The organism is Polaromonas sp. 39-63-25 (assembly GCF_002278925.1).
In the GTDB taxonomy this organism is placed as follows: domain Bacteria; phylum Pseudomonadota; class Gammaproteobacteria; order Burkholderiales; family Burkholderiaceae_C; genus Polaromonas.
Map to the genome: position 1 here is coordinate 1 of NZ_NCJH01000024.1, position 52,840 is coordinate 52,840.

At 62.8% G+C, this 52,840-nt stretch carries 66 protein-coding genes, 1 tRNA gene and 1 pseudogene (1 of these 68 cut by a window edge); 37 read left to right on the top strand and 31 right to left on the bottom strand.

Translation table 11 applies throughout. The features are described 5' to 3' along the window. The 8 genes and pseudogenes from B7X65_RS20485 to B7X65_RS20520 all read left to right on the top strand — a co-directional run. Positions 1-97, top strand: a pseudogene (locus B7X65_RS20485) (50S ribosomal protein L2); the annotation flags it as partial. Between the two features lie 9 nt (positions 98-106). Beyond that, complete coding sequence (gene rpsS / locus B7X65_RS20490) at positions 107-385, top strand: 30S ribosomal protein S19 (protein WP_077593713.1); 279 nt, start codon at positions 107-109, stop codon at positions 383-385. Positions 386-394: 9 nt separating this feature from the next. Next, positions 395-724 carry a 50S ribosomal protein L22 gene (rplV, locus tag B7X65_RS20495; protein WP_096671109.1) on the top strand — a complete coding sequence of 110 codons (330 nt, stop codon included), beginning with the start codon at positions 395-397 and terminating at the stop codon, positions 722-724. A 15-nt stretch (positions 725-739) separates the two neighbouring features. Next, positions 740-1,657: a 30S ribosomal protein S3 gene (gene rpsC, locus B7X65_RS20500; RefSeq protein WP_096671111.1), complete on the top strand. Its 918-nt coding sequence runs from the start codon at positions 740-742 to the stop codon at positions 1,655-1,657. A gap of 24 nt (positions 1,658-1,681) precedes the next feature. Beyond that, complete coding sequence (gene rplP, locus B7X65_RS20505; protein ID WP_077593716.1) at positions 1,682-2,098, top strand: 50S ribosomal protein L16; 417 nt, start codon at positions 1,682-1,684, stop codon at positions 2,096-2,098. Between the two features lie 11 nt (positions 2,099-2,109). Beyond that, the gene (gene rpmC / locus B7X65_RS20510; protein WP_096671169.1) at positions 2,110-2,316 is read left to right on the top strand and encodes a 50S ribosomal protein L29; all 207 of its coding nucleotides are present in this window, start codon (positions 2,110-2,112) and stop codon (positions 2,314-2,316) included. Next, positions 2,316-2,585: a 30S ribosomal protein S17 gene (gene rpsQ, locus B7X65_RS20515; RefSeq protein WP_096671113.1), complete on the top strand. Its 270-nt coding sequence runs from the start codon at positions 2,316-2,318 to the stop codon at positions 2,583-2,585. The genes rpmC and rpsQ overlap by 1 nt, the downstream gene beginning before the upstream one ends. A gap of 190 nt (positions 2,586-2,775) precedes the next feature. After that, positions 2,776-3,282, top strand: coding sequence for a peroxiredoxin (locus tag B7X65_RS20520; protein ID WP_293596129.1), 507 nt, complete (start codon positions 2,776-2,778; stop codon positions 3,280-3,282). A gap of 158 nt (positions 3,283-3,440) precedes the next feature. Here B7X65_RS20520 and B7X65_RS20525 read toward each other — a convergent pair whose 3' ends face one another. Then, entirely contained in the window at positions 3,441-3,935 is a 495-nt protein-coding gene (locus tag B7X65_RS20525) for a GNAT family N-acetyltransferase (RefSeq protein ID WP_293596130.1), read from the bottom strand. An 82-nt stretch (positions 3,936-4,017) separates the two neighbouring features. Next, positions 4,018-4,698, bottom strand: coding sequence for a cytochrome b/b6 domain-containing protein (locus B7X65_RS20530; RefSeq protein ID WP_293596131.1), 681 nt, complete (start codon positions 4,696-4,698; stop codon positions 4,018-4,020). A 218-nt stretch (positions 4,699-4,916) separates the two neighbouring features. Between B7X65_RS20530 and B7X65_RS20535 the strand changes: the two genes are divergently transcribed. Beyond that, positions 4,917-5,372, top strand: a complete 456-nt coding sequence (locus B7X65_RS20535; RefSeq protein WP_293596132.1) for a cytochrome c — start codon at positions 4,917-4,919, stop codon at positions 5,370-5,372. 188 nt (positions 5,373-5,560) lie between these two features. Here B7X65_RS20535 and B7X65_RS20540 read toward each other — a convergent pair whose 3' ends face one another. Next, positions 5,561-6,073 (bottom strand): TlpA disulfide reductase family protein, encoded by a 513-nt coding sequence (locus B7X65_RS20540; protein ID WP_293596133.1) that lies wholly within the window; start codon positions 6,071-6,073, stop codon positions 5,561-5,563. Between the two features lie 16 nt (positions 6,074-6,089). Between B7X65_RS20540 and B7X65_RS20545 the strand changes: the two genes are divergently transcribed. Both B7X65_RS20545 and B7X65_RS20550 read left to right on the top strand, forming a co-directional pair. Then, a complete protein-coding gene (locus B7X65_RS20545; protein WP_293596134.1) occupies positions 6,090-6,794 on the top strand; it encodes a DUF4197 domain-containing protein in 705 nt (234 codons plus the stop codon). 177 nt (positions 6,795-6,971) lie between these two features. Continuing rightward, positions 6,972-7,565 carry an OmpW family outer membrane protein gene (locus tag B7X65_RS20550; RefSeq protein ID WP_293596135.1) on the top strand — a complete coding sequence of 198 codons (594 nt, stop codon included), beginning with the start codon at positions 6,972-6,974 and terminating at the stop codon, positions 7,563-7,565. Positions 7,566-7,805: 240 nt separating this feature from the next. On the opposite strand, the gene B7X65_RS20555 is transcribed toward B7X65_RS20550, so the two are convergent. The 3 genes from B7X65_RS20555 to B7X65_RS20565 form a co-directional block, all read right to left on the bottom strand. Further along, the gene (locus B7X65_RS20555) at positions 7,806-8,342 is read right to left on the bottom strand and encodes a GrpB family protein (RefSeq protein WP_293596136.1); all 537 of its coding nucleotides are present in this window, start codon (positions 8,340-8,342) and stop codon (positions 7,806-7,808) included. 83 nt (positions 8,343-8,425) lie between these two features. Then, entirely contained in the window at positions 8,426-9,157 is a 732-nt protein-coding gene (locus tag B7X65_RS20560; RefSeq protein WP_293596137.1) for an alpha/beta fold hydrolase, read from the bottom strand. Continuing rightward, positions 9,157-10,419, bottom strand: coding sequence for a CaiB/BaiF CoA-transferase family protein (locus B7X65_RS20565; protein WP_293596138.1), 1,263 nt, complete (start codon positions 10,417-10,419; stop codon positions 9,157-9,159). Before B7X65_RS20565 ends, B7X65_RS20560 begins: the two co-directional genes overlap by 1 nt. Positions 10,420-10,717: 298 nt before the next feature. Here B7X65_RS20565 and B7X65_RS20570 point away from each other — a divergent pair, with 298 nt between their 5' ends. The 3 genes from B7X65_RS20570 (at position 10,718) to B7X65_RS20580 (ending at position 12,987) form a co-directional block, all read left to right on the top strand. After that, positions 10,718-11,284: a hypothetical protein gene (locus B7X65_RS20570; protein ID WP_293596139.1), complete on the top strand. Its 567-nt coding sequence runs from the start codon at positions 10,718-10,720 to the stop codon at positions 11,282-11,284. A gap of 93 nt (positions 11,285-11,377) precedes the next feature. Then, the gene (locus tag B7X65_RS20575; RefSeq protein WP_293596140.1) at positions 11,378-12,067 is read left to right on the top strand and encodes a hypothetical protein; all 690 of its coding nucleotides are present in this window, start codon (positions 11,378-11,380) and stop codon (positions 12,065-12,067) included. Positions 12,068-12,522: 455 nt separating this feature from the next. Continuing rightward, entirely contained in the window at positions 12,523-12,987 is a 465-nt protein-coding gene (locus B7X65_RS20580; protein ID WP_293596141.1) for a hypothetical protein, read from the top strand. Here B7X65_RS20580 and cynS read toward each other — a convergent pair. The 8 genes from cynS to B7X65_RS20620 form a co-directional block, all read right to left on the bottom strand. Beyond that, positions 12,981-13,424, bottom strand: coding sequence for a cyanase (cynS, locus tag B7X65_RS20585; protein WP_293596142.1), 444 nt, complete (start codon positions 13,422-13,424; stop codon positions 12,981-12,983). The genes B7X65_RS20580 and cynS overlap by 7 nt on opposite strands. Before the next feature lie 39 nt (positions 13,425-13,463). Continuing rightward, on the bottom strand, positions 13,464-13,907 hold the full coding sequence (locus B7X65_RS20590; protein ID WP_293596143.1) for a nuclear transport factor 2 family protein: 444 nt from the start codon (positions 13,905-13,907) through the stop codon (positions 13,464-13,466). Further along, the gene (locus B7X65_RS20595) at positions 13,904-14,809 is read right to left on the bottom strand and encodes an ABC transporter ATP-binding protein (RefSeq protein ID WP_293596144.1); all 906 of its coding nucleotides are present in this window, start codon (positions 14,807-14,809) and stop codon (positions 13,904-13,906) included. Before B7X65_RS20595 ends, B7X65_RS20590 begins: the two co-directional genes overlap by 4 nt. After that, positions 14,799-15,668 carry a nitrate ABC transporter permease gene (gene ntrB / locus B7X65_RS20600; RefSeq protein WP_293596145.1) on the bottom strand — a complete coding sequence of 290 codons (870 nt, stop codon included), beginning with the start codon at positions 15,666-15,668 and terminating at the stop codon, positions 14,799-14,801. The genes B7X65_RS20595 and ntrB overlap by 11 nt, the downstream gene beginning before the upstream one ends. A gap of 160 nt (positions 15,669-15,828) precedes the next feature. Continuing rightward, the gene (locus tag B7X65_RS20605) at positions 15,829-17,244 is read right to left on the bottom strand and encodes a CmpA/NrtA family ABC transporter substrate-binding protein (RefSeq protein WP_293596146.1); all 1,416 of its coding nucleotides are present in this window, start codon (positions 17,242-17,244) and stop codon (positions 15,829-15,831) included. 371 nt (positions 17,245-17,615) lie between these two features. Beyond that, on the bottom strand, positions 17,616-18,035 hold the full coding sequence (locus B7X65_RS20610) for a CBS domain-containing protein (RefSeq protein ID WP_293596147.1): 420 nt from the start codon (positions 18,033-18,035) through the stop codon (positions 17,616-17,618). A gap of 108 nt (positions 18,036-18,143) precedes the next feature. After that, a complete protein-coding gene (locus B7X65_RS20615) occupies positions 18,144-18,803 on the bottom strand; it encodes a response regulator transcription factor (RefSeq protein WP_293596148.1) in 660 nt (219 codons plus the stop codon). A 4-nt stretch (positions 18,804-18,807) separates the two neighbouring features. Further along, complete coding sequence (locus B7X65_RS20620) at positions 18,808-20,013, bottom strand: PAS domain-containing sensor histidine kinase (protein ID WP_293596149.1); 1,206 nt, start codon at positions 20,011-20,013, stop codon at positions 18,808-18,810. Between the two features lie 201 nt (positions 20,014-20,214). Here B7X65_RS20620 and B7X65_RS20625 point away from each other — a divergent pair, with 201 nt between their 5' ends. The 8 genes from B7X65_RS20625 to B7X65_RS20660 all read left to right on the top strand — a co-directional run bounded on the left by B7X65_RS20625 (position 20,215) and on the right by B7X65_RS20660 (position 27,814). After that, positions 20,215-20,763 carry a hypothetical protein gene (locus tag B7X65_RS20625; protein WP_293596150.1) on the top strand — a complete coding sequence of 183 codons (549 nt, stop codon included), beginning with the start codon at positions 20,215-20,217 and terminating at the stop codon, positions 20,761-20,763. After that, positions 20,763-22,052 (top strand): MFS transporter, encoded by a 1,290-nt coding sequence (locus B7X65_RS20630; protein WP_293596151.1) that lies wholly within the window; start codon positions 20,763-20,765, stop codon positions 22,050-22,052. The genes B7X65_RS20625 and B7X65_RS20630 overlap by 1 nt, the downstream gene beginning before the upstream one ends. Next, a complete protein-coding gene (locus B7X65_RS20635; protein ID WP_096671163.1) occupies positions 22,049-22,492 on the top strand; it encodes a PTS sugar transporter subunit IIA in 444 nt (147 codons plus the stop codon). Before B7X65_RS20630 ends, B7X65_RS20635 begins: the two co-directional genes overlap by 4 nt. Further along, on the top strand, positions 22,461-22,730 hold the full coding sequence (locus B7X65_RS20640; protein ID WP_293596152.1) for an HPr family phosphocarrier protein: 270 nt from the start codon (positions 22,461-22,463) through the stop codon (positions 22,728-22,730). Before B7X65_RS20635 ends, B7X65_RS20640 begins: the two co-directional genes overlap by 32 nt. A 146-nt stretch (positions 22,731-22,876) precedes the next feature. Beyond that, a complete protein-coding gene (ptsP, locus tag B7X65_RS20645) occupies positions 22,877-24,649 on the top strand; it encodes a phosphoenolpyruvate--protein phosphotransferase (RefSeq protein ID WP_293596153.1) in 1,773 nt (590 codons plus the stop codon). 656 nt (positions 24,650-25,305) lie between these two features. Continuing rightward, positions 25,306-25,770 carry a Spy/CpxP family protein refolding chaperone gene (locus B7X65_RS20650; RefSeq protein ID WP_293596154.1) on the top strand — a complete coding sequence of 155 codons (465 nt, stop codon included), beginning with the start codon at positions 25,306-25,308 and terminating at the stop codon, positions 25,768-25,770. Between the two features lie 44 nt (positions 25,771-25,814). After that, positions 25,815-26,504: a response regulator transcription factor gene (locus tag B7X65_RS20655; protein ID WP_293596155.1), complete on the top strand. Its 690-nt coding sequence runs from the start codon at positions 25,815-25,817 to the stop codon at positions 26,502-26,504. Beyond that, a complete protein-coding gene (locus B7X65_RS20660) occupies positions 26,501-27,814 on the top strand; it encodes a HAMP domain-containing sensor histidine kinase (RefSeq protein ID WP_293596156.1) in 1,314 nt (437 codons plus the stop codon). Before B7X65_RS20655 ends, B7X65_RS20660 begins: the two co-directional genes overlap by 4 nt. 32 nt (positions 27,815-27,846) lie before the next feature. Here B7X65_RS20660 and B7X65_RS20665 read toward each other — a convergent pair whose 3' ends face one another. The 8 genes from B7X65_RS20665 to B7X65_RS20700 form a co-directional block, all read right to left on the bottom strand. Then, the gene (locus tag B7X65_RS20665) at positions 27,847-28,686 is read right to left on the bottom strand and encodes a DMT family transporter (RefSeq protein ID WP_293596157.1); all 840 of its coding nucleotides are present in this window, start codon (positions 28,684-28,686) and stop codon (positions 27,847-27,849) included. Between the two features lie 81 nt (positions 28,687-28,767). Beyond that, positions 28,768-29,457: an AraC family transcriptional regulator gene (locus B7X65_RS20670; RefSeq protein ID WP_293596158.1), complete on the bottom strand. Its 690-nt coding sequence runs from the start codon at positions 29,455-29,457 to the stop codon at positions 28,768-28,770. Position 29,458: 1 nt separating this feature from the next. Next, a complete protein-coding gene (gene lipA / locus B7X65_RS20675) occupies positions 29,459-30,463 on the bottom strand; it encodes a lipoyl synthase (RefSeq protein WP_293596159.1) in 1,005 nt (334 codons plus the stop codon). A gap of 26 nt (positions 30,464-30,489) precedes the next feature. Then, positions 30,490-31,197, bottom strand: a complete 708-nt coding sequence (lipB, locus tag B7X65_RS20680; protein ID WP_293596196.1) for a lipoyl(octanoyl) transferase LipB — start codon at positions 31,195-31,197, stop codon at positions 30,490-30,492. Between the two features lie 24 nt (positions 31,198-31,221). Continuing rightward, a complete protein-coding gene (locus B7X65_RS20685; RefSeq protein WP_293596160.1) occupies positions 31,222-31,524 on the bottom strand; it encodes a DUF493 family protein in 303 nt (100 codons plus the stop codon). After that, a complete protein-coding gene (locus B7X65_RS20690; protein WP_293596161.1) occupies positions 31,521-32,438 on the bottom strand; it encodes a D-amino acid aminotransferase in 918 nt (305 codons plus the stop codon). Before B7X65_RS20690 ends, B7X65_RS20685 begins: the two co-directional genes overlap by 4 nt. A 54-nt stretch (positions 32,439-32,492) precedes the next feature. Continuing rightward, on the bottom strand, positions 32,493-33,065 hold the full coding sequence (locus tag B7X65_RS20695; RefSeq protein WP_293596162.1) for a DUF2062 domain-containing protein: 573 nt from the start codon (positions 33,063-33,065) through the stop codon (positions 32,493-32,495). Between the two features lie 64 nt (positions 33,066-33,129). Further along, the gene (locus tag B7X65_RS20700; RefSeq protein ID WP_293596163.1) at positions 33,130-33,564 is read right to left on the bottom strand and encodes a CopD family protein; all 435 of its coding nucleotides are present in this window, start codon (positions 33,562-33,564) and stop codon (positions 33,130-33,132) included. 239 nt (positions 33,565-33,803) lie between these two features. Between B7X65_RS20700 and B7X65_RS20705 the strand changes: the two genes are divergently transcribed. The 10 genes from B7X65_RS20705 to B7X65_RS20750 all read left to right on the top strand — a co-directional run bounded on the left by B7X65_RS20705 (position 33,804) and on the right by B7X65_RS20750 (position 41,442). Continuing rightward, positions 33,804-34,313, top strand: coding sequence for an ATP synthase subunit I (locus B7X65_RS20705; protein WP_293596197.1), 510 nt, complete (start codon positions 33,804-33,806; stop codon positions 34,311-34,313). A gap of 16 nt (positions 34,314-34,329) precedes the next feature. Further along, positions 34,330-35,187, top strand: coding sequence for a F0F1 ATP synthase subunit A (gene atpB / locus B7X65_RS20710; protein ID WP_293596164.1), 858 nt, complete (start codon positions 34,330-34,332; stop codon positions 35,185-35,187). A gap of 67 nt (positions 35,188-35,254) precedes the next feature. Then, complete coding sequence (gene atpE, locus B7X65_RS20715; RefSeq protein ID WP_096668784.1) at positions 35,255-35,503, top strand: F0F1 ATP synthase subunit C; 249 nt, start codon at positions 35,255-35,257, stop codon at positions 35,501-35,503. A gap of 30 nt (positions 35,504-35,533) precedes the next feature. After that, on the top strand, positions 35,534-36,004 hold the full coding sequence (locus tag B7X65_RS20720) for a F0F1 ATP synthase subunit B (protein WP_096668782.1): 471 nt from the start codon (positions 35,534-35,536) through the stop codon (positions 36,002-36,004). Between the two features lie 13 nt (positions 36,005-36,017). Next, positions 36,018-36,548, top strand: coding sequence for a F0F1 ATP synthase subunit delta (locus tag B7X65_RS20725; protein ID WP_293596165.1), 531 nt, complete (start codon positions 36,018-36,020; stop codon positions 36,546-36,548). 61 nt (positions 36,549-36,609) lie between these two features. Further along, positions 36,610-38,163 (top strand): F0F1 ATP synthase subunit alpha, encoded by a 1,554-nt coding sequence (gene atpA / locus B7X65_RS20730; protein ID WP_096668778.1) that lies wholly within the window; start codon positions 36,610-36,612, stop codon positions 38,161-38,163. A 53-nt stretch (positions 38,164-38,216) separates the two neighbouring features. Next, positions 38,217-39,083 carry a F0F1 ATP synthase subunit gamma gene (gene atpG / locus B7X65_RS20735; RefSeq protein ID WP_293596166.1) on the top strand — a complete coding sequence of 289 codons (867 nt, stop codon included), beginning with the start codon at positions 38,217-38,219 and terminating at the stop codon, positions 39,081-39,083. A 40-nt stretch (positions 39,084-39,123) separates the two neighbouring features. Continuing rightward, positions 39,124-40,527 carry a F0F1 ATP synthase subunit beta gene (gene atpD, locus B7X65_RS20740; protein ID WP_096668774.1) on the top strand — a complete coding sequence of 468 codons (1,404 nt, stop codon included), beginning with the start codon at positions 39,124-39,126 and terminating at the stop codon, positions 40,525-40,527. Between the two features lie 3 nt (positions 40,528-40,530). Next, positions 40,531-40,956, top strand: coding sequence for a F0F1 ATP synthase subunit epsilon (locus tag B7X65_RS20745; protein WP_293596167.1), 426 nt, complete (start codon positions 40,531-40,533; stop codon positions 40,954-40,956). A 342-nt stretch (positions 40,957-41,298) separates the two neighbouring features. Beyond that, positions 41,299-41,442: a hypothetical protein gene (locus tag B7X65_RS20750; RefSeq protein WP_293596168.1), complete on the top strand. Its 144-nt coding sequence runs from the start codon at positions 41,299-41,301 to the stop codon at positions 41,440-41,442. A gap of 11 nt (positions 41,443-41,453) precedes the next feature. Here B7X65_RS20750 and B7X65_RS20755 read toward each other — a convergent pair whose 3' ends face one another. The 3 genes from B7X65_RS20755 to B7X65_RS20765 form a co-directional block, all read right to left on the bottom strand. Further along, positions 41,454-41,996, bottom strand: a complete 543-nt coding sequence (locus B7X65_RS20755) for a TPM domain-containing protein (RefSeq protein WP_293596169.1) — start codon at positions 41,994-41,996, stop codon at positions 41,454-41,456. A 5-nt stretch (positions 41,997-42,001) separates the two neighbouring features. Next, positions 42,002-42,895, bottom strand: a complete 894-nt coding sequence (locus B7X65_RS20760) for a TPM domain-containing protein (protein ID WP_293596198.1) — start codon at positions 42,893-42,895, stop codon at positions 42,002-42,004. 82 nt (positions 42,896-42,977) lie between these two features. Beyond that, positions 42,978-43,586: a LemA family protein gene (locus B7X65_RS20765; protein WP_293596170.1), complete on the bottom strand. Its 609-nt coding sequence runs from the start codon at positions 43,584-43,586 to the stop codon at positions 42,978-42,980. A 43-nt stretch (positions 43,587-43,629) separates the two neighbouring features. Here B7X65_RS20765 and B7X65_RS20770 point away from each other — a divergent pair, with 43 nt between their 5' ends. The 4 genes from B7X65_RS20770 to B7X65_RS20785 are packed head-to-tail and all read left to right on the top strand — an operon-like array spanning position 43,630 to position 46,500. Beyond that, positions 43,630-44,448 carry a hypothetical protein gene (locus tag B7X65_RS20770; RefSeq protein WP_293596171.1) on the top strand — a complete coding sequence of 273 codons (819 nt, stop codon included), beginning with the start codon at positions 43,630-43,632 and terminating at the stop codon, positions 44,446-44,448. 24 nt (positions 44,449-44,472) lie between these two features. Beyond that, the gene (locus tag B7X65_RS20775) at positions 44,473-44,919 is read left to right on the top strand and encodes a nuclear transport factor 2 family protein (protein WP_293596172.1); all 447 of its coding nucleotides are present in this window, start codon (positions 44,473-44,475) and stop codon (positions 44,917-44,919) included. A 13-nt stretch (positions 44,920-44,932) separates the two neighbouring features. Then, positions 44,933-45,943, top strand: a complete 1,011-nt coding sequence (locus B7X65_RS20780) for an alpha/beta fold hydrolase (protein WP_293596173.1) — start codon at positions 44,933-44,935, stop codon at positions 45,941-45,943. A 5-nt stretch (positions 45,944-45,948) separates the two neighbouring features. After that, positions 45,949-46,500, top strand: coding sequence for a DUF2946 family protein (locus B7X65_RS20785; protein ID WP_293596174.1), 552 nt, complete (start codon positions 45,949-45,951; stop codon positions 46,498-46,500). 107 nt (positions 46,501-46,607) lie between these two features. On the opposite strand, the gene B7X65_RS20790 is transcribed toward B7X65_RS20785, so the two are convergent. Then, on the bottom strand, positions 46,608-47,477 hold the full coding sequence (locus B7X65_RS20790; protein ID WP_293596175.1) for a c-type cytochrome: 870 nt from the start codon (positions 47,475-47,477) through the stop codon (positions 46,608-46,610). Positions 47,478-47,682: 205 nt separating this feature from the next. Between B7X65_RS20790 and B7X65_RS20795 the strand changes: the two genes are divergently transcribed. Further along, positions 47,683-47,758: transfer RNA gene (locus tag B7X65_RS20795), tRNA-Arg, on the top strand. A 413-nt stretch (positions 47,759-48,171) separates the two neighbouring features. On the opposite strand, the gene B7X65_RS20800 is transcribed toward B7X65_RS20795, so the two are convergent. The 5 genes from B7X65_RS20800 to B7X65_RS20820 all read right to left on the bottom strand — a co-directional run. Beyond that, entirely contained in the window at positions 48,172-48,894 is a 723-nt protein-coding gene (locus B7X65_RS20800) for a DUF1028 domain-containing protein (protein ID WP_293596176.1), read from the bottom strand. Between the two features lie 4 nt (positions 48,895-48,898). Further along, a complete protein-coding gene (locus tag B7X65_RS20805) occupies positions 48,899-49,606 on the bottom strand; it encodes an ATP-binding cassette domain-containing protein (protein ID WP_293596177.1) in 708 nt (235 codons plus the stop codon). Then, positions 49,603-51,447: an ATP-binding cassette domain-containing protein gene (locus B7X65_RS20810; protein WP_293596178.1), complete on the bottom strand. Its 1,845-nt coding sequence runs from the start codon at positions 51,445-51,447 to the stop codon at positions 49,603-49,605. The genes B7X65_RS20805 and B7X65_RS20810 overlap by 4 nt, the downstream gene beginning before the upstream one ends. Beyond that, positions 51,440-52,273 carry a branched-chain amino acid ABC transporter permease gene (locus B7X65_RS20815; protein ID WP_293596179.1) on the bottom strand — a complete coding sequence of 278 codons (834 nt, stop codon included), beginning with the start codon at positions 52,271-52,273 and terminating at the stop codon, positions 51,440-51,442. Before B7X65_RS20815 ends, B7X65_RS20810 begins: the two co-directional genes overlap by 8 nt. A gap of 81 nt (positions 52,274-52,354) precedes the next feature. Then, positions 52,355-52,840, bottom strand: the end of a protein-coding gene (locus B7X65_RS20820) for a substrate-binding protein (protein WP_293596180.1). It continues 675 nt past the right edge of the window; the window shows 486 of its 1,161 coding nt (coding positions 676-1,161); its start codon lies beyond the right edge, outside the window — the gene reads right to left on this strand; the stop codon is at positions 52,355-52,357.

Here is a 52,840-nt window from a genome sequence, read left to right on the forward strand (position 1 = left end):
CCATCCTGTCGATCCATGGGGTAACCTGACCAAAGGCTACCGCACCCGCAACAACAAGCGCACGCAAGTGATGATTGTTTCGCGTCGCAAGAAGTAAGGCCAGGAAATGACACGTTCACTCAAAAAAGGTCCCTTTGTCGACCAGCACCTGGTAGCCAAGGCTGATAAAGCCGTTACCAACAAAGACAAAAAGCCGATCAAGACCTGGTCGCGCCGCTCCATGATCCTGCCCGAGTTCATCGGCCTGACCATCGCCGTGCACAACGGCAAGCAGCACGTCCCTGTCTACATCACCGATCAAATGGTTGGCCACAAGCTGGGCGAGTTCGCACTCACCCGGACTTTCAAAGGTCATCCGGCTGACAAAAAAGTTGTGAGAAAGTAAGGAAAGACCATGGAAACACGTGCAACCCTCCGGGGCGTTCGTCTGTCGGTCGACAAGGGCCGTCTGGTCGCTGACCTGATCCGCGGCAAAAAAGTGGATCAGGCGCTCAACATCTTGACCTTCACGCAGAAAAAAGCTGCCGGAATCATCAAGAAGGTGGTGGAGTCGGCTATCGCCAACGCTGAACACAACGATGGCGCCGACATCGACGAACTGAAGGTGAAAACCATCTACGTCGAACAAGGCACCACGCTCAAGCGTTTCTCGGCGCGCGCCAAGGGCCGCGGCAACCGTATCAGCAAGCCCACGTGCCATGTGTACGTTGTGGTTGGCAATTAAGAAGGCAGACAGGATATGGGACAAAAAATCAACCCAACCGGGTTCCGCCTTGCCATCAGCCGTAACTGGTCCAGCCGCTGGTACGCGAGCAACAAGGACTTCGCCGGCATGCTGGCCGAAGACATCAAGGTTCGCGAGTACCTGAAAGCCAAGCTGAAGAACGCCGCGGTGTCGCGCGTTCTCATCGAGCGCCCCGCCAAGAACGCCCGCATCACGATTTACTCGGCACGTCCGGGCGTTGTGATCGGCAAAAAAGGCGAGGACATCGAGAACCTCAAGAAAGAACTGAGCCGCCAGCTGGGCGTGCCGGTCGCCGTGAACATCGAAGAAGTTCGCAAGCCTGAAATTGATGCCAAGCTGATCGCAGACAGCATCACCCAGCAGCTTGAAAAACGCATCATGTTCCGCCGTGCGATGAAGCGCGCCATGCAAAACGCCATGCGTCTGGGTGCCCTGGGCATCAAGATCATGTCGTCCGGCCGCTTGAACGGCATTGAAATCGCTCGTTGCGAGTGGTACCGCGAAGGTCGCGTGCCCCTTCACACCCTGCGCGCCGACATCGATTACGGCACCTCTGAAGCCAAGACCACCTATGGTGTGATCGGCGTCAAGGTCTGGGTCTACAAGGGCGACACCCTGGGCCGCGGCGATTCGCCGGGCGCCCGTCTGGATGCCGCACCTTCGGATGAAGAACGCAAGCCTCGCGGCCCGCGTCGCGATGCACGTCCTGGCGATCGCACGGACCGTCCGTCCGCACCCCGTGGAGCCGCACGCCCAGCGCGCGGCCCCGTCGGTGGTGTGAACACGGCCCCTGCGGATGGCAGCGACAAACCGGCTGAAGCTACCCCTGGTAGCGACGCCCCGAAAACCACCGTTAAGCGCGTCCGCAAAGCCGCGCCAGCTGCAGCAGCTGACGGTGCCAAGACCGAGTAATCGGTCTAACTACGGAGAATACAAATGCTGCAACCCGCTCGCAGAAAATACCGCAAAGAGCAAAAAGGCCGTAACACCGGCATCGCCACACGAGGCAACTCGGTGGCATTCGGTGATTTCGGTCTGAAGTGTACCGACCGCGGTCGCCTCACTGCTCGTCAAATCGAAGCCGCACGTCGTGCGATTTCCCGTCACGTCAAACGTGGCGGCCGTATCTGGATCCGTGTCTTCCCGGACAAGCCGATTTCCCAAAAGCCTGCTGAAGTGCGTATGGGTAACGGTAAAGGCAATCCCGAGTACTACGTGGCTGAAATCCAGCCCGGCAAGATCGTTTTTGAAATCGTCGGTGTGCCTGAAGAGCTGGCCCGCGAAGCGTTCCGCCTGGCATCTGCCAAGCTGCCGCTGCGCACCACCTTCGTCAGCCGCATGATTGGCCAGTAAGGGAAATGACCATGACCAAATCTACTGAACTGCGCAAAAAAGACGTTGCCGGCCTGCAAACCGAAGTCAAAGAGCTGCAAAAGGCCCACTTTGGTCTGCGCATGCAAAAAGCCACGCAACAACTCACCAACACCGCCACGCTGCGTTCTGCGCGCCGTGACATCGCTCGCGCCAAAACCATCCTGGCCGAGACCATCGTCAAGCAAGGAGCGAAATAATGACGGAAGCTAAAAAATCCCTCAAGCGCACCCTGGTTGGCCGTGTGGTCAGCGACAAGCGCGCGAAAACGGTGACGGTGCTGGTCGAGCGTCGTGTCAAGCACGAGCTGTACGGCAAGATCGTGTCCCTGTCGAGCAAGTACCACGCCCATGACGAAAAGGGCGAGTACAAGACGGGTGACCTGATCGAGATCACCGAAAGCCGCCCGATTTCCAAGACCAAGAACTGGGTTGTGACCAAGTTGCTGGAAAAAGCTGCTGTGGTCTGAACCTCCCCGGTTTGACCGCAAGTCATCAAAAAAGGCCCACGATGTGGGCCTTTTTTTTTTCCGCTGTCAGCCGCCCTCAGGTCGCCCGCGATGCGCGGCGGGGCTTTCGCCGGCCCCTGAACGCATAAGTCGGAATCGTTGAAAATGGTGGCTGACCGTTTTTACTCCCCCTCATTAACAAGGAGACACCATGATCAAAGTAGGCGACACCCTTCCCGCAGCCACGCTGATGGAATTTTCGGAAGTCGAAGGCAATGGCTGCAGCATCGGCCCCAATCCCGTCGACGTGAGCAAGGCGGCGGCCGGGAAAACCATTGCGCTGTTTGGCCTGCCGGGCGCTTACACGCCGACCTGCTCTGCCAAACATGTGCCGGGTTATGTCGAGACATTCGACGAGCTCAAGGCCGCCGGTGTGGACGAGATCTGGTGCGTGAGTGTCAATGATGCTTTTGTGATGGGTGCCTGGGCGCGCGACCAGAAGACCGGCGCCAAGGTCCGCATGCTGGCCGACGGCAGCGCCGACTTCGCCAAGGCCACCGGCCTGACACTGGACCTGACTGCACGCGGCATGGGCCTGCGCAGCAACCGTTATTCGATGCTGGTCAAGGACGGCAAGGTCGCCGCGCTGAACGTAGAAGGCCCCGGCAAGTTTGAAGTCAGCGACGCTGGCACCCTGCTGGCACAAGCCAAGGGCTGAGCCCCCGTCCGGGCTCGCCGGACTGTTTCCGCAGACAAGCCGCAGATCGCAGGACCTGCGGCTTTTTTGTGGGCTGCCGACGGCGAGAACTTTCGCTCAGACGCTATGAAAAAAGTAGCTGTTAGCGCCCGTTGAATAAGGGCTACAGCCTGATTTGACTACAAATCCACCTTCAGGTAGTGAGCGCCCGCTATCGGGTTGTGGTAGTAGGGCGGGATGTCCTTGAAGCCCAGATCTTCGTACAGCGCCCTTGCCGCCTCCATGTCGTTGAGGGTGTCGAGCAGGAGGCTGTGGTAACCCGCGATGCGCGCGGCATCCAGCACCGCTTCGACGAGTTGCCGTCCCAGCCCGAAGCGGCGAAAGCCCGGGCGCACATACAGGCGTTTCATCTCGCAGGCATTGTGGTAGTCCACCGTCTCCAGCGGGCGCATCGCGCAGCAGCCGGCGATCTCGCCGTCCACCAGGGCCAGCAGCAGGCAGCCCTGCGGCGGCGCATAGTCACCCGGCAGACCGGCCAACTCGGCCTCGAAGTTCTGGAAGCAGAGGTCGACGCCCAGCTGGTCGGCGTACTCCTGGAAAATCAGGCGCGTTGCCGCCAGCTGTTCCGGCGTGGCCGGGGTGATGAACTCGATGGAGGGAGAAGAAGCAGACATGGCACGGTGAAGTCCAACCCAGTGTATCGGGATTTTTCGGAGCCCCCACCGGGACTTGCCCGGGTCTGCGCTACAGGCCGTGTCAGAACGCGGGCGCGCCCAGGCTGCTGATCCAGTAGACCCCGGCCGCACAAACCAGCAGCACCCCCAGGGCCAGCAGCCGCGAGGTCGTGTCGTCACGCGAGGCGGGCGCGGGTGTCACCAGTACCTTGTCGCCATGCAGCATGGCGCCCACCAGATTGTGTTTACGCCACAGGTAGAACACGATGGCCCCGATGTGCAGCACCACCAGAGCCAGCAGGATCCACCTGCCGATGTTCTTGTGATAGTCGGTCGCCAGGCCGACGGTGGCGTTGGAGACAAAACGCGTCAGCGGACCCGCGAAGGCGATTTCGTCGTCGCTGAGCAAGCCGGTGCCGACCTGGGCCAGCAGGAAGCCCAGCATGGCAAAAACCGACCCGGCGCCGACGGGGCTGTGCCCGATGCCGTGTTCGGGCCTGCCTTTTCCCTTGAGGTAGTTGATCACGCTGGCCGGCGAATAAATGAAGGCACCAAAACGGGACCAGCGTCCGCCCACCAGCCCCCAGACGATGCGAAACAGCAGCAGCGTCAGCACCGAATAACCGAAGCGGAAGTGCCAGACCATGGCGTTGCCGCCTATCGTGCCGGTGACCGCCAGCCCGATCACCGCGGCGACCAGCGCCCAGTGAAAAAGCCGTGTGGGCAGGTCCCAGACGCGTATTTTGTGGATGTGCTGGCTCATGCGTGACTCCTCTTGTTGTGTCTGATGGTCGGGCCGTCATGCCGCCATGGTATGTTTCATGCGTCGGGTTCAGTGCCCGGCCGCTTTTCCTTGGTGCTTACCCTAGTCCTTTAGTTCCAGCGGAACTTTGCAACCGGGATAAGGCTCCTTTGACTGGCAGTCTATCGGGAAGCACTGCCCCATCGCAAGAACATCTCAAAAACCACGAGGAAAAATAAATGAAAGCTTTCGCCTGTATTGCAGCCGCTGCCACCCTGCTCGCCCTGGCCGCTCCGGCCTCTGCCCAGTTTGCCAAACCCGAAGACGCCATCAAGTACCGCCAGAGCGCGCTGTCCGTGATGGGCACGCATTTCGGCCGCCTGGGCGCCATGGCCAATGGCCGTGTCCCGTTCGACGCCAAAGTCGCCGCGGACAATGCCGAGATCGTGGCTGCCATGGCCAAACTCCCGTGGGCCGGCTTCGGTGCGGGCACGGACAAGGGCGGCAACACCAAGGCCAAGCCCGAAATCTGGACTGAGCAGGCCAAGTTCAAGGAACACAGCGACAAGCTGCAGGCGGAGTCCACCAAGCTTGCTGCCGCCAGCAAGACCGGCAGCCTCGACAGCCTGAAAACGGCGTTTGCCGCAACCGCCGATACCTGCAAGGCTTGCCACGACGCGTTCCGGAATAAATAAAGCCCCCACGGTCGCTCACTGCGTGTAGCTTCCTGCCCCCCGAGGGGGCCGCTGCGCCTGCGGGCCGGCAAAGCCGGACCCGCGGCCCCTGCTTGAAAAGACGAGCCTCCCGCGCCGGCAGTGATGAAAAAAGGCCGATTCCCTTGCGGGAGTCGGCCTTTTTTAATGGGCTTTTGAGCGAAAGCTGATCAGGTCTCGGCCAGCAGCTTTTCAATCAGCTGGTGCAGGGCCGCAAAGTCCGGCTCGCCGACGTACTGCTTGACGATTTCTCCGCGCTTGTTGACCACGTAGGTGGTCGGCGTGAGTTGCACATCGCCCCAGGCCTTGGCCACCGCACCGGTGTTGTCGATGGCCACCTTGAACGGCAGCTTGCGCGTTTCAGCGTAGTTGACGACGTAACTCGGCGGGTCGTAACTCATGGCCACCGCCAGCGTGTCATAGCCCTGGCTCTGGTACTTGTTGTAGGTGGAAATGATTTTGGGCATCTCCGCCACACAGGTCACGCAACTGGTGGCCCAGAAGTTGACCAGGGTGACCTTGCCCTTGAGGTCCGCCGTCGTCTTCTTGCTGCCGTCGAGCAGCACAAAAGTCGACTCGGGGGCCAGCTGCGCGCCGCCACAGCCGGCCAGGCCGGCAAGGGTACCCAGCACCAGCGCCGAGGCGAGGGCGATGCGGCATACTGCGCTTGAAACTGAACTCATGGGGAAGGATCTCGTCATGCAACGTCGCAATTTTAACCAGGCCGGTCTCAGCGCACTGGGCATGCTGATCCTGACCACCTACCAGCAGGCGCAGGCCCTGTCGCTGGGCGACCTGAGCAGCGCAGAAGCGTCCATCGGCCTGAAAACCGCCCTCGAAAAGGGCGCCTTGGCGGCCGTGGCCCTGCTTGGCAAGACTGATGGATTCCTCGGCAACCCGAAAGTTCGCATTCCTTTGCCCGGATACCTCGAAGACGCGTCGAAAATCCTGAAGAACTTCGGCCAGGGCAAGCGCATCGACGAGCTGGTCACGTCCATCAACCGCGCCGCCGAAGCCGCCGTGCCCATGGGCAAGGACCTGCTGGTCAGCGCCGTGCGCTCCATGAATGTCACCGACGCCAAAAACATCCTGGCCGGCGGCGAGACCTCGGTCACGAACTTCTTTGCCGAGAAAACCCGCGCCCCGCTGGGGGTGAAGTTCCTGCCGGTCGTCACCCAGGCCACGTCCAAAGTGGGGCTGGCCAACAAATACAACGAGTTCGCCGGCAAGGCCGCCGGTTTTGGTTTGGTCAAAAAGGAAGACGCCAACATCCAGCAGTACGTTACCGGCAAGACGCTGGACGGGCTCTACCTGATCATCGGCGAGGAAGAAAAAAAGATTCGCCAGGACCCGGTGGGCACGGGTAGCGCGATTCTGAAGAAGGTGTTCGGGTCCATGAAGTAGCGCGCAGGCCATCGCCAGGCACGGGGCGGCTGGCGCATGATTTTTTGATCTGCGGCAAAGTCTCGTCATCCGGTGGCTGGCGTTGGGAAGCACTTCTGCGCAGCATCAAAGTTGCGTACGTGCCAAAGGCATTCAATCGAGAACTGGGAATATTCCCTGTTCTTACCAATGTTTGCCATGAAAAAACAAGTTCTTGCCGCCGCCCTTTTGTGTTCCCTCGTGGCGGGTACCGCCATGGCCCAGCAGCCCGCCGAAGGCCCCTGGATGGTCCGCGCCAGAGCCGTGCATCTCGGCAGCACCAACGGCGACAGCACCGGCCTGGGCCTGGAGCTCAACGACAAGTGGATGCCCGAGGTGGACATCAGCTACTTCTTCAACAAGAACGTTGCGGTGGAGCTGGTGCTGACCGTGCCGCAAAAACACACCTTGACGTCGCGCGGCACCTCCCTCGGTACGCTCAAGCACCTGCCGCCCACGCTGATGGCGCAGTACCACTTTGAATCCACCGGCTTCAAGCCCTACGTGGGCGCCGGGGTGAACTACACACGCTTCAGTTCAGTCAACCTGTCCCCTGGCCTGGACGTGGACCGCAACAGCTGGGGCCCGGCCCTGCAGGCGGGCGTGGACATTCCTCTGGGCGGAAAGATGTACCTGAACTTTGATGTGAAAAAAGTCTATATCCGCACGGAGGTGTTGTCGGGCGGCGCCGGCGTGGGAAAATTCAGAATAGATCCGGTCCTGCTCGGTGTGGGCCTGGGCTGGCGCTTCTAAGTTCCCCAGCAGGACCCGAACCCGTGGGCAGCCCGCCCGCAGGCGGGGCAGCGACGGCCGCTCTGGCAGTCGCTGCCCCTTTTACTTTAACGCCCGTGGCCGAAGGCCTAGCGGCTACGCAAAATGCGTCGGCCGCGTCTTCTATAAGTAAAAAAAGCCCCTAGCCCAATGGCAACGGGCGCAAGCTGCTATCAAAAAAGGAGTGGCCGCGGATTTTTCCGCCCACACCTGAGGCGTCACTCAGTTGGGGTCCGACAGCGAGTTCACAAACGCGGTCTTGGCGCTGGTATAGGCTTCGCGGTCGGTCGGGTGCCGGACGGCCAGTTCGGCCTTGAGTGCGGCATAACGCGCTGCAAGCAGGGGGCTGGCGCGCAGTGCATCGCGAAAGCGCAAATGCCGGGTCCACACCTCACCGCCGTGAACAACAATGTGCAGGTGGTGCGTGCGGTGTCCGTCGGCCCAGCGCATGAACCACTGGCGGTCTGTCAGCGTGGCGTTGAATTCCGCTGACGTGGTGTAGCCGGATTCGCACAGTGGTTCGGTCAGCGATTTGGCCATGGCCATCGTTTCGACACCGGCCAGCAGGTCCACAACGGGTTTGGCCACCAGCCCGGGCACGGCCGTGCTTCCGATGTGTTCGATGTCGACAAAAACGAGCGGAAACAGCGCCAGCAGCCGGTCCCGCTCCGCCACAAACCTGTCCGGCCAGGCGGCGTCGTAGGCCTGCAAGGCCACTTCCTCGTGGATGGCCGCGTTCAGGGAGTCGGCGTCGTTCATGGGGAGCCTCGTCGCTCACGCCGGCGCAGGCAGTACCCGCCCGCCTGCCAGCGCGGCAGAGGAGTGGCGCCTGCGTAAATGCATCATGCCGCGCAGTCCAGAAGAATGCGCGTCAAGCCGGCGGGGTCGCTGATCATGGGGTCGTGGCCGGTCTTGAGCTCCACGATCTTCGAGTTGGGCAACCACGCGCCGTCCCAGAATTTGGGGTCTTTCACGCGCAGGCGGCTGGGCTCGATGGTGGCCAGCGCCGGCTGTGTGCAGTTGACAAAGGTCCGCGGGATCGCGGCGACACGCTTGATGTCAAAGTCCAGCGGCGCCTGGTAAGTGTTGCCGGGGTGCGGCGTCTGCCGGCGCTTGACCCAGGCGTGGTCGGCGTCATGCAGGCCAAACACTTCGGGGTCGGGCGGCGGAAAGCTGAAACGCGTCGAGGCCTGCGCCGCCGACAGGCGTTGCTGCTGCGTCGCTGCCGACTGCGTGCTGCTCCAGCTCTCTCCGGGCTTGGGCACCACCGCGTCAACGTAGACCAGGTGCTTGAGGTGTTTGCCGAGACGGTCGGCCACGGCCGTGCCAATCATGCCGGCGTAGGAATGCACCGCCAGAATCACGTCGTGCAGCTCTTCCACCTCGATGGCGCTGATCACGTCGTCGATGTGCGTGTCCAGCGTGATGCTGGGCGCCAGCAGGTGGGCGCGCTCACCCAGGCCGGTCAGCGTGACCGCGTGCACGCGGTGGCCCTGCTGCTGCAGCGCCAGGGTGACGCGTTGCCAGCACCAGCCGCCGTGCCAGGCACCATGAACAAGAACAAAATTGGCCATCAGATCACCTCTTTGTGTTTCAGGTCAGACAGTTGCGCGTCGGAGTAGTTCAACACGCTGCGCAAGACTTCCTCGGTGTGCTGGCCCAGCATGGGCGGCGGCAGGTCGGTGCGTACCGGTGTAACACTGAGTTTGATCGGGCTGGACACCAGCCGCAAGTGATTTTTTACCGGGTGCTGCCAGTCTGTGACCATGTGCCGCGCTTCGACTTGCGGATCATCAAACACCTCGGCTAAATTGTTGATCGCGCCGCACGGCACCTTGGCCGCCTCCAGCGCCGCCAGCCAGTCGGCCTTGGTACGCGTTTTCATCACGGCTTCCAGAATCGGCACCAGCTTGCTGCGGTTGAGCACGCGGTCGCGGTTCTTGGCGAACAGCGGGTTGGTCGCCAGCTCCGGGATGTTGGCCACCGTGCAGAACTTCGCGTACTGGCTGTCATTGCCCACCGCCAGAATCAAATGATCCCGCGCCGCTTCGGCGGCGCCCTCCTGCTTTTTGCCGTCTGCAGCCGGCGCGACCTCGAACACCTGGTAGGGCACGATGTTCTGGTGCGCATTGCCCGCGCGCCCCGGCACCTTGCCGCTGACCAGGTAGTTGGCGCCCAGGTTCGCCAGCATGGCTACCTGCGTGTCCAGCAACGCCATGTCCACCTGCTGGCCCTCGCCGGTTTTCTCGGCATGGCGCAGCGCAGCGAGAATCGCCACCGTCGCATACATGCCGGTCATCAGGTCCGACACCGCCACGCCCACCTTCTGCGGCCCACCGCCCAGGTCGTCGCGCTCGCCCGTCACACTCATCAGCCCGCCCATGCCCTGGATCGCGTAGTCATACCCCGCGCGCTCCGCATACGGCCCGGTCTGGCCAAAGCCGGTGACCGAGCAATACACCAGCCGCGGGTTGATGGCCTTGAGCGAGGCATAGTCCAGCCCATAACGCGCCATGTCGCCGACCTTGAAGTTCTCGACAAACACATCGCAATGCGCGACCAGCTCGCGGATCAGCCCCGCACCCTCGGGTTGGGCGATGTCGCACGTCAGCGAACGCTTGTTGCGGTTGGTACCCAGGTAGTAGGCGGCCTCCTGCGTTTCATGCCCCTGCGCGTCTTTCAAAAACGGCGGCCCCCAGGTGCGCGTGTCGTCACCGGTGCCCGGCCGTTCGATTTTGATGACGTCGGCGCCCAGGTCGGCCAGGGTCTGGGTACACCAGGGGCCCGCGAGTACGCGGGAGAGGTCGAGGATGCGGATGCCGTCTAGGGAGTTCATGGGGGCATTTTGCCTTGGTGTGGGAGGCAGTGGCAGCAGGATCAGCGTGGTTGGTGGGTGCCAAAAGCCACACTTCCTCCAATTGAGGGATGGCTCGATCGCTATGGAGGCCTAGAATTCGTTGGCAGTTGCTGCCGGGTTTGGTGGCTTGATTTATACCTGTATAAATTTGACCAATTTCTAGCAAAGTGAATGCTGGCGGATTTTCCAAGAGGATTGTGTGTCCACGTAATACCGTGGCCGCCAAGTTATACCGCAGGTTATTCGACATACATTACGTTAGAGGGCAGGGGAAACCGTGGCGACCTACCAAGCGTACTTTGATTTCACCGCGCAAAGCAGGTCCGTTGGCGCCCTGATGAAGATGTACGCCCTTCTAGACAAGGAACAGCCTGCCAAGCTCCCACTTGCTCCTGTGGTCGTGTTCCTTGCGTTCTCGATAGAGTCGTACCTGAACTCTCTTGGTGCGCGAGCCATTCCTTTTTGGGACGAAATTGAGCGGCTCCCCTGGAAGGCAAAGGTAAGCGTGCTTCACACCACTGCAAATCGCGAGGCCGACTGGGGCCAAGACCCGCTGCAGTTCGCGACCGAAGTCTTTCGCTTGCGAGACAAACTGGCCCATGGCAAGCCCGAACGTGTGCTCGGCCCGAAGCTTCCGGACCATGTCGAACCCGAGAAGATGCTTGTGGGCGACAAGCTTCAGCCAGACTGGTACAAATCACTCAATGTCGAGTGGGTGTTGAGTGCCAAGGACCGGTTTCATGCGTTGATGGTGTACTTAGGCGCGCTGTTTGGGTACCCTGAAGCAGACCATCTCCATTCGGCCTCAGGAGGCATTTTTGTCGATGACGAGCCTGCCGTCTAGCAGGTCGTTCGACACGGACGTCCGGGTGCTTCAGTGCGCTTCTCGCGCACGCTTCCCGGTCGCCGGTCAATTCCAACGTTAGATCTCACACTTATGGACGACCTACCTACAAAAAAGAGCGCCGGCGATGTCGCCCGCGAAGTCGGGCGTGCAGTTGTATCGCTCGTGCCCGTTGCTGGCGGCTCGCTGCAGGTTGTGTTCGAGAACTTCTTCACTTCTCCAATTGAGAGGAGAAAGGAGGCGTGGCTTCAACAGCTCGCCGACGTGGTGAAGGAAGTTGAGGGTCGTGTGGCGGAACTTACGCCTGAGAAGCTGGCGCAAAACGAAGCATTCGTGACGGTGGCAATGCAGGCGTCGCAGATAGCTTTGCGGAATCACCAGCAGGCAAAACTCGAAGCCTTGCGCAACGCCGTTTTAAACGCAGCGCTTCCAAATCCCCCGCAGGAAGATGAGCAGATGATCTTCTTGCGATTGATCGACCAACTTACCCCTTGGCACCTGAAAGTCCTTTCCGTGTTGGACGATCCAGTTCGATGGATGGAACTCCATGGTGTTGCGAACCCCGGCTGGGGGGCGGGGGGGCCTTCCACGGTTTTGGAGCATTGCCTTCCTGATTTGCGCGGACAACGCGAAACTTATGATCAGATCGTTCGTGACCTGCAGTCGGAAGGCTTGCTTGGGCAAGGGCAGTTTCTCCACGTGACGATGACTGGCGGAGGCATGATTGGCTCGCGAACTGCGGACCGCGGCAAGAGGTTCATTAGGTTTATCACCTCCCCATGAATTCGCCCCAAATCTGGTCTAACGTGGCAGACGACACGGACGTCCTCGCGGCACGCTGTTGCGTGCCTGTGGCCCGCCGGTCACTTCTGCGTTAGCCTTCATAACGACATGTCGGAAGTTCTCGCCGCATCACAAGCCGCCTCTACGGCTGCCGCATCTGCAACCGCCTCCGCAGCGGACCTTGCCGGCGTATTGAAGCCATTCACGCCAGACGCTTTCGCCAATGGACTGGCTACGCTTGTCGGCGCACTCGTTGGTGCAATGCTTGCATATATCTTTCAGCGTCGTATGCAGGCACGGATTGACGAGAGGCACGCGCTGACATCAGCTCACAGACTCATGTTTGCCTTGCATCAGCAGATCAATACGATTGTGTTGATTCAAAAGGACTACGTCTTTGAGCATCTCGAGAACCCAGGTCGATTCATTTCCATTCCAGCAACTCCGAGGTTTGAGTGGAAAAGAATCTGCTTCAGGTTTCCGATTTGGGCTTCTTGCTTGACGAGAAGGTTGGGCGGGAAGTTATGCACGATTTCTGGCTGGCACAAGAGAACTATGTTGAAGCACTGAATCAGTGGAATATGCGCTCCGAACTCCACTACGAGGGAGTACAGCCGGCACTTGCCGCATCGGTCATTCCCAACGGTGGAGTGGTTACGCAAGGCGCCGTAGAGCTGGTTCTCGGTAGACACCTCTTCGGAACCATAGTGAATAGCACGGATAACTGCCTAGAAACGCTTCGACGTGCATACGCAAAGCTCGCGGACGTCAAAATCAAGGCTAGGGCGCATCTTGTTGATCGGTTCAAGACCAATGACTTTACGGACTTCGACATGCCGGAGACGTTTGGTCTTGTACCGGTCGTGACTTCTCCGAGGGACGCCAGGGCGCCAGGCGGCACCCCGGTCCAGAATCAGTAAGTCTTGTACGGCAAAAACTTACCCGACAACACCACATTCACGCGATCCCCCTTGGGATCTGGCTGGCGCACGATGTCCATCGAAAAATCAATCGCGCTCATGATGCCGTCGCCGAACTCTTCGTGGATCAGTTCCTTGATCGTCGTACCGTAGACACTCACGATTTCGTACCAGCGGTAGATCAGCGGGTCGGTGGGCACGGGTGTGGGCAGTGAGCCCTTGTAGGGCACGACCTGCAGCCACTTTTGCTCTTCCGCCGTCAGCCCGAAAATCTTGCCAACCACCTTGGCCTGCTTTTCGTCAAAGGTCATCTGGCCCAGGCAGCCGGCGGTTGTCCACTCCTTGCTGAGGCCGACCTTTTTGGCGACCGATTCCCAGGTGATGCCCTTGCTGACTTTGACGGTGATGATTTTTTCGGTGATGTCGTTGCGGTTCATGGTGTTGTTCTCCGTGTTGAAAAGAAAAAAAAGGGGTGATCAGGGGGCCACAGGGCGCGGCCAGTGGAATTTGCGCTCGGCTTGTTTGATGGGCACGTCGTTGATGCTGGCCTCGCGGCGCTGCATCAGACCCAGCTCGTTGAACTCCCACTGCTCGTTGCCGTGGGAGCGGAACCAGAAGCCGGCGTCGTCGTGCCACTCGTACTCGAAGCGCACCGAGATGCGGTTGCCGGTGAAAGCCCAGAGTTCCTTCTTGAGCCGGTAGTCCAGCTCCTTGGCCCATTTGCGTTTGAGAAACTCGCGGATCATGGGCCGGCCCGAGAAGAAGTCGGCGCGGTTGCGCCAGACCGAGTCTTCGGTGTAGGCCAGCGCCACGCGGTCGGCGTCGCAGCTGTTCCAGGCGTCTTCGGCCTTCTGCACTTTTTCCTTGGCGCTTTCCAGCGTGAAGGGCGGCAGCGGCGGGCGGGCTTGCGCGGTGCTCATGCAACGGCTTTCAGCGTGACGGAGGCCGGCGCGTCGGCCAGTGCACCGCGTCCCGGTTCCACCGTGGGCGGGTGCGCCGGCGCCTTGCCGTGCGACAAATCTTTGGAGCGCGCCACCAGGAAGTCCACCAGGTGGTTGCGCAGCGGGTAGTACTGCGGGTCGTGGTGCACGGTGGCGCGCTGGCGGTCGCGCGGCATGGTGTTGCGCACGATCTCGGCCACACGCGCCTGCGGGCCGTTGCTCATCAGCAGGATCTTGTCGGCCAGCAGCACGGCTTCGTCCACGTCGTGCGTGATCATGAACACCGTTTGCTGCGTTTCACGCACGATGGCCAGCAGCTCGTCCTGGATGGTGCCGCGTGTCAGTGCATCCAGCGCGCCGAAGGGTTCGTCGAGCAGCAGCATCTTGGGCTCGATCGCAAAGGCGCGCGCAATGCCGACGCGCTGCTTCATGCCGCCCGACAGGGCCGAAGGTTTCTTGTCGATGGCGGCCGACAGGCCCACCAGCGCCACGTATTTCTGTACATGGGCATCAACCTGCGCCGAGGTCCAGTCCGGCCATTTGGAGCGCACCGCAAAAGCGATGTTCTTGCGCACCGTGAGCCAGGGCATGAGCGCATGGCCCTGGAACACCACGCCGCGCTCCAGGCTGGGGCCGGCGACCTCGCGGCCGTCCATGAACACATGGCCGGCGCTGGCTGTCTCGAGCCCTGCGAGCACATTGAGGATGGTGGTCTTGCCGCAGCCCGAGTGGCCGATGATGCAGACGAACTCGCCGCGGTTGATGCTGAAGTTGACCTCGTCGAACACCGGCTCGGTGGTGCCGGGGTAGGACTTGGCCAGGCCTTCGACCTGCAGGAAGGGGCGGCCCGATGCGGCGCCGGGGGCGGGATTATTCAGCATAGGTCACCCACTTCTGCATCTGCGCAAACATCAGGTCCAGCAGCATGCCCATCACGCCGATCACGACGATGGCAAAAATTACATTGGTCAGCGAGAGGTTGTTCCATTCGTTCCAGACAAAGTAGCCGATGCCGGTACCGCCCACCAGCATTTCGGCGGCCACAATCACCAGCCAGGCGATGCCCATGGAGATGCGCATGCCGGTCAGGATGGTCGGCGCGGCGGCCGGCAGGATCACCAGAAAGGCCTTGCGCAGCGGCTTGACTTCCAGCGTCTTGGCGACGTTGAGCCATTCACGCTTGACCGCCGACACACCGAAGGCGGTGTTGATCAGCATGGGCCAGACCGAGCAGATGAAGATCACGAAGATGCCCGAGGTGGACGAGTCCTTGATGGTGTACAGCGCCAGCGGCATCCAGGCCAGCGGCGAGATGGGTTTGAGCACCTGGATGAAGGGGTCGAGCGCGCGGCGCAGCAGCGGCGACATGCCGATGACAAACCCGAGCGGAATCGCCACCACGCAGGCCAGCAGAAAGCCCAGCGCGACACGGCCCAGCGAATGCCCGAGCTGGATGGCAATGCCCTTGTCGTTGGGGCCGCGGTCGTAAAACGGATCGCTGAGCTGGTCCACAAAAGTCTTGCCCATCTGCCCGGGCGTCGGGAAGCCGGAGGCCTTGCCGGCGCCCGGGTCCTTGCCCATCATCTTCTGGTACTCGATCTGCTCGGCCGTCATGCCCGTGACATTGCCGCCGGTGCTGGCTGGCGAGGCCGTGGCCGCGTACCAGACGACGATGAACACCACGAAAAGCACGGCGGAGACGATGCCTGCGCGGAAGCCCAGGGTTTTGAAAATATTCATGGCGTGATCAGATGGTTGCGTTGGCCGTGGCCAAACCGCTGGGGCTTGGTCCCCCGGTCCGTTCGCCCTGAGCTTGTCGAAGGGTTCCTCGTATCGTGTACGGAGGCTTCGACAGGCTCAGCCCGAACGGTCAGGTGGCGGTGTCGTCTTGCCGGTCTCTTCATGCCATCTTGTTGATCGGGAAGCTCTTCGCGTAGGCATCCGCTTTTGCCGCGTCGAACTCCTTGCCCATGATCTTGAACTTGGGGTAGGCGCCTTCGGGCGTTGGCTGGCCGAGTTCCTTCATGTACTTCTTGGCGTCGGTGATCAGGAAGACCTTTTCGGCGATCTGCTTGTAGTTGACCTCGCCCTTGACGTAGCCCCAGCGCTTCATCTGCGTGAGCATCCAGACGGCCATCGACTGCCACGGCATCGGGTCGAAGTCGGCGCGGTCGGGCACGTTCTTGATGTTGCCCAGGCCGTCGGCGAATTTGCCGGTCAGTACCTGGTTCAGCACGGCTTCGGGCTGGTTCAGGTACTGCGCCGGGGCGATCACCTTGGCGATCAGCTCGCGGTTTTTCGGGTCGCGCGCCATGGCGGCGGCCGTCAGTACCGAGCGATACAGCGCGGCGAAGGTGTTGGGGTTCTTCTGGATGAACTCTGTAGAGGTGCCGAAGGCGCAGCAGGGGTGGCCGTTCCACAGGTCACGGGTCAGCACGTGGATGAAGCCGGCTTCCTCGTACACAGCGCGCTGGTTGAAAGGATCGGGGCCGAGGAAGCCGTCGATGTTGCCGGCGCGCAGGTTGGCCACCATCTCGGCCGGCGGCACCACGCGCAGCTGCACGTCGGTGTCGGGGTTCAGGCCGGCTTCGGCCAGGTAGTAACGCAGCAAAAAGTTGTGCATCGAGAACTCGAAGGGAATCGCAAACTTGAAGCCCTTCCAGTTTTTCGGGTCGCGGTTGTTCTTGTGCTTGAGCGCCATCGTGATGGCCTGGCCGTTGATGTTCTGGATGGTCGCCACATTCATCGGCGTGGCGTTGGAGCCCAGGCCCATGGAGATCGCCAGCGGCATGGGCGACAGGAAGTGCGTCGCGTCGTATTCCTTGTTGATCATCTTGTCGCGGACCAGCGCCCAGCCGGCGGTTTTGGTCACTTCGACATTGAGGCCCTGCTGTTTATAAAAGCCCAGCGGGTGGGCCATGATCAGCGGCGTGGCGCAGGTGATGGGGATGAAGCCGATCTTCAGGTTGGTTTTTTCCAGGGTGCCGGGCTTTTTGCCGGCGTCCTGCGCCAGGGCCTGCATGGTGCCGACCGGCAGCACGCTGGCAATCGCGGCCATGGCCGTGCCCTTGCCGACGGCGCGCAGGAAGCGGCGCCGCACTTCGTCCTGCGGGAACAGGGCCTTGACCAGCGTGGCTTCAATGAACTCGTTGGAGTAGGCCTCGAACTCGCTGGTCTGGCTGCGGCGGCGCAGCTCGATGGCGGCGCTGTCGGCAGCGACGGCTGCGTGGTGATCGGCCACGGTGTGGTCCTTGCCGCAGCTGCACTTGAGCATCAGCGGTTTGTCGGCGTCGTAAGGCGAGAAGTAGTCGGACATGGCGCGCACCTTTCAGTTGAAGATGCGGATGTCTTGCAAGCAGCGGGCCACTTTGGCCGGGAGTGCGGTCTGCGCCGTATTTCGCTGTTGATGGAATGACGCGGTGTAGGGCGGGCACTACAAAACGGGTGCCGTGGGCGGTGTTTTGCGGGCGGGGCGCGCTTGTGGCGGCTGCTTTACAGCGGGAACGATGTTAGAACAATTTGGGAGCGCGATGCCGTTTTGGCCCGCCGCACCAAATTGGCGCATGCAAGCATGCTTGTCATCCCGGACTCGATCCGGGATCCATGCGCACGTTCCACCGCAAGCGGGCGCACGAGGCATGGATTGCGGGTCAAGCCCGCAATGACAAGGAAGTGGGTCGGGTTGGCTCAGGCAGGTGAGGAGATCTCGCCCAGCGACTGGCCGACGTCTTCTTCGTCCTGCCCCTTGACCGCGATGTCGCCGATGGAAATGATGCCAACCAGGCGCTCAGCCCCGTCCAGCACCGGCAGGCGGCGGATCTGGCTGGACGCCATGTCGGCCAGCACGGTGTCCAGGTCGTCGCTTTCGCGGGCGGTGCGGATGTCGGTGCTCATCACCTTGGCCAGCGGCGTGTTGCCGTCCAGGCCTTGCGCCACGGCGCGTACCACGATGTCACGGTCGGTCACCATGCCGAGCAGCTTGTCGCCCTCGCACACGGGGATCACGCCCACGTCGAGTTCTTCCATGGCTTTGGCGGCCTCGGTGATGGTGCTGTCGGAGGTGAGGGTTCGTACATCGCGGGTCATCACGTCGTTGACGGTGGTCATGAAAATTCTCCTTGGGTGGCGCCGGCGGCACCGTGTGACCAGCATGGTGCGCGGCGGGCGCCCTGTGAGTCAGCAGGCACCCATGTGGCCGTAGGACAAGCGCGCGGCTCAGGCGCCGGCAGGCGTGTTGGCGTGGCGCTCGGCATAGAGCGCGAGTTCCACATCGTTTTTGGTGCCGGTTTTTTCGAGGATGCGCAGGCGGTAGGTGCTGACGGTGTTGGACGCCAGGCCCAGCTGCGTGCCGATCTCGCCGACGGACTTGCCCGCCGTGAGCAGGCGGAACACCTGGTGTTCGCGGTGCGACAGGGCTTCGGCGCCGCTGCGCCCGCCGCTGCCGCCGACGGCACTGGCCAGCGCTTCGGCCGTGACGGCTGAAACATACATGCCGCCGTTGGCTACCTTGCGCACCGCGGCAATCATGTCGTCGGGGTTCGCGCTTTTGTTCAGGTAACCGGCCGCGCCCAGCTTGATGCAGCGCACCGCGTATTGTTTTTCGGGGTAGGTGCTGAGCATCAGCACCGGCAGTTGCGGCCAGGCTTTTTTCAGGGCCTGCAGCACGTCCATGCCGTCGCGGCCCGGCAGCGCGATGTCGAGCAGCACGGCAGCCAGCCCGGCGTGGCCGCCCAGCGCGTCGACCTTCTCGAGGATGTCGGGGCCGGTCTCGGCTTCGGCCACCACGGTGATCTCGGGGGCGTCGGCCAGCACCTGTTTCAGACCTTCGCGCACGATGCGGTGGTCGTCGCCGATCAGGATGTTCAATGGCGTCATGATGCTATGGTTTTGGGAGCTGGATGCGCAGGTGGAACAAGGACCCGAGGCCGATTTGGCTTGAAATCTCCAGGCTGCCGCCAAGATGGCGGGCGCGTTCGCGCATGCCCATCACGCCGTAAGCATTGGCCGCTTCAAAGGCTGCGGCGGCTGCGCCCTTGCCGTTGTCCTGCACGCGGATGCTGATCTCGCTGGCCGTGGCCAGGAGGGTGATGGCGATGTGGCTGGCCTGCGCGTGGCGGCCGACGTTGCTGAGCATTTCCTGGAAGATGCGGAAAATCGCCATGGCCGAAGGCTCGGGCAGCGGCACGGCGCGTTCCACGTCCATCTGCCAGTCGAGTTCGAGTTCAGCCGACTGCACGAACTCGTGCGCCTGCCAGTCCAGCGCGGCCCACAGGCCCTGGTGGTCCAGGATGCTGGGGCGCAGGTCGGTGATGATGCGGCCCACGTTGTCCACCGCGGCCTCGATCAGCCGGCCCATGTTCTGGCACTTGCTGCGCATGGTGTCGCGCATGGCCTGAGCCGCCACGGGTTCCCGCTGCTGCTGCTCGCCCAGGCGTTTGTCCAGCCAGCCGACGTCCATCTTCAGCGCCACCAGCAGGCTGCCGAGCTCGTCGTGCACCTCGCGCGCGATGCGGGTGCGCTCTTCCTCGCGCACGGTGTGGGTGTAGGCCGAGAGTTCGCGCAGTTGCTGCAGCGCCTCGGACAGCGCCTGGGTACGCTCACTGACGCGCTGCTCCAGCACGTCGTTGGCGTGGCGCAAGGCTTCCTCGGCCCGCTTGCGTGCCGAGATGTCGACAAAGGTGACCACCGCGCCCTGCACCACGCCGCCATCGACGATGGGGTAGGACGAGTATTCAACCGCAAACGCGCTGCCGTCGCGGCGCCAGAACAGCTCGGTGTCGATGCGGCAGGGCAGCGCCATGCGGAAGGCGTTGAAGATGGGGCACAGGTGCTCGGGGTAGTGCGCGCCGTCGGCATGGCTGTGGTGCGCCAGCTCGTGCATGTTTTTACCGAGGACTTCGGCGGGCGCAAAGCCAAGCTGCTCGGCGCCGGCGCGGTTGATGAAGGTGCAGCAGCCGTCCATGTCGATGCCGAAAATGCCTTCGCCGGTGGATTCCAGCAACTGCGAAAGCTTGTCGCGCCAGACCGGCTGGTCGGCGCCAGGCAGGTGCATGGGTGCGGACAGCGGGGCGGTTTCTGCAAACATGGCAGCTTATGAGCAAACATCGTGCCCAGCTTGGTGCGCGATGCTTCGCAGGGTCGGGCGACCCAGGCGCCAAATCGGTGCGTTACCGGCTTGCAGCGCCGGATTGCCCCAAAAGAGGTTGTTGTGGCGAATCCCTGTAAAGTCAGAGCTCCCCTTCCAGAAAAGACCATGGCGCCGGTTTCCCCTTCCCTGACCCCTTTGATGACCTCTCCTTTGATGGTCCGCGTGACGGCGGCCAGTCTGTTGCTGCTTCTGCTCACGGCGTGTAATCCGGTTTTCAACTGGCGCGAAGTGCGGCCGGACAACACCGCGCTGACCCTGCTGCTGCCCTGCAAACCCGACAAGGCCCAGCGCAGCGTGCCGCTGGGCGGGCGGCCGACCGAGCTGGCCATGCTGGGCTGCGATGCCGGCGACGCCACGTTTGCCGTGGCGGTGGCCACGCTGGACGACGCGGCACAGGCGGCGGCCGTGCTGGCCGGCTGGCAAACCGCCACGCTGGCCAACCTCAAGGCCGCCGGCGGCGGGCAAACCAGCCCGCTGAAGCTGCCCGGCGCGGATCCGCTGCCGCCAGCCGTGTTGGTGCGGGCCAGCGGCCAGCGCGCCAACGGCCGGGCGGTGCAAAGCCAGGCGGCGTATTTTTCACAAGGCCGGCAGGTTTTTCAGGCGGTGATCTACGCCGACAAGATGGACCCCGAGGTGGCCGAAACCTTTTTCTCCAGCCTCCAGCTGGACGCCGGAACCCCCCGCTGATGGGCGCCGTTCGGGACGCCGGGCGCCTGCCGGCCGCAGCTGCCGCGTCTGGCCTCCTGAGCCGGCGCGCCGCCATCGTGGTGTTTCTGGCGTTTGCAGCGGCCTACTTCTGTTCGACGCTGGTGCGGGCCATCACGGCCACGCTGTCGCCGGTGCTCACGCAGGAGTTTTCCTTGCATGCGCGCGACCTGGGGCTGCTGGCCGGCGGTTACTTCCTGGGGTTTGCAGTGACCCAGCTGCCGCTAGGCACCTGGCTGGACCGGCATGGGCCCAAACGTGTGATCCTGTATTTTCTGGGGCTGGCGGTGCTGGCCTGCCTGGCGTTTTCAATGGCGACCAGTTTCAGCGGGCTGCTGCTGGCGCGGATCGGCATGGGCATGGGGGTCAGCGCCTGCCTGATGGCGCCGCTGACCGGTTACCGCCGCTGGTTTGACGCCGGCACCCTGCTGCGCGCCAACTCCTGGATGCTGATGACCGGCTCGCTCGGCATGTTGGCGTCCACCCTGCCGGTGCAGTGGCTGATGCCGCTGACCGGCTGGCGGCCGCTGTTCTGGATTCTGGCGGCGCTGATCTTGTTGTCCATGGTGGCGATTGCCTGGGTGGTCCCGTCATGGAAGGTCGCCTCCGCGGTGGCTTCTCCCTCTGTGTCGCATCAGCAGGCCAGTTACGCCCAGGTCTGGCGCAGCCGCTATTTCCAGAAAATGTCGCCGGTGGCCTTTTTTCACTATGGCGGTGTGATTGCCATGCAGACCCTGTGGGCCGGGCCGTGGATGGTCCGGGTGGCCGGCTACACGCCGCTGCAGGCCGCCACCGGGCTGTTCTGGATCAACGCCTGCATGCTGGTCACCTTCTGGGCCTGGGGGCTGGTCAACCCGTGGCTCGCGCAGCATGGCTGGAGCGCCAACCGCCTGATCACCTGGGGTGTGCCGGTCAGCCTGGTGGTGCTCGCCGTCAATATCGCGGCCGGACCGGCCACCGGCTGGGTGGGCTGGGCGCTGTTTTGCATGAGTTCCAGCGTGCTGGGCCTGGCCCAGCCGGCCGTGGGCATGGCGTTTCCGCAGGCGCTGGCCGGACGCGCGCTGACCGCCTACAACCTCGTGATTTTTGCCGGGGTGTTTGTCATGCAGTGGGGCATCGGCCTGCTGATTGACGTTTTTCAGGCCATGGGGCTGGCCGACGTGGCCAGCTTTCAGGCGGCGCTGGCCGTGTTTTTGTGTTGTTGTCTCGCATCGTATGCCTTCTTCCACGGCGCCAAAGCAGACCCCACCCCCGATAATTCACCGCAATGAACGGCATTCTCATCATCGCCCACGCTCCGCTGGCTTCGGCCCTGCGGCAATGTGTTCTGCATGTTTTTCCCGACAACCCGGCCAGTGTGGCCGCACTGGACGTGCAGCCCAACATGCCGCCCGAAGAAACCCTGGCGCAGGCGCGCATTGTGTTCAAGCAGATGGGCACCTCGCACGCGCTGGTGCTGGCCGACGTGTTTGGCGCCACACCCTGCAATGTGGCGCAGAAGCTGGTCGATGGTGTTCACTCCAAGCTCATCACCGGCGTCAACCTGCCCATGCTGCTGCGCACCGTGTCCTACCGCCACGAGCCGCTGGACGCGCTGGTGGCCCGGGCGGTGATGGGCGGAACGCAGGGCGTGATGCAGGTGGCCATCACCGCACCGCAGAACCAGGTACGCAGAAACCATGATCAAGACCAGCACGACCATCAACAATAAACTGGGCCTGCACGCCCGCGCCTCGGCCAAGCTGACCAAGCTCGCCGGCAGCTTTCCCTGCGAGATCTGGATCGCCAAAGGCGAGCGCCGCGTCAACGCCAAAAGCATCATGGGCGTGATGATGCTGGCCGCCGGCATCGGCAGCACCGTCGATATCGAAACCGATGGGGCTGACGAGCAACAGGCGATGGAAGCGCTGCTGGCCCTGATTCACGACAAGTTCGGCGAAGGAGAGTGACTAGTGCCCCCACGGTCGCTCACTTCGTGTAGCTCCCTGCCCCCCGAGGGGGCCGCCCCGCCTGCGGCCCGGCAAAGCCGGTTCCGCGGCTCGGACTGGCTTTGCACGGCTCGCTGCGCATCGCGGCCGGGTGTGGAGGAAGCGTCGTGACTTTTTCCGTGCATGGCCTGGCTGTCTCGCGCGGGGTGGCGATAGGCCGTGCTGTGCTCGTGGCGTCGAGCCGGGCCGATGTGGCGCACTACTTCATCGACGCCTCCAAGACGATTGAAGAAATCCAGCGTCTGCGCGTGGCACGCGATGCGGTGTCCGAGGAAATCGCCCGGGTGCAGCGCGACCTGCCCAAGGACGCGCCGCACGAACTCTCCGCGCTGCTCGACGTGCACCTGATGCTGCTGCAGGACGAGCAACTGATCAGCGGCGTCAAGCACTGGATCGTCGACCGGCTCTACAACGCCGAATGGGCGCTGACCACGCAGTACGAAATCATCGCGCGGCAGTTCGACGAGATGGAAGACGAGTACCTGCGCGAGCGCAAGGCCGACCTGGAGCAGGTGGTCGAACGCATTCTCGGGTTCATGAAGGGCGTGGCTTCGCCGGTGTTGCCGGCCGCGCAAGCTGCCGCGAACCGCCTGCCGCGCCAGCAGGACCTGCTGCTGGACGACACCATGGACGTGCCGCTGGTGCTGATCGCGCACGACATCGCGCCGGCCGACATGCTGCAGTTCAAGCAAAGCCTGTTTGTCGGCTTTGCGACCGACGTGGGCGGCAAGACCTCGCACACCGCCATCGTGGCGCGCAGCCTGGACATTCCGGCCGTGGTGGGCGCGCGCAGTGCCAGCCAGCTGATCGAGCAGGACGACTGGGTCATCATCGACGGCGACGCCGGCGTGCTCATCGTCGATCCCTCGCCCATCATCCTGGCCGAATACGGCTTCAAGCAGCGCCAGGGCGAACTCGAGCGCCAGCGCCTGAACCGGCTCAAACACACGCCGGCCCTGACGATCGACGGCCAGAAGGTCGAGCTGCTCGCCAACATCGAAATGCCCGACGACACCGCCGGCGCGGTGGACGTGGGTGCGGTCGGCGTGGGCCTGTTCCGCAGCGAATTTCTCTTCATGGGCCGGCCCGGCAACCTGCCCGGCGAGCAGGAGCAGTACCTGGCTTACCGCAAGGCCATCGAAGGCATGCGGGGCCTGCCGGTGACGATTCGCACGGTCGACATCGGCTCGGACAAACCGCTGGACAAGCTCGCGGGGCGGGTGCAGGACGGTCAGCTGAACCCGGCGCTGGGCCTGCGCGCCATCCGCTGGAGCCTGGCCGACCCGCCGATGTTTTTGACGCAGCTGCGCGCCATCCTGCGCGCGGCGGTGCACGGCCAGGTCAACCTGCTGGTGCCGATGCTGGCCCACGGCAGCGAAATCCGCCAGACCCTGTCGCTGATCGACCATGCACGCGCCGAACTCGACAACAAGGGCGTGGCTTACGGGCCGGTGCAGCTGGGCGCCATGATTGAAATACCGGCGGCCGCGCTGACGCTCAAGCTGTTCCTGAAGTACTTTGATTTCCTCTCGATAGGCACCAACGACCTGATCCAGTACACGCTGGCGATCGACCGCGCCGATGAATCCGTCTCGCACCTGTACGACCCCTGCCACCCGGCGGTGCTGCGCCTGATTGCCGACACCATTGCCGAGTGCAACACGCAGGGCAAGGGTGTCAGCATCTGCGGCGAGATGGCCGGCGACACCAGCATGACGCGGCTGCTGCTGGGCCTGGGCCTGCGCAGCTTTTCCATGCATCCCTCGCAGATCCTGGCCGTCAAGCAGCAGGTGCTGCGTGCCGACGCCGGCAAGCTCGCCCCCTGGGCTGCGCAGGTGCTGGCCTGCGAGGACCCGGCGTCCATGTTGCAGTCGATTTAGCTATTGAAATGATAGCTGGCGGCGCCCGACCGCCAAGGGACGCGGCCTTGTTTCCTGTGAATACTTGAGTGTTGGTTTGGCCGGCTGATGCCGAAATGCCGCGACGTTAGAAATCAGATAGGCCGCCAGCCCTTATTGAATAGGCGCCAGCAGCTATTGAATCAATAGCGGATTGAATCGTTCACAGCCACCCTGGCTGTCATCCCGGACTTGATCCGGGATCCATGTTGGACGACCACCACCGTTCGGGCTGAGCTTGTTGAAGCCGTCTTTGCATCCGCTGGTTGTGGTGCGCCAGCAAGCCGGGGGTTGCCCGGCGGCAACTTACTTTCTTTTTGCGTCGCCAAAAAGAAAGTAAGCAAAGAAAAAGGCGACCCGATGGTCTGGGTCCCTTCGCTTCGCTGCGGGCAACCTGTGGTGCTCGACAAAAGCGGGGTCTCGCTCGAACTCGCCTTCGGCTCAGACAATCGCGAGCCCTGATCCGCTTTTGCCTGCGCTCCTCGGCCCAGCCCGACACATCAGTGACGCGCAGCGTGATGCCGCAGTGACTTCAATCCCGAAACAAAGCGAAACACACCGCAACCGGCGTGAAACCCCCCGCGTCACCAGCACGCGCACCATGCAAGTCTTCATCCACTTCTTTGCAAGGTCACCCCATGAAACCCTTTCTCCGCAAAACACTGTTGGGTCTTTTCGGCGGCGCGCTCATCGTCGGCAGTCTGGGCGCGTGTTCACATCGGGGTCCCGGCGGCTGGCAGTCCGGTACCGAGGCTTCGCCGGAATCGCGCGCGCGCATGGTCGAGAAAATCGGCTCCCGGCTGGACCTGGACGCGGCGCAGAAGCAGAAGCTGGCGGTGCTGGCCGACAAGCTGCAGGCCCAGCGCGCGGCGCTGCGTGGTGCCAGCGATCCGCGCGCCGACATGCGCGCCCTGTTCGCCGGCAGCAAGCTGGACCAGGCCGGTGCCAAGAAGCTGATTGACGAAAAAACCGCCGCCCTGCAGGCCGGCAGCCCGGCGGTGATTGCCGTTGCCGCCGACTTCTTCGACAACCTGCGTCCCGAGCAACAGCAGAAGGTGCGCGAGTTCATGGAACGCGGCCGCCGCTGGGGCCGCCATGGTTGAGCCGCCGGACGCGGTGCATCAGGCAACCTTCTTATGATGGCGACATGCCCCGCATCCTGCTGATCGACGACGACGAACACCTGGCCGCACCGCTGGCGACTTACCTGGCGCGTTTCGGCCTGGTGCTCGACAGCGCCCTGCGACCCGGGCAGGGCCTGGCCATGCTGCGTGCCACGACGTACGACGCGGCCATCCTCGACGTCATGCTGCCGGAGATGGACGGCTTTGCGCTGTGCCGCGAGATCCGCAAGGAGAGCGACATTCCGGTGGTGATGCTGACCGCGCGTGGCGACGTGATGGACCGGGTGGTCGGCCTGGAGCTCGGTGCCGACGACTACCTGCCCAAACCTTTTGAGCCGCGCGAGCTGGTGGCGCGCCTGCAGACCATCCTGCGGCGCCAGCGGGTGGCGCCCGCGCCGGCGCGCCAGCCGCGCCGGGTGTTCCAGGATCTGGTGATCGACCTGGAGTCGCGCGAGGTCCTGCGCCAGGGGCAGCCGGTGGACCTGACGGGCACCGAGTTCGAGCTGCTCGCGTTGCTGGCCGCCGAGCCCGGCAAGGTGTTCAGCCGCGACGACATCCTGAACCGGCTGCGCGGCCACGAGGCGGACCTCTACACACGCGCCGTCGACATCGTGGTGAGTCGGCTGCGCAAGAAACTGGAGCCGCTCGACTGCATCAAGACACTGCGCAACGCGGGTTACACGCTGGCCGTGGGCAAGGTTGCGGCGCCATGACACATCCACAGGCCATACCGGCGGCCCGCCGCCGCTGGCGGCATTCGCTGCGGCTGCGGCTGGTGACGGTGTTCCTGCTGCTGGCGCTGGCCATGGCGGCCGTGTTCATGGGCGGCATGCAGCGGATTTTTTCCACCGGCTGGCGTGATGCCGCCCGGCCGCTGGTCGCGGACTACATGGACCGGCTGGTGCAGGAGATCGGCACGCCGCCCGACGTGGCCCGGGCCCATGCGCTGGCCGAACGGCTGCCGATTGCCATCCGCATCGAGGGGCCGCAGGTGAACTGGCAGTCGCACCCGGACCGGCCGGAGCACCGCGAGCGAGCCGGTTTTGGCGGCCGCGTGGGGGACTGGCTCAGCCGCCCCACGGCCGACGGCCACCGCGTGAGTTTTGGCCTGGGCACCGTACCCTGGCAGCGTGGGCCGCACAGCCCGGTTGGCTGGATCACGCTGGCGCTGCTGCTGGCCCTGATTGCGGCGGCCTATGTTTATGTGCGGCGCCTGCTGCGGCCGCTGGACGACATAGGTGCGGGGGCCGAGCGTTTCGGCCACGGCGACTTCGACGCGCCGATCCCGCTGCGCCGGCGCGACGAGCTGGGCGACCTGGCGCAGCGCATCAACACCATGGCGCAGGACATCAAGGGCATGCTGGACGCCAAGCGCGGCCTGCTGCTGGCGCTCAGCCACGAGTTGCGTTCACCGCTGACACGCGCGCGCCTCAATGCCGAGCTGCTGCCCACCAGCGCCGACGGCAGCGCCGCGGGCGAGCGCGAACGCGCCGCGCTGCTGCGCGACCTGAACGAGATGCGCGACCTGATCAGCGACCTGCTCGAAAGTGAACGCCTGGCCAGCCCGCATGCGACGCTGCAGCGCGAGCCGGTGGACCTGGCCGCGCTGGTGCGCGAGGTGGTGGCCGACATGCCCGACGCTGCCGCTGTGACGCTGGACCTGGCCGCGGGCCTGCCCGCGTTGGCGCTGGACCGCACACGCATGCGCCTGCTGCTGCGCAACCTGCTCGACAACGCCCTGCGTTACAGCGCGGAGGCCGACCAGCCGCCGCGCATCACGCTCACCCGCCAGGACGGCGGCGTGCTGCTGGAAGTGCGCGACTTCGGCCCCGGCGTGAGTGCCGAACAGCTGGCCCGCCTGACCGAACCTTTCTACCGCACCGACAGCGCACGCCAGCGCGCCACCGGCGGCGTGGGGCTGGGCATGTATTTGTGCCAGTTGGTGGCGCAGGCGCATGGCAGCCGGCTGCAGGTGGACAACGCCGCGACCGGCCTGCGTGTCCAGTTGCTATTGAAAGAATAGCTGCTGACGCCCGTCCACAAAGGGCTGAGACGCTATTTTGTTCGTGTTCCCAGCACGGCGGCACCAATGATCATGGCCGCCGCCAGGCCGATGCTCCAGCTCAGCGCGCGGCCGCTGACCAGCATCAGCAGCGCGGTCGAGCCCAGCGGTGTGACGTAACTCAGGATGCCGATTTGCCGCGCATCGCCGAGCTTGAGCGCCTTGTCCCAGAGGAAAAACGACGCGCCCAGCGGGCCCAGCCCCATCACCGCGATCAGGGTCCAGTCCCGCCCCGACAGCGCCGCGGACGGCTCCAGTGCCCAGTGGCACAGCAGCGACAGCAGGCCCGAGACCAGGCCGAACAGGCCGATGGCCGCGGTCGGAAAGGCTGGCACGCGTTGGGTCAGCAGCGAATAACTGGCCCAGATGAAGGCCGAGCCCAGCGCCGGCAGGTAACCCCAAGCCCAGCCGCCGCCGGCGCTACCGGTGCGCGCGCCGAGAATGGCGACCGCGGCGCCGGCAAAACCCAGCAGCGCGGCCAGCACATGGGCGGCGCGCAGCTTCACGCCGCGCAGGAACAGCGGCGCCAGCACCACCATGAACAGCGGCCACAGGTAGTTGACGAGGTTGGCTTCGACCGGCGGCGCGTGGCGCAGTGCGATGAATAGCAGGAAATGAAAACCGAACAGGCCATACACGCCCAGCAGCAGCGTGCTGGCCGGAATGCGCCATTGCCGCCTGTCCTTGAGCACAAAGGGCAGCGCAAGCAGGCTGCCGACCAGCAGGGCGACGCCGGTCAGCAGAAAGGGCGGAACGTGGCGCAGCGACACGCCGAGGGAGGCGAGGCTGGCCCACAGGGCGATGGCGCCCAAAGCGTACAGATTGGCTGGCATGGCGCAAGCATAGTCGCGGGCCGCGCACCACATCGTCGCGCACGCCGGATCAACCGTCTCAAAACAACGGCGTGGCTGTTTTCAGTGGGGGCGCAACCGGCGCAGGGCGGCGGTCAGCGCCGAGGGCGACTGGTAGCCGCAGCGCTGCGCGGTCTCGGCCACGCTGAGGCCACCGTCACGCAGCTGCACGGCCAGCGCCAGCCGCTGGCTGCGCAGCCACTGCATCACGCTGAGGCCGGTTTCGTCACGGCAACGTTCGGCAAACCGGGAGGGACTCAGAAACACCTGCTGCGCCAGTTGCGCCACGCTCAGTGCTTCGTGCAGGTGTTGCCGTGTCCAGTGGGTGAGCCGGGCCCAGTCGATGGGCCGCTCGCGCCGCCTGGATGCGGGGCCGGGAACGCGCCACGCGTCCAGCAACAGCAGCGGGCCGTAGTGCTGCGCCAGGCTGGCCGGCTGCGCCAGCGCCTGTGCCAGGTAGTGGGCAAGCGCCAGGGCTTGCGCCGGCCGTGCGGGCTGGACGGGGCACGCGGCCCAGCTTGTCTGGGCGGTGTCCAGCACCAGGCAGCGGCTGCCGCTGCGGGCTTCGAAGTCGTGGCGTTCTCCGGGAGCAATCACGCAGCCCTGACCCGAGCCAATACGCTGGCCGCGGCCCTGGACTTCAAGCTCCAGCACGCCGTCCAGGCCGAGCAGCACCTGGAAGTGCGCATGCGCATGGCTGCCCGGCGAGGCGCCGTACTGGCGCAGCGACAGCGAGCCCTGCGGCGTGGCCATGTCAGACGGCGTCGGACACGCCAGCGGCGTGGGCTTGCTGGTCGGCGTGGTAACTCGAGCGCACCATGGCGCCGACCGCGGCGTGGGTGAAGCCCATCTTGTAGGCCTCGGCTTCGAACATCTTGAAGGTGTCGGGGTGCACGTAGCGGCGCACCGGCAGGTGGCTGGTCGAGGGCGCGAGGTACTGGCCAATCGTCAGCATGTCGATGTTGTGCGCGCGCATGTCGCGCATGACCTGCAGAATTTCTTCATCGGTTTCGCCCAAGCCGACCATGATGCCGCTTTTGGTCGGCACGTCGGGGTGCAGGGCCTTGAATTTCTTCAGCAGGTTCAGCGAGAACTGGTAGTCTGAGCCGGGGCGCGCTTCCTTGTACAGGCGCGGCGCGGTTTCCAGGTTGTGGTTCATCACGTCGGGCGGCGCGGCTTTCAGAATCTCCAGCGCGCGGTCGTCGCGGCCGCGGAAGTCGGGCACCAGGATTTCGATGGTGGTCTGCGGCGACAGCTCGCGGATGCGTGTGATGCAGTCCACAAAATGCTGGCTGCCGCCGTCGCGCAGGTCGTCGCGGTCCACGCTGGTGATCACCACGTACTTGAGCTTGAGCGCGGCAATCGTCTTGGCCAGGTTCTCGGGCTCGTTGACGTCCAGCGGGTCAGGCCGGCCGTGGCCGACGTCGCAGAAGGGGCAACGGCGCGTGCACTTGTCGCCCATGATCATGAAGGTCGCCGTGCCCTTGCCGAAACATTCACCGATGTTGGGGCAGGACGCTTCCTCGCATACCGTCACCAGCTTGTTGCTGCGCAGGATGTCCTTGATTTCGTAAAAGCGCGTGCTCGGGCTGCCGGCCTTGACGCGAATCCACTCGGGCTTCTTGAGCAGCTCGCCCTGCACCACCTTGACCGGGATGCGCGACAGCTTGGCCGCGGCCTTCTGCTTGGCCAGCGGGTTGTAGTCTTCCTGGCTCTGGATATCGCGAACAACAGGATTGACAGCTTCTGGGGTGCTCATGGTGTGCTTCTTTGGAAGGAATGTGGTCAGGGCGCGAGGTAGGTGACGAGCTTGTGGCCCAGCACGTCCGCGGCCTCCTGCCAGCTGGCCGATACCCCGATTGTAGAAAGGTCTGTGGTTTGCAGCCCGGCATACCCACAGGGGTTGATGCGCGAGAAGGGTTCGAGGTCCATCGCCACATTGAGCGCGACGCCATGGTAGGTGCAGTGCCGGCTGACCTTGATGCCCAGCGCGGCGATCTTGCCCAGGCCGCGGAAAGGGTCGGCCGGGTTGAGCGGGCCGCTCAGCGCCGCGTGCGAGGCCGGGTCCGCGAGACGGACATAAATGCCGGGCGAGCCCGTCACGCGGTGCCCGGTCACGCCGAAATGCCTCAGCGTCTTGATGACTGCTTCTTCGATGCGGTAGACATATTCCTTGACGAAATAGCCGGCGCGTTTCAGGTCGATCAGCGGGTAGGCCACCACCTGGCCCGGGCCGTGATACGTGACCTGGCCACCGCGGTCGGTCTGCACCACCGGAATGTCGCCGGGGGCCAGCACATGGTCAGGCTTGCCGGCCAATCCTTGTGTATAGACCGGTGGATGCTCACAAATCCATAGCTGGTCGCGCACGTCCTGATTGGGCTGGAGGCCTGTTTGGCTTGTAACTTCACGGCGGCTGGCGGTGAAGGCCTGCATGGCTGCGTAGGTGGGCGGGTAGTCCACCCGGCCGAGCTGGCGCACATCAAAGGACATGGCAGGCTTTTGCATGCGGGTGCCTTACAGCACCACTTTGACCATGGGGTGGGTTGACAGCGTGCGGTACAGCTCGTCGAGCTGCTCCCTGGAGGTGGCGGTGACGGTGATGGTCACGCCCAGGTATTTGCCGCCCTTGCTTTCGCGCAGCTCGATGGTGGTCGCGTCAAACGCCGGGTCGAACTGATGGGCGACCATGGTGATGGCGTGCACCAGCCCGTCGACCTTTTCGCCCATGACCTTGATCGGAAACAGCGAGGGGTATTCGATCAGCGACTCCTGGCGCGGCGTTTCGCCTGGCGCGGGCGGTTTGGGTGGGGTGTTCATGCCTTCTCCGTCTGCGCCTGTTTGGCGCGCTGGTAGGCCGCGTGCAGCTTCGCGTAAACCGGGCCGGGCTGACCGTTGCCGACGGGCTTGCCGTCGAGCGTGGTGACGGCCAGCACCTCTTTGGTGGCCGACGACAGCAGTAGCTCGTCGGCGGCGAAAACTTCCTCGCGGCTGACCCGGCGCAGTTCAAACGGGATACTGGCATCGCGGCAGATCTCCTCGATCAGGCCGTAACGAATGCCTTCGAGCACCAGGTTGTCCTTGGGCGGGCCCAGTACCTTGCCGCCCTGCACGACCCAGACGTTGCAGGCGGCCGCTTCGCTGAGGAAGCCGTCGCGGAACATCACGGTTTCCACCGCGCCCACGTCGGCGCTGATCTGGCGCGCAAACACCGCGCCCAGCAGGCTGGTGCTCTTGATGTGGGCCTTGCTCCAGCGGAAGTCGTCGGCGGTGACGCAGGCCACGCCGTGCGCGCGCTGCTCGGGCGTCGGGGGCTTCATGGTGTTCGTCATGACAAACACGGTGGGTGTCAGGTCGGGCGGCATCACATGGTCGCGCAGCGCCACGCCGCGGGTGATCTGGATGTAGACCAGCTGGTCGGTTTTTTCCGCCGAGGTGTGCATCTGCAGCGCGTAGTCGGCGACCAACTTGAGCGTGATCTCGCGCCACTGGACGTGGGACAGCGGATTGGCGATGCGCAACTCCGCCAGACTGCGGTCCAGCCGTGCCATGTGCTGGGCAAAGCGGAAGGGCTGACCGGCATACACCGGCACCACCTCGTAGACGCCGTCACCGAAGATGAAGCCGCGGTCCATCACGCTGACCTTGGCGTCCCGCAGCGCGGTGTATTCGCCGTTCAGGTAACACGGTGTGGCGGGCAGGGGCGTGATCGAAGCGGGGCTGGAAGTGCTCATCATGGGATTCAAAAAAAGGTGGGGAGAGGATTGTCGCGCAGGCTGTGTTTGACGCTAGCGGCCATGACGCTGGACACGCCGCTTGAACCAGACGCGAAAGCGCCAGATGAGGTTGACCAGCACATAGCCGCCGGCCGAGCCGGCGACGGCAAAAATGGCCATGCCGAGCACGGCCGGCCAGCCAAAACGCTCCAGCCAGCCCATGACATCGAAGCCGGCGCTGGCTGACGCCGCCTCCAGCGCTGCGCTGCCGGCGGCCACCTCGTGGGGTGCGATGCCCAGGATCAGGCTGCCCAGCTTGTAAGCCAGCCAGAGCCAGAAGCCGACGGTGAACGGGTTCGTGATCAGCGTCACGCCGGCGGCCACCGGGATGTTGCCGCGCCACCAGATGCAGTGGACGGCGGCCACCAGGATCTGGGCGACAGGTAATGCAAACGCCCAGAACAGGCCGATGGCGACGCCGCGGGCCACGGCCTCGTGCTGCACATGCCAGAGCCCGGGTTCGCGCAGGTGATGCGCCACCGGCTTGAGCCACGGGTGGGCTGCCAGCGTTTCGCGGCTGATTCCCTTGGTGAAGCGGTCCGTCCAGGAGGGTGATGGCGTGCTGCGTTTTCTGCGTGTGCTCATGGCCGCGCCCCGACCGGAGGACAGCGTGTTTCGTCCATCGACATCACGCTGGCGGCCCGCACCCTCAGGCCCAGAAAATCACGGCCGCAATGGCCAGGGTGCCGAGCACCAGGTTGCTCATGGCCAGGGTGGCGATCTGGCCGACACGGCGTCCGCCCTCGGGCCAGTCCGCGGCAGCCACGGCCAGTTTCAGGCGCCGGTAGGGGCCAAAATAAAGATGACCGAACAGCGCAAACATCAGCAGGCCGATGCCGAACATCAGGTGCCAGCCCAGCGGCGCGTTTTTCATGCCGACGGCCAGCAGCATGGCCAGGCCGGTAAACAGCAGCAGCGCTATGGCGGGCCAGACCAGCACAAAAAACTTCTGCAAGACGAGTGCGATCAGCGGCAGGCGCTGCGACGGGGGCAGTTGCGCGGCGGCGGCAGGCCGCAGCGCAAAAAGCATGAAGCTGATGCCGCCCAGCCACACGATGGCGGCGGCGATATGGAGGAATTTCATCAGGGCAGGCATGCAAGGGTCTTTCAAAAATGACGCGCTGCAAGAGCGGCAATGACCCGCCAGTGGCGGGGCCTGCAGCGGCCGGGAAGTGGATTGTCGCTTGCAAAACGTCCCCCTGTGGACCGCGCGGCCATGCCTCCCGCCAAAGTTTGGTGCGGGGACTTTCAGGAACGGGCGGGTTTCTACGTATAATCAAGGGCTTTGCTAATAACCGGCCTGTAACCTGCTCGTAATTTGTGATGGTCAAAATGACAGATTCGGTGGTTCTTCCGTTGGCAAAGGCTCCGACTCAGGTAACTGAGGCGGGGGAAGAAAATTTCAAGCCGCTGACGCGCGAAGAAGCGCAGAAGCTGCGCGAAGCCAGTCCTTCGCTGTCGCCCTGGTGGGTGGTGGCCGGGCAACTGGTGGCCGGAGTCCTGGTGGCCTGTGTTGCCTGGGCTTTGACCGGAAGACAAAACGTGGCCTGGTCGGCGTTCTACGGCGCGCTGGCGGTGGTGATCCCTGCGGCGCTTTTTGTGCGCGGGCTGACCAGCAAGGTGTCTTCCATGAATGCGGGCGCTGCGGTGCTCGGGTTCTTTTTGTGGGAAATGGTCAAGATAGGCCTGACGATCGCGATGTTGTTCGCGGCGCCGCGGCTGATTGAAGATTTGAGCTGGCCTGCCATGTTGGCGGGCCTGATAGTGGCGATGAAAGTGTATTGGGGTGTGCTCTGGTTCAAGCCCAGGCGCCCCGGTATCCACCCAACTTAACGAGACGAGTAGATAGATGGCTTCTGCAAACGGACCTACCGCCGGCGAATACATTGGTCACCACCTGACCCATTGGCAAAACAAGCCAATGAGCGGTGTCATTGACTTCTCGGTGTACAACCTCGACTCCATCATCTGGGCGCTGCTCCTGGGTGTGGTTGGCAGCTTCTTCCTCTGGAAGGCTGCGCGCGCAGCAACCGCCGGCGTGCCGGGCCGCTTCCAGGCCGCCGTCGAGATCCTGGTCGAGATGGTCGACAGCCAGGCCAAGGGCATCATCAACAACGCGCAAAGCCGCAAGCTGGTGGCGCCCATGGCGCTGACCGTGTTTGTCTGGATTTTCCTGATGAACGCGATGGACTTGCTGCCCGTCGATCTGCTGCCCAAAATCTGGGAAATGGTGTTTGCGGCGACTGGCCATGATCCGCACCATGCCTACATGCGCGTCGTGCCGACCGCCGATCTTTCGACCACGCTGGGCCTGTCGATGTCCGTGTTGCTGGTCTGCATTGCCTACAACATCAAGATCAAGGGCGCGGGCGGCTGGGTGCATGAGCTGTTCACGGCACCTTTCGGCAGCCATCCCATCTTGTGGCCCATCAACTTCCTGATGCAGATGATCGAGTTTGCGGCGAAAACCGTTTCTCACGGCATGCGACTGTTCGGCAACATGTATGCCGGCGAACTGGTTTTCATGCTGATCGCCCTGATGGGTGGTGCTGCCGCCATGTCGCTGCCGGGCATCCTGCTGCCGATCGGCCATGTTCTGGCCGGCACCGTGTGGGCCATCTTCCATATTCTGATCATCACCTTGCAGGCCTTCATCTTCATGATGCTGACCCTGGTGTATGTGGGCCAGGCCCACGATCATCACTGAGTTTGTCAGTCTGGTTTCTCTTTCTTTCTTTTGTTTGTTAGTTAACTTAAATCCATAGGAGCTTTAAATGGAAAACGTTCTCGGTCTCGTCGCATTGGCCGCTGGCCTGATCATTGGCCTGGGCGCTGTCGGCGCATGTATCGGCATCGGCATCATGGGCAGCAAGTACCTCGAAGCAGCTGCCCGCCAGCCTGAGCTGATGAATGAACTGCAAACCAAGATGTTCCTGCTCGCAGGTCTGATTGACGCCGCTTTCCTGATCGGTGTCGGTATCGCGATGATGTTCGCGTTTGCCAATCCCTTTGTGCTGAAGTAATCGTCACAACCCCGACAGAAAGGCGTTGCCGTGAGTATTAATGCAACCCTGTTCGTCCAGGCGATTGTTTTCGCGATCCTGGTGTGGTTCACAATGAAATTTGTGTGGCCGCCCATTACGAAAGCGCTGGACGAGCGTGCCCAAAAAATCGCTGAAGGCCTCGCTGCCGCCGACAAGGCCAAGTCCGAACTCTCCGTTGCCAACAAGCGCGTGGAAGAAGAGCTTGCCAAGTCGCGCAATGAGTCGGCCGTGCGCCTGGCTGAAGCGGAGCGCCGCGCCCAGTCCATGATCGAAGAGGCCAAGGCCAAGGCTGCGGAAGAAGGCAACAAGATCATTGCCGCTGCCAAGGTCGAAGCCGAGCAGCAAACCGTCAAGGCCCGTGAGACCCTGCGCGAGCAGGTCGCCGCACTGGCTGTCAAGGGTGCCGAGCAGATTCTGCGCAAGGAAGTCAATGCCGGTGTGCATGCTGACTTGCTGGGCCGCCTGAAGACCGAACTTTGAGAGGGGTGTCACCATGGCCGAACTAGCCACCATTGCCCGTCCTTACGCTGAAGCCCTGTTCAAGGCCTCCGGGTCTGACCTGGGCGGCACCTCGACCTGGCTCGATGAGCTGGCGGCCGTCGCGAGCAATGTCCAGTTGCAGCAGTTTGCCGGCAACCCCAGCGTGACGGCGTCGCTGACGTTCGACGTGATCGCCGGTGTTGTCAAGGCAACGTTGCCGGAAGCTGCGAAAAACTTCCTGCGCGCCGTGATCGACAACGGCCGCATCAGCGTTCTGCCGGAAATTGCCAGCCAGTTCCGCGCATTGAAAAATGCGAAGAGCGGTTCGTCCGATGCCACCGTTTACAGCGCCTTTGCGCTTGAGGGTGCGGCACTGGCCGATCTGGCGGCGACGCTGGAAAAGCGCTTTGGCCGCAAGCTCAACCTCACGGTGGAGCTGGAGCCGGCCCTGATCGGCGGCGTGCGTGTCGTGGTGGGTGACGAGGTGCTGGACACCTCGGTGAAAGCCCGTTTAGAGCAAATGAAAGTGGCGCTGATTTCCTGAGCTGACGCCAAGGCGCAGCACCCAGGTTTTTAGCCAACAACATAGAAAGAAGGAAAGAGTCATGCAACTCAATCCCGCAGAAATTTCTGAACTGATCAAGAGCCGTATCGAAGGCCTGACTGTCAGTGCCGACATCCGTAACCAGGGTACCGTTGTGTCGGTGTCCGACGGCATCGTCCGCGTCCATGGCCTGTCCGATGTGATGCAGGGCGAGATGCTGGAATTCCCGCCCACGGCGGACGGAACGCCCACCTACGGCCTGGCGCTGAACCTCGAGCGCGACTCGGTCGGCTCGGTGATTCTGGGTGAATACGAACACATCGCCGAAGGCGACACCGTCAAGTGCACGGGTCGCATTCTGGAAGTGCCGGTCGGTCCCGAGCTGCTTGGCCGCGTGGTCAACGCCCTCGGCCAGCCTATCGACGGCAAGGGCCCGATCAACGCCAAGATGACCGACGTGATCGAAAAGGTCGCACCGGGCGTGATTGCCCGTAAATCGGTTGACCAGCCCCTGCAGACCGGCCTGAAGTCCATCGACTCCATGGTGCCCGTCGGCCGCGGCCAGCGCGAACTGATCATCGGTGACCGCCAGACCGGTAAAACGGCTGTGGCGATTGACGCCATCATCAACCAGAAGGGCCAGGGCGTCTCCTGCGTTTACGTCGCGATTGGCCAGAAGGCCTCGTCGATCAAGAACGTGGTGCGTTCGCTGGAGCAGGCCGGCGCGATGGACTACACCATCGTCGTGGCAGCTTCTGCTTCCGAATCGGCTGCCATGCAGTACGTCAGCGCCTACTCCGGCTGCACCATGGGCGAGTACTTCCGCGACCGCGGCCAGGACGCGCTGATTGTGTATGACGACCTGTCCAAGCAGGCCGTGGCTTACCGCCAGGTCTCGCTGCTGCTGCGTCGTCCGCCAGGCCGCGAAGCCTATCCCGGCGACGTGTTCTATCTCCACAGCCGTCTGCTCGAGCGCGCCGCGCGCGTGAACGAAAAATACGTCGAAGACTTCACCAAGGGTGAAGTCAAGGGCAAGACCGGTTCGCTGACGGCCCTGCCGATCATCGAAACGCAGGCCGGCGACGTGTCCGCCTTCGTGCCGACCAACGTGATCTCGATCACCGACGGCCAGATCTTCCTGGAAACCAGCCTGTTTAACGCCGGTATCCGTCCCGCCATCAACGCCGGTATTTCGGTGTCGCGCGTCGGTGGTGCTGCCCAGACCAAGCTGATCAAGAACCTGTCCGGCGGTATCCGTACCGATCTGGCCCAGTACCGTGAGCTGGCTGCGTTTGCGCAGTTCGCCTCCGATCTGGACGAGGCCACCCGCAAGCAGCTCGACCGCGGTGCCCGCGTGACCGAACTGCTCAAGCAGGCGCAGTATTCGCCGCTGTCCATCTCCAACATGGCCTCCACGCTGTTTGCAGTGAACAAGGGCTTCATGGACGATGTCGAGGTCAAGAAGGTCCTGGCTTTTGAAGCCGGCCTGCATAGTTACCTCAAGGACAAGCACGCAGCACTGATGGCCAAGCTCGAAGCGGCCAAGGCGATGGACAAGGACGCCGAGGCAGAAATGACCACGGCCGTGGCTGCGTTCAAGAAGTCGTTTGCCTGATTCGGACCTGAAGACATCAAAGCCCAGGGCTTAGAAACCATTTAGGAAGCAATATGGCAGCAGGCAAGGAAATACGCGGCAAGATCAAGTCGGTGGAAAACACCCGCAAGATCACCAAAGCCATGGAAATGGTGGCGGCCTCCAAAATGCGCAAGGCGCAGGAACGGATGCGCGCTGCCCGACCTTACAGCGACAAGATTCGCAACATCACGGCCAATCTGGCCCAGGCCAATCCCGAGTACACCCACGCCTTCATGCAGGTCAACGATGCCAAGGCCGGCGGCTTCATCGTGGTCACGACCGACAAGGGCCTGTGCGGCGGTTTGAACACCAACCTGCTGCGTCAGGTCACGGTCAAGCTCAAGGACATGCAGGCGGCGGGTCAGGGCATCCAGTCGGTGGCCATCGGCAACAAGGGCCTGGGCTTTCTGAACCGGATCGGCGCGCAGGTGGTGTCGCATGCGACGCAGCTGGGCGACAAACCCCATCTGGACAAGCTGATCGGGCCGGTCAAGGTGCTGCTGGATGCGTACAGCGAGGGCAAGATCAATGCGGTTTACCTTTGCTACACACGCTTCATCAACACCATGCGCCAGGAGCCCGTGGTCGAGCAGTTGCTGCCGCTGACGGCAGACCGGCTGCAGGCTGACAAGGATCAGCACGGCTGGGACTACATCTATGAGCCTGATGCACAGACGGTCATTGACGACCTGCTGGTCCGTTACGTCGAAGCGCTGGTTTACCAGGCGGTCGCCGAAAACATGGCGTCCGAGCAGTCGGCCCGCATGGTGGCCATGAAGGCCGCCACGGACAACGCCGGCAGCGTGATTGGCGAACTCAAATTGGTTTACAACAAAACGCGTCAAGCGGCGATCACGAAAGAACTTTCGGAAATCGTCGCCGGTGCCGCAGCGGTTTAAACCGCGATTCAAGATTTAAAGAACGGAAAAGGACTCAATCATGGCTCAGGCTCAAGGCAAGATTGTTCAGTGTATTGGTGCTGTGGTGGACGTGGAATTTGCGCGCGACCAGATGCCCAAGATCTATGACGCGCTCAAGATGGAAGGCTCCGCGCTGACGCTGGAAGTCCAGCAGCAGCTGGGTGACGGCATTGTGCGCACCATCGCACTGGGCACCTCGGACGGCCTGCGCCGCGGCAACGTGGTGTACAACACCGGCGCCAACATCACGGTGCCCGTGGGCAAGGCCACACTGGGCCGCATCATGGACGTGCTGGGTGCGCCGATTGACGAGCGTGGCCCCGTCAGCCAGGAACTCACCGCCCCGATTCACCGCAAGGCCCCGGCTTATGACGAGCTGAGCCCTTCGCAGGAACTGCTGGAAACCGGCATCAAGGTGATTGACCTGGTGTGTCCGTTTGCCAAGGGCGGCAAGGTCGGACTGTTCGGCGGCGCCGGCGTCGGCAAGACCGTGAACATGATGGAGCTGATCAACAACATCGCCAAGGCGCACTCGGGTCTGTCCGTGTTTGCCGGTGTGGGTGAACGTACCCGCGAAGGCAATGACTTCTACCACGAGATGGCCGACTCCGGCGTCGTGAACCTCGAGAACCTCGGCGAGTCCAAGGTTGCGATGGTTTACGGCCAGATGAACGAGCCCCCAGGAAACCGTCTGCGCGTCGCGCTGACCGGCCTGACGATTGCCGAGTCCTTCCGTGACGAAGGCCGTGACGTGCTGTTCTTTGTGGACAACATCTACCGCTACACGCTGGCCGGTACCGAAGTGTCCGCGCTGCTGGGCCGCATGCCTTCCGCCGTGGGTTACCAGCCGACGCTGGCCGAGGAAATGGGCCGTCTGCAGGAGCGTATTACCTCCACCAAGGTCGGCTCCATCACTTCCATCCAGGCCGTTTACGTGCCGGCCGATGACTTGACCGATCCGTCGCCAGCGACCACCTTTGCCCACCTGGACTCCACCGTGGTGCTTTCGCGTGACATCGCTTCGCTGGGTATCTACCCTGCGGTGGACCCGCTCGATTCGACCAGCCGCCAGCTCGACCCCAACGTCGTTGGTGAAGACCACTACGCCACGGCCCGTGCCGTGCAGGGCACGCTGCAGCGCTACAAGGAACTGCGCGACATCATCGCGATTCTGGGCATGGACGAACTGGCGCCTGAAGACAAGCTGGCCGTGGCCCGCGCCCGCAAGATCCAGCGTTTCCTGTCGCAGCCATTCCACGTGGCTGAAGTGTTTACCGGTTCGCCCGGCAAGTACGTGACCCTGGCTGAAACCATTCGCGGCTTCAAGATGATTGTGGCCGGCGAGTGTGACCACCTGCCAGAGCAGGCTTTCTACATGGTCGGCACGATTGACGAGGCGTTCGAGAAGGCCAAGAAGGTCTAAGTCATGGACACCTCACACACCATCCATGTCGATGTTGTCAGCGCGGAAGAGTCCATCTTTTCCGGCGAGGCCAAATTCGTGGCTTTGCCGGGCGAGGCGGGCGAGCTGGGGATCTACCCACGTCACACGCCGCTGATCACCCGGATCAAGCCCGGTGCTGTGCGTATTGAAAAGGCCGATGGTTCGGAAGAGTTTGTTTTCGTGGCCGGCGGCCTGCTCGAAGTGCAGCCCCACTGTGTCACGGTGCTGTCCGACACCGCCATCCGCGGCAAGGACCTCGACGAAGCCAAGGCCACCGCCGCCAAAGCCGCCGCCGAGGAGGCGCTGAAAAATGCCAAAACCGATATTGATATCGCAATGGCCCAGTCCGAGCTGGCCGTGATGGCCGCGCAGATTGCGGCCCTGCGCAAGTTCCGCCAGAAAAAATAAGCGGAATCGCCCCACCAAAAAGCCCCGCCCGTCAGGCCGGGGCTTTTTTCATGGGCGCGACCCGTTTCCTGTCCGGGCCCAGGTCCGGCGCCGCGCGGCCGGCTGTTGCGGATGCGCTGCACCTGCGGAGCCATTTTTTATGCCAAATTGATGCTTTCCCCTTGTCTGGCGGGCGCGAACAGCTATCAAATCAGGAGTTGCTGTAACAGCTGGACACGAGAAGGGCCAGCAGGGTGCGCCGGCGGGCGTTATTGTCTCCAGGAGCCTGTCGGGCTTGGGGCGTCGACGATTCCCAAGCCCGACAGGCTCCCAGGAGTTCAACCGGAAGACAAGGCGACACCAATGGACAGCATTCTGGACAGTTTGACGTGGGCGGAAGAGTTGGAGCCCGGGCGCAAGGCCAGACGTTGGCGCCACGTGTGGCTCAAGCGGCTTCTCGTGCTGGTGGCTGTGGTCGCCGCTCTGGGCGTGCTCATGGTGCCGTGAGTGCCCCCGGCTTAGCGCAGCAGGGGGGTGTCGGGCAGTTCGTTGGCTCCGGGCTCGGCGCCGTCAGGGCCTGCGCTCACAGCAAAGTGCTGCATCAGCACCGCCGAGGTTTCTTCCAGCGCCTGGGTCAGCCCGTCTTCATAACGCTTTTCCCGAAACGCACTGGCCATGTGGGCCACCATGGCCTGCCACTGCGCCGGGCTCACATGCCTGGCCACGCTGCGGTCGGCCACGATTTCAATGGCGTGTTCGGCCAGCAGCACATAGATCAGCACGCCGTTGTTGTACTCGGTGTCCCAGACGCGCAATTTGCCAAACATCATCACTGCGCGTTCGCGTATGAGGGCATTGATGGGGGTGTTACTGCCCAGCCGCCACAGGTAGCTGGCGGGCAGTGAAGACTCGACACAGATGCGGATCTCTCCGCTGTGGCGCCGCTCGCTGGCGGCCACGCGCCGCGCCAGCCGGTCCAGCAGGTCGGGCGGGATGGCTCGCGCCGTGTCGGAGGCATCCAGCCACAGGTGCCGGATCAGGACCTTGAGCTTGCTGATCATGATGTTCACCAACTCCCCGATGCGCCGCCGCCGCCGAAATCACCACCGCCACCGCTGCTGAAGCCGCCTCCACCGCCGCCACCCCAGCCGCCGCTGCTGCCACCGCCAAAGCCGCCACCGCCCCAGCCAGAGGATCGTCCCCCGCGCCCGGCGGAGCCCAGCGAGCCCACGCTGGCGATCAGGGCAAACACCGCACCGATCAGCGTGGCGACGCCACCAATCAGAAGGCTGCTGGTGAAAAACCAGGCCAGGCCGCCGACCGCGCTGCCGGTCACCAGGGCGCCCAGCTTGCGTCCGAAGATGCCCGACATCAGCCGGGCCCCTATCGGAACCGCAAAAAACAGGAACACCGCGATGTCGGTCCAGTTGAAACCCTTGCCGCCCGGGCTGCCTGCCTGTGCATCGGGCACGGGCAGGTTTTCCCCCTTGATCAGGGCGATGATCTGGTCGATGGCCGCGTCGAGCCCGCCGGCGAAGTCGCCCTGCCGGAACCGTGGCGTGATGGCACGGTCGATGATCTGGCGCGCCGCCAGGTCGGGGATCGCACCCTCCAGCGTCTTGGTGGTTTCGATGCGCACCTTGCGGTCGTTTTTCGCCACCACGAGCAACAGTCCGTCGCCGACGTCCTTGCGTCCGATCTTCCAGCTGTCGCCGACTCGCTGCGCATAGGCGGCGATGTCTTCCGGTGCGGTGGTCGGCACCATCAGCACCACCACCTGCGCGCCGCGGGCCTGCTCGAAAGCCGCGAGTTTGGCCTCCAGCGCCTGGCGCTGCGCGGCATCGAGCGTCCCGGTGCTGTCCATCACCCGCGCCGTCAGCGCCGGCACGGGCAGTACATCCTGCGCCCACGTTGTCAGGACGCTGAACAGCAGGCCGGCGGCCAGCAACAGGCCCGGCATCGCGCGCGCTACCGAGGCGACCGCGGCCCGGCCCGGGAGGCAAAACAAAGGGCGGGACACGACAGGCAAGGCGCTGGGCCGATTATTTCTTGTTGAAGTCCACGGTCGGCGGGGTCGAGATCTGTGCCTCGTTTTGCACGCTGAAGTTGGGTTTGACCGTGTAGCCGAACACCATGGCCGTCAGGTTGTTCGGAAAGCTGCGTGCGAGCACGTTGTAGGCCTGCACCGCCTGGATGTAGCGGTTGCGCGCCACCGTGATGCGGTTTTCCGTACCCTCGAGTTGAACGCGCAGGTCCTGAAAGCCCTGGTTGGCCTTGAGGTTGGGGTAGTTTTCCGTCACCACCAGCAGGCGCGACAGGGCAGAACTGAGCTCGCCCTGCGCCGCCTGGAATTTCGCAAAGGCTTCGGGGTTGTTCAGGGTCTCCGGCGTCACCTGCATGGAGGTGGCTTTGGCTCGGGCTTCCACGACCTTGGTCAGGGTTTCCTGCTCGAAATTCGCCTCACCCTTGACGGTGGCAACGATGTTGGGCACCAGATCGGCGCGGCGCTGGTACTGGTTGAGGACTTCCGACCAGGCCGACTTGGTCTGCTCGTCCAGGCGCTGGAAATCGTTATAGCCGCAGCCCGACAGCAGCAGGGCCAGAGCGGTGAAAAGGCCGGCAAGGCCCCGGCTGAAAAAAAGTGATTTCATGGCAAGCCTCCAAAAGTGCAAGCTGCAACACTACCATAGTCGAATGTCGCCGCACCCTCTCAGCCCTCTCATTTATTCCCTCCAGGCCCCTGATCCGCGGCATGTGTTGCAGGCATCTTTGCGGCCGGTGTCCGCCGCGGCTGCGGCCCGGCCGGGCCTGATCGTGGCGGGTGCCACCGGCGCGCTGGGCAGCGAGGTGCTGCGCCGGCTGGCCGGCAGCGGCGGCTTTGCGCACACCCACGTGCTCGCCCACGAGCCCATGAGCACCGGGCTGGCGCAGGTCTCGATAACGGCCGTGCGCGGGGAGGACATCGCTGCCTGGCCGGTGCGACCGCTGCCGGTGCAGACCGGGGTGGTGATGTTCGAGCCGCCCCGGCTGTACCATGACCGGGAGCGCGCGCTCTGGACGCCGCAGCCGGCCCAGCTGCCCGCGTTGGCGCAGTGGCTCAGGCGTTGTGGCGTCCAGACCCTGGTGCTGGTGTTGCCCCACGCGCCAGGCCGGCTGCCGCAGGCGCTGCGCCACGGCCTGGCCAGCATTGACGAACAGCAGGTGGCCGCGCTGGGGTTCGAAAGGGTGCTGCTGGTGCGTTCTGCGCAAAAGCAGCTGGCGCCGCGGGGCGGCAGTCTGCCCGAAAAGGTCGCCGCCTGGATGTTGTCCGCCCTCAGCTACATGATCCCGTCCGCAGCGCAACCGGTGCGTCCCGCCGGGCTGGCCGAGTTTGTGGATGTGGTCCTGCGGGTGCTGCCGCCGGGCATCCATGTGGTGGCGCCCGAACTGTTGTGGCAGGCCGTGCAGGCGCCCCGCATGCAGGACGTGGTGCGGGCGTGGCTTAATACAGGGCAACCCTCCCCGGCGGACTGAACATACACATCCCCCTATCTACCCATGCGAAAACCCAAAGTTTCCCCGGCCACCAGCGGCAATGCCGATGAGATCGAGACGGCTTTTTACGAGGCGCTGCAGGGCGGCGACATCGAGCGGCTGATGGCCTGCTGGGCCGACGAAGACGACATTGTCTGTGTTCACCCCGGCGGAGCGCGGCTTGTGGGCGCGGGTGCGATACGCGCTGCCTTTGACGCCATGTTTGCCAACGGCAGCATTCGGGCGCATCCCGAAAAGGTCCGCAAGATCGAAGCCATGGGCGCCAGCGTGCACAGCGTGCTCGAGCGCATCGAGGTCATGACCGAAGAGGGCCCGCGCCATGCTTATGTGATCGCCACCAACGTGTACCACAAGACGGCGCAGGGTTGGCGCCTGGTGGCCCACCATGCCAGCCCCGGCACGCCCCGCGAGATGCAGGAAATCTCCGACAGCCCGCAAGTGCTGCACTGAGGCGGAAGACGCGATGTTTTACGACGCCCCATGGTGGCTGCCCGGCGGCAACCTGCAGACCATTTATGCCGCGCTGCGCTCGCAGCGTTACCTGGCCGAGGCGCCGAGCTTTCGCCGCGAGCGCTGGACCACGCCAGATGATGATTTTGTCGATGTGGACTTCGCACGCCATGCCAGCGCGGGTGCGGGCGCCGCGGCAGGGCGCGAACCCCTGCTGGTGGTTTTTCACGGCCTGGAAGGGTCTTCGGCCAGCCACTATGCGGAAGCATTTGCCGATGTCGCCCGCGTGCGCGGCTGGGCCTGCGCCGTGCCGCATTTTCGCGGCTGCTCGGGCGAGCTCAACCGCGCGCCGCGTGCCTACCATTCGGGCGATTTCGAGGAGATCGACTGGATCCTGCGGCGCTTCCGGGCCGGCCATGCCGGTCCGCTGTTTGCCGTCGGCATTTCTCTGGGCGGCAATGCCCTGATGCGCTGGGCGGGCGAAATGGAAACTTCGGCAGACCGTGTGGTGGACGCCGTCGCCTCGGTCTGCTCCCCGCTGGACCTCGCGGCCAGCGGCCATGCGATTGGCCGGGGTTTCAACCGCCTGGTCTACACCCGCATGTTCCTGAACTCCATGGTGCCCAAGGCGCTCAGGAAGCTGGAGCAGCACCCGGGCCTGTTCAGTGCCGACGCCCTGCGCGCGGCGCGCGACCTGTATGCCTTCGACAATATCGTCACGGCGCCGCTGCATGGGTTCAGGAACACCGAAGAATACTGGGCGCGCGCCTCGGCCAAACCGCACATGCGGCGCATCGCGGTCGCGGCGCTGGCGCTCAATGCCCGCAATGACCCCTTCATCCCGGCCGCCAGCCTGCCGCAGGCCGGTGACGTGAGTGCAGCCGTGACGCTCTGGCAGCCGCGCGAGGGTGGCCACGTCGGTTTCCCGTCGGCGCCTTTTCCGGGGCATGTGCGCGCCATGCCCGAGGCGGTGTGCGGGTTTTTCTCGACGCATCTCGGCGCCACAACAAGCGGGGCAGAATAAGCAGCATGGATGACATTGTTCGCCAGGCCATTGCCAAGTGGCCCAACGTCCCGCACTGCTACGGCTGGCTGGGTCTGGACGCGCGCGGCAACTGGTACATGCGCGATGACAAGGCCCAGGCGGCGGGCCCCTTTGCCGGCGGCACGGCAGCGGGCAAGGGTTCGCTGCTCAAACACGACAAGCTGATCGACTTCATCGCCCGCAACTACGAAAGCGACGCGGCCGGTCAGTGGTTTTTCCAGAACGGGCCGCAACGCGTTTATGTCGAACTCGAGGCGACACCGCTGGTCTGGCGTATCGGCAGCGCCCCGGATTTTTCAGTGACCGCGCACACCGGCCGGCCCGCGCGCTTGCAGCGCTGCATTCTCGATGAACACGGCCGGCTCTATCTGGAAACCGACATTGGTTTTGGCCTGGTGCACACCCAGGACATGATGCAGGCGTCGGAGGCGATCGAGCAGGGCCTGTGGGTGCCTGGGGAGGCGGCCACCCGGGACTTGCCGTCCCGTTTCGGTTATGTGCGCAGCCCGGCCGCCAGCCGCGACCAGCCTGTTTAGTGCTATTGATTTGCTAGCTGTCTGCGCTTGTACCTCAGGGGCTTGAGCCTGTTTTGACCATAAAAAAACCGGTCAGAGACCGGTTTTTTTGGTAGAGCGGATACCGCTTATTTGGCGGCACTGACCATGTATTCGACGGCCGCCCGGAGATCCGCGTCGGAGGCAGAGGAGCCTCCCTTGGGCGGCATGGCATTTTTACCTTTGATCACGCTGGCCGTCAGCATGTCCAGACCGGTCTGGATGCGCGGCGCCCAGGCGGCCTTGTCGCCAAGCTTGGGAGCACCGGCTACACCTGACGCATGGCAGGCAATGCAGGCCTGCTTGTACAACGCTTCGCCGACACCGGCTTTGGACGCTGCAGCCGGTGCAGTAGCGGCCACCACCACGGGCGCTGCAGGAGCAACCGCTGCTGCGGGAGCGGCGGCAACAGGAGCCGCTTGAGCGACCGGCGCTGCAGCGCCTGCATCTGCCGCCTTTTGCGGCTCGGCGAATTTTGCGCCGGCAGCATTGGCCATGTGCACCACGGCCTTGCCAATTTCGACATCGTCAAAATCGCCGCCGCCCTGAGGGCCCATGGCGTTTTTGCCTTTGAGGGAGGAATTCCACAGCGCTTCGAAGCCGGTTTTGATGCGTGGTGCCCAGGCTGCTGCGTCGCCAAACTTGGGTGCGCCGGCGGCCCCGGTGGCGTGGCAGGCGGCACATTGCGCTGCATACACTTCGGCGCCGGTTTTCAGCGGACGGTTGGCATCGCGGATTTCAACCATGCCGATTTTCTGGATGCGCTGCGCCACCGCCTTCTCGAGGTCACCAGCACCCGCGGCAGGTTTGTTGTCCGACGAGACGTAATAAACCAGCGCAATGATGGCAAAAACAGGGACTACAAAAGAGAAGAAAACGGCAAGCAGGAGCTGCTTGGGTGTTTTGATGGGGCCTGAGTGGTCTTCTTCGTGGGCCGTCGTTGGATCGTTTGCGCTCATGGCTTCCTCAAAAAACTAAAAATCGGTAACTAAAGCAACTCATATTCGACAACCTTTGATTATAGCCGTCACCCCTGTAAATCCCGGAAGCGGCCTGTCCGACTGATAGAATCAGGCTCTTCCACAAGTGCAGTGCGCCCAGCGTCTGCCCTTGCGGGTTGTCTATCCGCTGCAAAGCGCCGGTAGATGCCATGTTTTCAGCGTTGCGGCTGTAGCTCAGTGGATAGAGTATTGGCCTCCGAAGCCAAGGGTCGTGGGTTCGATCCCCGCCAGCCGCACCAAAATCAATGACTTACGTGAGCCTCTAGTGGCCCATGCAACGGCCTAGCGATGTTTAACTGGCTTTTCAGCGGGACTCTCGGGCCACACTGGGCGCTGGAGCCGAGGGCCGAAGCAGATGGCAGGTCGTTTCCTGTGGCCCTTCCATGGCCCACTCGAGGCCCAGCAGAATTTCCCTATCTTTGTACGCTGGCCTTTCGCACCAGATCGGCAGGATCATCGAGTTGGCAATGATGCGGTTCAGATGGACGCTGACACGAGATGCTAAGCAGATCCCTCAAGGGTTCGACGCAGCATTCTTCCAGTCCAACTGGCGAAATGGTGTTGACCAGGCGTTCAGGTCAGCCCCTCAGAGTCAAGGAAGGATACATGTTGAGGTTGACTTGGCATGTTTTGTACGGGTTGGGCTGCAGCGTTAGCCAGCAACGCGGGATGCTGGTGGTTTCAACAGCATTTGGATGACCGACTCAGGCAAGGCAGTAGTCTGCCCATGACGCTTGGGCATGCCTTGGACAAAGGGCAGCAGTTGATGCTTGGCCACTTCGAAAACACGACGCAGTTCAGTGACAGGTTCGCAATGTTCGTCTACTCTCAGGTCAACCTCTGCGTAGATCTCCCGCCCCGTCACCTTCAGTGCCGCAGACTGCTTGCCACGGAAGTCACCACCTGCTTGATCACCTGCTTCAAGAACCTGCATGAGGCGTTCAGCCAGGTCCATCGACGAATCGTTCAACCAGGTTTGCCGCATGGCTTCCAGCGTTTCAGGACCGGTGAGCATGTTGCCCTGGATGGCGTAGTCGCCTCCAACAAGATGTCCTTTCCAGGTTGTGCAGTCAGCACCGGTGAACGCGGCACCGGAGCCTGATATCGCGATAGATCCGATCTGCCGCAAACGAGAATCAGGATCGTCGGCAATTGCCTTTGCCAGCGCTTGCGAAGCATCGGCTTTCTCATGCATGGAAGCCAATGCTTCCATGGCCAGATAGGGATTGACCCATGACTGTGTTGAAACAGCGCCGATACCCGGCTGGATGTAGATGCACATTGATCCAACTGCCGGCACGGCACTGCTGACAGCCACGCCGAGTTGGCCTGTGCGCTCGCATCGACCTACTATTGAAAACGTGTTGAGTTCCATGCCTTCAAACTCCCAACTCGTCGAGAATGCGAACATGTGCATCGGCATCTTGGGTGCCACGCAACACGCCCAATTCACCTCGCTCTAGAACTGCATAGCGATCAGCCGTCTGGAGGGCGAAACCCACGTTCTGCTCGACGATCAGCATGGCAACCGATGAGGTATTACGCTCGGTATGAAGCACCCTGGCGATGCGCTCAATCACTGATGGTTGAAGGCCCTCGCTGATCTCGTCGACAAGCAGCAGCGTCGGTTCCATCATCAAGGCTCGGCCGAGAATGAGCATTTTCTGTTCGCCTCCCGAGAGGGTTCCCGCCTTCTGGCGCAGGCGCTGTGGAATGAACGGAAAGTAGTCAGCAATGCGCTCCAAACCCCTCGAAAACTGCCGGCGATCCGCAACGGCGATGCGTAAGTTGTCTTCTACACTGAGGTCCTGGAACACAGCCTTTTCCTGCTGTGCATAGGCAACGCCCTGCTCAGCGAGGAGATGTGGCATCCCCGAAGCCAAAGGCTCTCCGCGATAAAAGACCGTGCCACCCTGTCGAGGCAGGAAGCCCATGATGCCCCTGAGCAAAGTCGATTTCCCCATGCCGTTCTTGCCCAGGAGAGCAAGGGCCTCTCCGCGTTGGATGGACAGGCTCAGGTCACGGATCACCATCGCCTGACCGTAACCACAGCTAAGCGCGTCAAGGCGGAGGATTTCATCGCTCATATCTTTCTCTCCTGAGCGGGTTCTTCGTCAGATGGTAAAGCTGCGCTTCCGGCGTAGATGTCTCTGACGAGCTCGGAGTGGACTACATCGGCAACCGAACCATCCAGAACGATTTCACCCTGGTGCAGAACGATCACACGGGTACTGATATCGCAGACGAAGTCGAGATCGTGTTCGATCAATACCACGCACATCTGGTGTTCCCTTGCCAAGCCAATGAGCGTCTGTCCGATCGCGGTTCGCTCGGGCTTGGTCAAGCCTGCCGTGGGTTCGTCGAGCAGGACAATGTTGGGTTCAAGCGCCAAAACCATGGCCAATTCCAGCGCCTGCTTCTGACCATGCGACAACAGTCGGCAAGGTGTTCCCAGCAGCGACTCCAGACCGGTTGTTCTGATAATGTTGAGCGCTGGTGATGGCAACGCCACATTTTGGGTGCGGTGCCACAGGCTCGGCTTGTCGAGACGAGTCCGGGCTATAGCCAGAGAATCCAGTACTGTCAGTTCATCAAAGACATTGGCTGTCTGAAACTTTCGTCCGATGCCCAAGCGAACGCATTCGAAAGGAGGCAACTTGCCGATTGGGTGATCGTTGAGCGAAATCTCACCGCCTGTGCGCTCCCTGCCGTCGCTGATGCAACGCATCAAGGTGGTCTTGCCCGCGCCGTTGGGTCCTACCAGAGAGAGGAGTTCCCCGTGGCCAGCGGTGAAGTTCACATTGCGCAGCACGCTCAGGCTGCCGAAATCACGCGTCACGCCCTTGGCGGAGAGTGCGGTTCCCCCCCGCGCGGCCAATCCCTGCAAGGGGCGTTCTTCCGCAACCAGAAGCTTCCCATGATTATCCCTGGATGGGTTGGACTTGTTGCGACCCAGCAATTGCGCCACTGCTGGCAAAAGCCCTTTGGGTAGCGCGACGATCACGATGACGAAAGCCATGCCAAGCAGCAGCTTCCAGACAAAAGGCAGATCACCACTCAAGTAGGCCGAGCTGATATCAATGAGCAAGGTACCGAACACCGGCCCGAGGATCGTGCCGCGTCCGCCCAGTGCCACCCAGATCAAGATCTCGGTGCCGAATTGGAAACCCGCCATCTCTGGCGCAACCACCATGCCATAGCAGGCATACAAGAAGCCTGCCACAGAGCTTATGGCTGACAGTCCCACGAGGAGCTGGATCTTGACCCTTGAAGTATTAATTCCCAGATAGTCGCAGCGAGACTCATTTTCCCTGATGGCAATCAATAGGCGGCCTGTATCGCTCTTGACGAATCGCATGGCCACGGCAGTCGTGAGCATCAGGAAACCACCGCAAAGCCATAGCCAGGTGTGCATCCCAAAATCAAAACTTTCGTACCCGGACAGTCCACTGCTGGAGCCCGTGAACGTTCCACCGGAAAAGATGATCTGCGTGGCCACAATGGGTAGCACGAGGGAGACCACCGATGCATAGAGAGGGGTCGCTCCCGGATAGAAGGAGAGCACGCCCACCAGGGCCGCCACCGCCATACTCACGGCAATTCCACCCAACAGTGCAAATATGACCGTTCCAGGCGAGAAACCGACGTGGGTAAACATCAGGCCCGTCGCATAGGCCCCAATACCGAAGAACGTCGCTTGACCAAAGGTGAGAATGCCCGTGTATCCCCACAGCAGATCTACTGCGATAGCGACTACGCCATACAGGCAGGCCCTGACCAATGTGTTTTGCATGAAATCCGGCAAAACCCAAGGAGAGGCCAATAGCAACGCCGCGGCAGCAATGAGCAGCAGCATGTTGGGGTTGACGCGAGTACGTGGATTCGCACTACCGCCAGCCTTGATCGTGGGGGTAAGCGGCTCAACCACGGGCAAACCCTTCCGGACGGATGCGAAGTGCCACTGCACCCAGAACAACGATCGTTAGCGAACCAAGTATGGGACTGACATGGACGCTAATGAGAACCTGTGCTGCACCGAGTACAACGCTGGACAAGGCAAGACTCGCCAGAGATGTGCCCGAAATCATGGCGAGCATGAATGCATTGGTCAGCCAGGGCACGCCCATGTTCGGATCCACGCTTGACAGCGGCGTGATCAGCGCTCCGGCAAGGCACGCCAAGCCTGCACCAATGGCAAAGCTCGACAATCGAACCCATGCACTGTTCACCCCGAGAGCTCTCGCAAGCGATTCGTTCATGGTGACTGCACGGGTGATTAGCCCAAGGCGCGTCCCATTGAGAACAGCGCCAATGCCTGCTGCCATCAGGCAGGCCAAAGCCACGAGAGCCAGACGATAAAAGGAATAGTCTGTTCCAAATAAATTGACTGTGCCCTCAAGGGGGCTCTGGACGAACTGCACACCGCGGCCAAAGATCAACGTGATCACTTGTCCGATGATGATGCCAAGACCCCAAGTAGCCAGAATGGCGTCCAGCGGTCTGGCGTGCAGTGGTTTGACGACCAACCGTTCGACGACAGCTCCGAAAACCAACCCCATGGCGAAAGCGAGCAGAGCGCCAAGCCAAGGATTCCAGCCCATCTGCGTGATCAAAAGAGGGGCATAACCACCAAGCGTAAGAAAACCACCATGCGCAAAGTTGATGATTTTCATGACACCAAAAATCAGCAACAAACCGCACGAGACGATGAACAGGATGCCGGCCGTGCTCATGATGTCAAAAAGTATGGACATACAAATCCTCTAGACGGAGAAGGGCACCGGCGGTGCCCTTCTCTCGAAGCAATGAAAGCGTTACTTCAGATGACAGATGAGTCACTTGAGCTTCGGGCACTGCTCTCCAGGATCCACGTTCTTGAAGCTCTCAAGCAGTTTGATGCTGCCGTCTTTCTGAACCTGGCCCAGATACATGGTCAGTGGGGCGTGCCGCTGTTTGTTCATTTGAATCAGGCCGCGGGGACCTTCGAACGAAACTGCCGCCAGCGCAGGGATGACCTTGTCCGCTGCGGTCGTCCCGGCCTTCTCCACGGCTGCCTTGTACAGATAGACACCTTCGTACTGAGGGACCGACAGGTCGTTTGGCGTCTTGAGGTTGGCGCCAAATTTCACCTTCATTGCAGCCAGGAAATCCTTGTTTTTCTGGCTGTCAATATTCGTGAGATACGAGCCCGAGATCACGATTCCTTCCGCGTCAGCACCCATGTCCTTGGCCGTTCCTTCGTCGACCGCCAAGTTGCCGTACGGCAAATTGATGCCTGCTGCGCGCAGCTGCTTGGTCAGCGTTACGTTGGGAGCGCCGCC

Bases quoted from the DNA above. Each gene is read 5' to 3' on its own strand.
- rpsS (WP_077593713.1), top strand. From the start codon at position 107: ATGACACGTTCACTCAAAAAAGGTCCCTTTGTCGACCAGCACCTGGTA.
- rplV (WP_096671109.1), top strand. From the start codon at position 395: ATGGAAACACGTGCAACCCTCCGGGGCGTTCGTCTGTCGGTCGACAAG.
- rpsC (WP_096671111.1), top strand. From the start codon at position 740: ATGGGACAAAAAATCAACCCAACCGGGTTCCGCCTTGCCATCAGCCGT.
- rplP (WP_077593716.1), top strand. From the start codon at position 1,682: ATGCTGCAACCCGCTCGCAGAAAATACCGCAAAGAGCAAAAAGGCCGT.
- rpmC (WP_096671169.1), top strand. From the start codon at position 2,110: ATGACCAAATCTACTGAACTGCGCAAAAAAGACGTTGCCGGCCTGCAA.
- rpsQ (WP_096671113.1), top strand. From the start codon at position 2,316: ATGACGGAAGCTAAAAAATCCCTCAAGCGCACCCTGGTTGGCCGTGTG.
- B7X65_RS20520 (WP_293596129.1), top strand. From the start codon at position 2,776: ATGATCAAAGTAGGCGACACCCTTCCCGCAGCCACGCTGATGGAATTT.
- B7X65_RS20525 (WP_293596130.1), bottom strand. From the start codon at position 3,935: ATGTCTGCTTCTTCTCCCTCCATCGAGTTCATCACCCCGGCCACGCCG.
- B7X65_RS20530 (WP_293596131.1), bottom strand. From the start codon at position 4,698: ATGAGCCAGCACATCCACAAAATACGCGTCTGGGACCTGCCCACACGG.
- B7X65_RS20535 (WP_293596132.1), top strand. From the start codon at position 4,917: ATGAAAGCTTTCGCCTGTATTGCAGCCGCTGCCACCCTGCTCGCCCTG.
- B7X65_RS20540 (WP_293596133.1), bottom strand. From the start codon at position 6,073: ATGAGTTCAGTTTCAAGCGCAGTATGCCGCATCGCCCTCGCCTCGGCG.
- B7X65_RS20545 (WP_293596134.1), top strand. From the start codon at position 6,090: ATGCAACGTCGCAATTTTAACCAGGCCGGTCTCAGCGCACTGGGCATG.
- B7X65_RS20550 (WP_293596135.1), top strand. From the start codon at position 6,972: ATGAAAAAACAAGTTCTTGCCGCCGCCCTTTTGTGTTCCCTCGTGGCG.
- B7X65_RS20555 (WP_293596136.1), bottom strand. From the start codon at position 8,342: ATGAACGACGCCGACTCCCTGAACGCGGCCATCCACGAGGAAGTGGCC.
- B7X65_RS20560 (WP_293596137.1), bottom strand. From the start codon at position 9,157: ATGGCCAATTTTGTTCTTGTTCATGGTGCCTGGCACGGCGGCTGGTGC.
- B7X65_RS20565 (WP_293596138.1), bottom strand. From the start codon at position 10,419: ATGAACTCCCTAGACGGCATCCGCATCCTCGACCTCTCCCGCGTACTC.
- B7X65_RS20575 (WP_293596140.1), top strand. From the start codon at position 11,378: ATGGACGACCTACCTACAAAAAAGAGCGCCGGCGATGTCGCCCGCGAA.
- cynS (WP_293596142.1), bottom strand. From the start codon at position 13,424: ATGAACCGCAACGACATCACCGAAAAAATCATCACCGTCAAAGTCAGC.
- B7X65_RS20590 (WP_293596143.1), bottom strand. From the start codon at position 13,907: ATGAGCACCGCGCAAGCCCGCCCGCCGCTGCCGCCCTTCACGCTGGAA.
- B7X65_RS20595 (WP_293596144.1), bottom strand. From the start codon at position 14,809: ATGCTGAATAATCCCGCCCCCGGCGCCGCATCGGGCCGCCCCTTCCTG.
- ntrB (WP_293596145.1), bottom strand. From the start codon at position 15,668: ATGAATATTTTCAAAACCCTGGGCTTCCGCGCAGGCATCGTCTCCGCC.
- B7X65_RS20605 (WP_293596146.1), bottom strand. From the start codon at position 17,244: ATGTCCGACTACTTCTCGCCTTACGACGCCGACAAACCGCTGATGCTC.
- B7X65_RS20610 (WP_293596147.1), bottom strand. From the start codon at position 18,035: ATGACCACCGTCAACGACGTGATGACCCGCGATGTACGAACCCTCACC.
- B7X65_RS20615 (WP_293596148.1), bottom strand. From the start codon at position 18,803: ATGACGCCATTGAACATCCTGATCGGCGACGACCACCGCATCGTGCGC.
- B7X65_RS20620 (WP_293596149.1), bottom strand. From the start codon at position 20,013: ATGTTTGCAGAAACCGCCCCGCTGTCCGCACCCATGCACCTGCCTGGC.
- B7X65_RS20625 (WP_293596150.1), top strand. From the start codon at position 20,215: ATGACCTCTCCTTTGATGGTCCGCGTGACGGCGGCCAGTCTGTTGCTG.
- B7X65_RS20630 (WP_293596151.1), top strand. From the start codon at position 20,763: ATGGGCGCCGTTCGGGACGCCGGGCGCCTGCCGGCCGCAGCTGCCGCG.
- B7X65_RS20635 (WP_096671163.1), top strand. From the start codon at position 22,049: ATGAACGGCATTCTCATCATCGCCCACGCTCCGCTGGCTTCGGCCCTG.
- B7X65_RS20640 (WP_293596152.1), top strand. From the start codon at position 22,461: ATGATCAAGACCAGCACGACCATCAACAATAAACTGGGCCTGCACGCC.
- B7X65_RS20650 (WP_293596154.1), top strand. From the start codon at position 25,306: ATGAAACCCTTTCTCCGCAAAACACTGTTGGGTCTTTTCGGCGGCGCG.
- B7X65_RS20655 (WP_293596155.1), top strand. From the start codon at position 25,815: ATGCCCCGCATCCTGCTGATCGACGACGACGAACACCTGGCCGCACCG.
- B7X65_RS20660 (WP_293596156.1), top strand. From the start codon at position 26,501: ATGACACATCCACAGGCCATACCGGCGGCCCGCCGCCGCTGGCGGCAT.
- B7X65_RS20665 (WP_293596157.1), bottom strand. From the start codon at position 28,686: ATGCCAGCCAATCTGTACGCTTTGGGCGCCATCGCCCTGTGGGCCAGC.
- B7X65_RS20670 (WP_293596158.1), bottom strand. From the start codon at position 29,457: ATGGCCACGCCGCAGGGCTCGCTGTCGCTGCGCCAGTACGGCGCCTCG.
- lipA (WP_293596159.1), bottom strand. From the start codon at position 30,463: ATGAGCACCCCAGAAGCTGTCAATCCTGTTGTTCGCGATATCCAGAGC.
- lipB (WP_293596196.1), bottom strand. From the start codon at position 31,197: ATGTCCTTTGATGTGCGCCAGCTCGGCCGGGTGGACTACCCGCCCACC.
- B7X65_RS20685 (WP_293596160.1), bottom strand. From the start codon at position 31,524: ATGAACACCCCACCCAAACCGCCCGCGCCAGGCGAAACGCCGCGCCAG.
- B7X65_RS20690 (WP_293596161.1), bottom strand. From the start codon at position 32,438: ATGAGCACTTCCAGCCCCGCTTCGATCACGCCCCTGCCCGCCACACCG.
- B7X65_RS20695 (WP_293596162.1), bottom strand. From the start codon at position 33,065: ATGAGCACACGCAGAAAACGCAGCACGCCATCACCCTCCTGGACGGAC.
- B7X65_RS20700 (WP_293596163.1), bottom strand. From the start codon at position 33,564: ATGAAATTCCTCCATATCGCCGCCGCCATCGTGTGGCTGGGCGGCATC.
- B7X65_RS20705 (WP_293596197.1), top strand. From the start codon at position 33,804: ATGGTCAAAATGACAGATTCGGTGGTTCTTCCGTTGGCAAAGGCTCCG.
- atpB (WP_293596164.1), top strand. From the start codon at position 34,330: ATGGCTTCTGCAAACGGACCTACCGCCGGCGAATACATTGGTCACCAC.
- atpE (WP_096668784.1), top strand. From the start codon at position 35,255: ATGGAAAACGTTCTCGGTCTCGTCGCATTGGCCGCTGGCCTGATCATT.
- B7X65_RS20725 (WP_293596165.1), top strand. From the start codon at position 36,018: ATGGCCGAACTAGCCACCATTGCCCGTCCTTACGCTGAAGCCCTGTTC.
- atpA (WP_096668778.1), top strand. From the start codon at position 36,610: ATGCAACTCAATCCCGCAGAAATTTCTGAACTGATCAAGAGCCGTATC.
- atpG (WP_293596166.1), top strand. From the start codon at position 38,217: ATGGCAGCAGGCAAGGAAATACGCGGCAAGATCAAGTCGGTGGAAAAC.
- atpD (WP_096668774.1), top strand. From the start codon at position 39,124: ATGGCTCAGGCTCAAGGCAAGATTGTTCAGTGTATTGGTGCTGTGGTG.
- B7X65_RS20745 (WP_293596167.1), top strand. From the start codon at position 40,531: ATGGACACCTCACACACCATCCATGTCGATGTTGTCAGCGCGGAAGAG.
- B7X65_RS20750 (WP_293596168.1), top strand. From the start codon at position 41,299: ATGGACAGCATTCTGGACAGTTTGACGTGGGCGGAAGAGTTGGAGCCC.
- B7X65_RS20755 (WP_293596169.1), bottom strand. From the start codon at position 41,996: ATGATCAGCAAGCTCAAGGTCCTGATCCGGCACCTGTGGCTGGATGCC.
- B7X65_RS20760 (WP_293596198.1), bottom strand. From the start codon at position 42,895: ATGCCGGGCCTGTTGCTGGCCGCCGGCCTGCTGTTCAGCGTCCTGACA.
- B7X65_RS20765 (WP_293596170.1), bottom strand. From the start codon at position 43,586: ATGAAATCACTTTTTTTCAGCCGGGGCCTTGCCGGCCTTTTCACCGCT.
- B7X65_RS20770 (WP_293596171.1), top strand. From the start codon at position 43,630: ATGTCGCCGCACCCTCTCAGCCCTCTCATTTATTCCCTCCAGGCCCCT.
- B7X65_RS20775 (WP_293596172.1), top strand. From the start codon at position 44,473: ATGCGAAAACCCAAAGTTTCCCCGGCCACCAGCGGCAATGCCGATGAG.
- B7X65_RS20780 (WP_293596173.1), top strand. From the start codon at position 44,933: ATGTTTTACGACGCCCCATGGTGGCTGCCCGGCGGCAACCTGCAGACC.
- B7X65_RS20785 (WP_293596174.1), top strand. From the start codon at position 45,949: ATGGATGACATTGTTCGCCAGGCCATTGCCAAGTGGCCCAACGTCCCG.
- B7X65_RS20790 (WP_293596175.1), bottom strand. From the start codon at position 47,477: ATGAGCGCAAACGATCCAACGACGGCCCACGAAGAAGACCACTCAGGC.
- B7X65_RS20800 (WP_293596176.1), bottom strand. From the start codon at position 48,894: ATGGAACTCAACACGTTTTCAATAGTAGGTCGATGCGAGCGCACAGGC.
- B7X65_RS20805 (WP_293596177.1), bottom strand. From the start codon at position 49,606: ATGAGCGATGAAATCCTCCGCCTTGACGCGCTTAGCTGTGGTTACGGT.
- B7X65_RS20815 (WP_293596179.1), bottom strand. From the start codon at position 52,273: ATGTCCATACTTTTTGACATCATGAGCACGGCCGGCATCCTGTTCATC.